The sequence below is a fragment of the Aeromicrobium camelliae genome (assembly GCF_003850045.1).
GTDB lineage: Bacteria > Actinomycetota > Actinomycetes > Propionibacteriales > Nocardioidaceae > Aeromicrobium > Aeromicrobium camelliae.
Genome location: NZ_RQJX01000012.1, coordinates 54895 through 110926, shown reverse-complemented (window position 1 = coordinate 110926; position 56032 = coordinate 54895). Strand labels below are relative to the sequence as shown.

Genomic DNA, 56032 nt, shown 5'->3' with positions numbered 1-56032 from the left:
TGCCGAAGCCCTCCAGCAGCATCTCCATCAGAGCACTCCGTCCAGGATGCCGGCCGGGATCGGGATGCCGAGCCCGACATAGAAGCCGTACCAGGTGAGCAGGGCCAGCGCGATGCCCACGATGACGTCCAGCACGAGCCGGCGACTGCCGAGGATGCGGGCGCTGGCGGCGAAGAGGAAGGCGCCGACGATGGCCCAGCCGAGCCACGCGATCGTCACGACGGCGACGAGGAAGACGCCGGTCAGCTTCGCGACCGTGATCCAGTCGCTGCCTTGACCGAGGTCGACGTCCTCACCGCCCTCCGCCTCGGCCACATCGCCGCGCGCCGTCGCGACGGCGAGGAGCACGGAGAGCACGAGCAGCGCGGTACCCACGACGTACGGGAACGCGTCGGGCTGCACCGACTGATCGGCGAAGCCGGGCGCGAGGCCGACCGCCTCGATGACGACGTACGCGCCGACCACAGCGAGGAAACCGGACAGACCGTACTGGGCCCGGTCGACCTGCGGGCGGGCCTGCGTCGGGGTGTCGTTCGTGGTGGTCATACGAGTCCCAACTCCTTGAGGGTGGTCGCGACGCGGGTGTCCTGTTCGACGAGGAACTCCCCGAACTCGTCGCCGGGGAGGAACGCGTCGGTCCATCCGTTGCGTTCCAGCGCGTCCTCCCATTCGGGCGTCTCGCGCATGCGGGCGAGCAGATCGATGAAGTCCTCGCGGGTCTCCTCGCTGATGCCCGGAGGCGCCAGCACGCCGCGCCAGTTGGTGAAGGTCATGTCGATGCCGGACTCGGTGAGGGTGGGGGCGTCCACCGTGTCGAGCCGCTCGGGGCCGGACACGGCGAGGACGCGGAGCGACCCGTCGGCGATCTGACCTTCGAACTCTCCCAGTCCCGACATGCCGGCATCGATCTTGCCGCCGAGCAGCGCCGTGGTGAGCGGACCGCCGCCGTCGTAGGTGATGTAGTTGACGTCCCGGGGTGCGATGCCGACGGTCTGCGCGAGCTGCATCGGGAACAGGTGGTCGGGGCCGCCGGGCGAGGAACCGCCGCCGATGGTCACGCCGCCGGGGTCGGCCTTCCACGCCTCCACGAGGTCGCCGACGGTGCGGTAGGGCGAGTCGCCGGGCACGAGGATGCCCTCGTACTCCTCGACGAGCTGGGCGATCGGCGTCGCCTCGCTCACGGTCGCGGCGGCGCCGTTGGTGTACGTCGATCCGACGACGCCGAGCCCCATCGTCATCATGAGGTCGTCGGCGCCCTCCTCGTTGAGGAGCCGCTGCATGGCGACCGTGCCGCCGGCGCCGATCACGTTGGTGATCTCGAACCGGCCGGTGAGGTCGTTCTCCTCCATCGCCCGCGTCGCCGAACGTCCGGTCAGGTCGTAGCCGCCGCCGGGACTGTTGGGGATCATCATCCGCAGTCGTCGGTTGGTGGGGTCGTCGCCGCCGTCGCGGGTGACGCCGCACCCGCTCGCGACGAGGACGGTCACGAGCGCGAGGACGAGCATGCGCCCGACCCGGCCGATCCCGGTGTTGCCTGTCATGAAAGCCTCCTGATCTGCAGAGCATCATGGCCCGGGCTGTGGTGCACGTCACGATTGCGATCGCAAAGGAGGTTGTGGTCATTGTGGTCACGTCGCCGCGCCGTCTGACGCTCGCCGGGCAGGTCCTCGCGCTGCAGCTTGCGGTCGTATTCGTGGTCCTGGCGATCATCGCGCTCCTGTCGCTGCATCAGTCGACGGACTCCTTCGTCGACGAGCAGGGAAGCCGCATGCGTGGCGTGGCGGAGTACCTGGCCAACGATTCCGTGGTGCGGGAGTTCACCGACGACCCGCACGCGGCGCAACGGCTGGCACCGCCGATCGAACGGGCGGTATCGCTCTCCGGCGCCACGGACGTCACCGTGACCGACGCCGAGGGCGTCGTCGTGAGCTCCTCGGACGTCACCCGGGTCGGCCGTCCCGCCCGGCTGGGCGAGAGCGACGCGCTCGGCGGACGAGGTTGGAGCGGCACGGTGTCACGACCCGACGGCCGCGTCATCTCCGCGCACGCACCTGTGCTCGACGACGACGGCCAGTTGCTCGGCCTCGTGCTCGCCGAACAGCGCTACCCGAGCACGTGGCAGCTGCTGACCGACTCGGGCACCGACCTCGCGGTGTTTCTCGGCTTGGGAGCGGGACTGGGCGTCAGCGGAACGTGGCTCGTGGCCCGCGCGTTGAAGCGGCGGACCCGGGGGCTCGACGCCGCTCAGATCGCGACGCTCGCCGATCACCGCGAAGCGCTCCTGCACAGCATCCGCGAAGGCGTCGTCGGGGTGGACACCCGCGGTCGGATCAGCATCCTCAACGACGGCGCGCGCGAACTGCTCGATCTGCCCGCCACGGCGGTCGGCCGGCGGGTGGACGACCTCGGGCTGGACCCTGCCGTCGTCTCCCTCCTCGCCGGCCGCGGTGACGTCCAGGACGCGCTCGCCGTCGTCGGGTCGCGCGTGCTCGTCGTCAACCGGCGAACGGCGCGGAGCCGCGGGCGCGGGGTCGGTAGCGTGACGACCATGCGCGACCGCACGGAACTCGTGGAGATCCAGCATCAGCTGAGTTCGAATCTCTCGATCACGGACACGCTGCGGGCGCAGACCCACGAGTTCACCAATCAACTGCACACCATCTCCGGGCTGCTGCAGCTCGGCGCGTACGGCGAGGTGACGCAGGTGGTCGGCACCGTGGCGCGGCGCCGCGCGGACCTCGACGCCACGATCACCGAGCGCATCGGCGACCGCGCGCTCGCCGCCCTGCTCGTGGCCAAGTCCAGCGTCGCGCTCGAACGCGGCGTTCGGCTCACGCTGACACCGGACTCGCGGTTGGAACCCCTGCCCGACGACCTCTCGGCGGATCTCATCACGGTCCTCGGCAACCTCGTCGACAACGCGGTCGACGCCTGCAGCGCGGTGACCGATCCCCGGGTCGACGTCGCCGTGCAGGAGCGGAATGGAGGCATCCACCTGCGGGTGCGAGACAACGGTCCGGGCATCGCCCCCGAGTTGCTCGACACGGTCTTCGTTCGGGGCTTCTCGACCAAGGAGCAGACGTTCGGCGGCCGCGGCATCGGCCTGCCGCTCGTGCGCGTGATCTGCCGGCAGCGCGGCGGCGAGGTGAGGGTCACGAACGATGACGGTGCGGTGTTCGATGTCGAGCTCCCGAAGGGAGGCAGGCGATGACGCTGCGCGTCCTGGTGGTCGACGACGACTTCATGGTGGCGTCCATCCACCAGCGATTCGTCGACCGGACGGAAGGCTTCACCACGGTCGCGACCGCACGCACGGGGGCAGAAGCCCTGGCAGCCGCCGAGCAGTCGTCGCCGGACCTGGTCCTGCTCGACGTGCACCTCCCCGACATCGACGGGCTCGAGGTGCTCCGCCGGTTGCGCGCGGGTGGTCACGATGTGGGCGTCGTGATGGTCACGGCCGAACGCGGAGCCGAGACCGTGCGTGCCGCGCTCCTCGGCGGCGCGATGCAGTACATCGTCAAGCCGTTCGACTACGACGACCTGGCTTCGCGGCTGCGCTCGGTCGCGGCGAGCCTGGCGACGCTGCACGAGGGCGAGACGGACCAGGAGCAGATCGACCGGCTCTTCGCGGGGGCCGCTCCGAGCGCAGCGGCCGCTCCCCTGCCCAAGGGACTGAGCGCCGAGACCGCCCGGCTCGTCCGCGAGGCGCTGCGGGCGAACGGTGAACTGTCGGCGAGCGAGGCGGGCGAGCGCGTCGGTATCTCGCGTGTGAGCGCACGCCGCTATCTCGAGCACCTCGCCGCCTCCGGAGAGGCGGACGTGCGACTGCAGTACGGCGCCGCGGGTCGTCCCGAACGCCGGTACCGCAGCCGCCACTGAGCGTCCGTCAGTGCAGGCGGGCGCGGATCTCCTTGAGCTGGTCGTGGACCCGCGCCGGCGCCGTGCCGCCGCGGGCGTCTCGCGAGGCGAGAGAACCTTCGACCGAGAGCACCTCTCGGACCGCCGGCGACAGGTGCGGCGAGATCTGCGCGAAATCCTCGTCGGTGAGGTCCCACAGCTCGATGCCACGCTGCTCGCACACTTGCACGCACGCGCCGGAGATCTCGTGGGCCTCACGGAACGGCACCCCCTGGCGGACGAGCCACTCGGCGATGTCCGTCGCGAGGGCGAATCCCTGCGGAGCGAGCTCCGCCAGCCGCGCGGTATCGAAGGTGAGCGTCGCGACCATGCCGGTGAACGCGGGCAGCAGGACCTCGAGCGTGTCGATCGAGTCGAAGACCGGCTCCTTGTCCTCCTGCAGGTCGCGGTTGTATGCCAGCGGCAGCGCCTTGAGCGTCGTGAGCAGTCCGGCCAGGTTGCCCACGAGTCGCCCGGACTTGCCGCGGGCGAGCTCGGCGATGTCCGGGTTCTTCTTCTGCGGCATGATGCTCGACCCCGTGGAGTAGCCGTCGTGCAAGGTGACGAAGCCGAACTCCTTGGTGTTCCAGATGATGATCTCCTCGGCGAGCCGGGAGACGTCGATGCCGATCTGCGCCGTCACGAACGCGAACTCGGCGACGAAGTCGCGGGCCGCCGTGCCGTCGATCGAGTTGGGGGTCGAGCCGGTGAAGCCGAGATCGGCGGCGATCGCCTCGGGATCGAGACCCAGCGACGATCCGGCCAGCGCGCCGCTGCCGTACGGCGACTCGGCCGCGACGCGGGCATCCCACTGCTCGAGGCGGTCCAGGTCGCGCACCAGCGGCCACGCGTGGGCGAGCAGATGATGGGACAGGAGCACCGGCTGAGCGTGCTGCAGGTGCGTACGGCCCGGCATCGGAACGCCGAGGTGGTGCTCCGCCTGCGAGGTGATCGCGAGAGCCAGTTCGCGCACGAGCTGCGCGATCTGCCGCCCGTGGTCGCGCAAGTAGGCACGGAACAGGGTGGCCACCTGGTCGTTGCGCGAACGCCCGGCCCGCAGGCGCCCGCCCAGCTCGGCTCCCGCTCGTTCCAGGAGCCCGCGCTCGAGCGCGGTGTGCACGTCCTCGTCGTCCGGCTCGGGCAGGAACTCCCCCGAGCGGACGTCGGCGGCGAGCTGGTCGATCGCGGCGAGCATCGCCTCCAGATCGGCGTCGGACAGCAGGCCGGCACGGTGCAGCACCCGGGCATGCGCCCGCGACCCGGCGAGGTCGTACGGCGCCAGCCGCCAGTCGAAGTGCGTCGAGCGTGAGAGCTCGGTCAGCTCCGACGACGGGCCGGAGGCGAACCGGCCGCCCCACAGACGCGTGGACTCCTGGGTCTCTTCGGACACGACTTTCCTCTCGTCGATCTCGCTGGGCCGTCAGGCGGACTGGCCGGCGAGCTGGGTGAAGTACTCGGCGACGGCCGGGCCGCCGTCGGGGTCGCGGCAGATCAGCAGCACGGTGTCGTCGCCCGCGATCGTACCGAGGGTGCCGACCGAGCCCGCATGGTCGATCGCCGAGGCCAGGAACTGCGCCGCGCCCGGCGGGGTCCGCAGGACCACGAGGTTCGCGGTGGCGTCGGCAGTGACCATGAGTTCGCGCACCAGACGCTGCAGGCGAGCGACGGCCGCCGAGCCGTCGCCCGCCCGTGGCGTCGGGTCGCCACCCTCGGCCGGAACCGCGTACACGAGCGTGCCGTCGCTCTGCCGGACGCGGACGGCGCCGAGCTCGTCGAGGTCACGCGACAGCGTGGACACCGTGGCCGTCACGCCCCGGTCGGCCAGCAGCGCGAGAAGGTCGCTCTGCGACCGCACGCTGTGGCGCGTCAGCAGGTCGACGATCAGCTGCTGACGGGCGGCCTTGGTGGCGGGGATGCGCGTCATGTCAGCGCTCCAGGTCTCCGGAGCGCTCCAGCAGCCAGGTGAGCACCGCCTTCTGCACGTGCAGCCGGTTCTCCGCCTCGTCCCACACCACGCTCTGCGGCCCGTCGATGACCTCGGCCGCGATCTCCAGACCGCGGTAGGCCGGGAGGCAGTGCAGGACGATCGCGTCGGGCGCGGCCTGCGCGAGCCGTTCCGGGGTGACCGCGTAGTCACCGAAGATCGCGATGCGTTCGGCCTTCTCGTCCTCCTGGCCCATCGAGACCCACGTGTCGGTGATGACGACGTCCGCACCTGTCACGGCCGCCTGCGGATCGTCCGTGACCAGGACCGAGCCGCCGGTCTGCTGGGCGATGCGTTCGGCGTCGGCGACGATCGCCACATCCGGCTGGTAGCCGAACGGAGCGCCGACCCGCACGTGCATGCCGGCGGTGGCCCCGCCGAGCAGGTACGAGTGCCCCATGTTGTTGGCGCCGTCGCCGACGTAGGCCACGGTGAGCCCCTCGAGCCGGCCCTTGTGTTCCAGCACGGTCAGCCAGTCGGCGAGGATCTGGCACGGGTGGAAGTCGTCGCTCAGCGCGTTGATGACGGGCACGCCGGAGTGCTCGGCCATCTCCTCGAGCCCGGACTGGGCGTAGGTGCGCCAGACGATGGCACTCACCATGCGACCGAAGACGCGCGCGGTGTCGGCGACGGACTCGCCGCGGCCGATCTGCGTCGTCGTGGCGTCGAGGACCAGCGGCTGGCCGCCGAGGTCGGCGATGCCGACCGCGAACGACACCCGCGTGCGCGTGGACGACTTGTCGAACAGCACGGCGACCGTCTGCGGCCCCTCGAGCGGCCGACGCGCGTACGGCGCGGCTTTCATCTTCAGGGCGAGCTGGAGCACCTCGGCCTGCTCGGCCGGTGACAGGTCGTCGTCGCGCAGGAAGTGGCGAATGGTCATGCGTTCCGGACCTCCTCGATGACGGCGCGCACGGTCGCGATGGCGTCACGCGCCTGGTCGGGCGTGAGCACGAACGGGGGCGCGAGGCGCAGCCGGTCGGCGGTCGGCGCGTTGACGATGACGCCGGCGTCGAGCGCCGCGTTCATGACGGCCGGGGCGATCGGCTGGTCGAGCACGACGCCGAGGAGCAGTCCCCTCCCCGTGATCTCGACGACCCCGGGGGCGTCGCTGAGCCCGGTGCGGAACATCTGCTCCAGGTCGTTCACCGCCGCGAGGAGCCCCTCGTTCTCGATCGTCTCGATCACGGTGAGGGCCGCGCGGGTGGCGACGGGGTTGCCGCCGAAGGTCGTGCCGTGGTTGCCGGGGCCGAGCAGCACGCCGGCGTCGCCGAGGCCGATGCACGCACCGATCGGCATGCCGCCGCCGAGCCCCTTGGCAAGGGTCACGAGGTCGGGCGTGATCCCCGAGGCGCTGTGCGCGAACCAGTCGCCGGTACGCCCCATGCCGGTCTGAACCTCGTCGATCCAGAGCAAGGCGCCGTGCCGCGAGGTGATGTCCCGGGCGGCGGCGAGGTAGCCCGCGGGCGGCACGACGACGCCGGCCTCACCCTGGATGGGTTCGAGCACGACGGCGGCCACGCTGTCGTCCACGGCGGCCGCCAGCGCGGCCTCGTCGCCGTACGGCACCCACGTCACATCGCCGGGAAGCGGCTCGAACGGCGTCCGGTACGCCTCCTTGGAGGTCAGCGCCAAGGCGCCCATCGTCCGCCCGTGGAAGCTGCCCTCCGCCACGACGAGCCGCGTGCGGCCGGTCCGGCGGGTCGCCTTGAGTGCCGCTTCGTTGGCTTCGGTACCCGAGTTGGCGAAGAACACCCGTCCGGGCGCGTCCAGCAGCCCGAGCAGACGCTCGGCGAGTTCGACCTGCGGGATCGACGTGAAGAAGTTGCTGATGTGGCCCAGGGTGCCGAGCTGCTCGGTGACGGCCTTGAGCAGCGCCGGGTGCGCGTGTCCGAGGGCGTTCACCGCGATGCCGGCCAGCAGGTCGATGTAGCGGTTGCCGTCGGCGTCCCACACGAGTGCGCCTTCACCGTGCACGAGGACGCGCTGCGGGTCGCCGAACGTGTTCATCAGCGAACCGCGGTAACGGTCCATCCACTCAGGTCCGCCGGGGCGTGGTTCACGGCCGTGGATCGGGACGTTCACGACTTCTCCTTCGAGCTGCTGGTGGAGTACAGGGCAGTGCGGATACGGGTTTCGACGCCGGGCAGGACCTGGGTGCCGACACCTTCGTCGGTGAAGAGCTCCAGGAGGACCGCGTGCGGCTCGCGACCGTCGATCACCGTGGCGCGCTGCACTCCGCCGCGCAGGGCGTCGAGGCACGCGCTCATCTTGGGGATCATGCCGCTCGCGAGGGTCGGGAGCAGTTCTTCCAGCGCTTCGGGGCTGATCTCGCCGATGACGTCGCGGCTGTTGGGCCAGTCCGCGTACAGGCCCTCGACGTCGGTGAGCACCAGCAGCTTCTCGGCCTTGAGCGCCACGGCGAGCGCGGACGCTGCCGTGTCGGCGTTGACGTTGTGGACCTGGCCGTCGGCGTCGGGCGCGACGGTGGAGACCACGGGGATGCGTCCGGCGTCGATCAGATCGAGCACCGGCTCGGGCCGGACACCGGTCACCTCGCCGACGAGGCCGACGTCGACGGGCTCGCCGTCGACCAGCGGCATCGTCCGGGTCGCGGTGAACAGCCCGCCGTCCTCGCCCGACATACCGACCGCGAGATCACCGTGCTGGTTGAGCAGGCCGACGAGCTCGCGTCCGACCTGGCCGGTCAGGACCATGCGGACGACATCCATCGCCTCGGGCGTGGTGACGCGCAGCCCGCCGCGGAACTCCGACTCGATGCCGAGCCGGTCGAGCATCGCGTTGATCTGCGGCCCGCCGCCGTGGACGACGACCGGCTTGAAGCCCGCGAGCCGCAGGAACACGATGTCCTCGGCGAACGCCTGCTTGAGCTTGTCGTCGGTCATGGCGTTGCCGCCGTACTTCACGACGATGATCTTGCCGTGATACTTCTTCAGCCACGGCAGGGCGCCGGCGAGCGTCGCCGCCTTGTCCGTGGCCTCGCGCCAGGAAGTCTCGTCCCAGATCTCGTCGGGGTCGCTTGCGTCGATGTGGTCTGTCATGTCGAGTAGGCCGAATTCTCGTGAACGTAGGCGTGCGTGAGGTCGTTGGTCCAGACGGTCGCCGCCGCGTCGCCGGACTTGAGGTCGATCGTGACGGTGACGTGGCGCGGCGTCAGGTCGACGAGGTCGATCGACTCCCCCACCCCGCTGTCGCGGCACACCCAGACGCCGTTGATCGCGACGTCGAGGTCGGCCGGGTCGAAGACCGCGTCCGAGGTGCCGACCGAGGCGAGGATGCGCCCCCAGTTCGGGTCCTTGCCGAAGATCGCGGTCTTGAAGAGGTTGCTGCGCGCGACCTCACGTCCCACCGACAGCGCGTCGGCCTCGCTCGCCGCGTTGATCGTCTCGATCGCGATCTCGTGGTCCGCGCCTTCGGCGTCGGCCAGCAGCTGCAGTGCGAGGTCCTGGCAGACCTCGGTGAGCGCCGTGGTGAACTCCTCCACATCGGGGCTGGCCCCCGAGGCACCGGAGGCCATGAGCAGCACGGTGTCGTTGGTGGACTGACAGCCGTCGGAGTCGAGCCGGTCGAACGTGCGAGCCGTGGCGCGGCGCAGCGCGGCATCGAGGTCTGCTGACGAGAGGTCGGCATCGGTCGTGATGACGACGAGCATCGTGGCGAGGGCCGGCGCGAGCATGCCCGCTCCCTTCGCCATCCCGCCGACGGTCCAGCCGCCGACCGAACGCGCGGCCTGCTTGCTGACCGTGTCGGTGGTCATGATCGCCGTCGCGGCGTCGGTCCCGCCCTCGGCCGACAGCGCGGCCACGGCCGCCTCGACACCGGGGAGCAGCTTGTCCTCGTCCAGCAGCCGACCGATGAGGCCTGTGCTGCACACCTGCACGTCGACGGCGCCGATGCCCAGCCGCTCGGCGGCCACCTCAGCGGTGCGGTGCGTGGTGGCGAACCCCTCGGCGCCCGTGTAGCAGTTGGCGCCGCCGGAGTTCAGGACGACGGCGCGCGCCGTGCCGCCCTTGATCGTCTCGCGGCTCCAGATGACGGGATTGGCCTGGCAGCGGTTGGACGTGAAGACGGCCGCGGCAGCACTCGACGGACCGTCGTTGACCACGAGGGCGACGTCGGGCTTGCCGCTGTCTTTGAGCCCGGCGGTGACACCGGCGGCGCGAAATCCCTGAGCAGCGGTGACACTCATGCCGCCACCTCCCGCTGACCCCAGATTTGCGCTCCATCCGTCGACCGAGCCCCGGGTCGGTTGACGATCTGGGCGCACAGCTGGGTTCTCCGGCCGTGGTCGCTCATGGTGCTACTCCGATCGTCGTGAGGCCGGTCGTCTCGGGCAGCCCGAGCGCGAGGTTCATGGACTGGATGGCGCCGCCCGCCGTGCCCTTGGCGAGGTTGTCCATCGCACCGATCGCCACGACGCGGCCGGCCCGCTCGTCGAGCGTGGCCTGGACGTGCACGGTGTTCGCGCCGAGCGTGCCCTGGGTCTGCGGCCACTGCCCTTCCGGCAGCAGATGCACGAACGGCTCGTCGGCGTACGCGGCCACATACGCGGCCCGCACGTCCGCCGCGGTCACGCCCTCGGCGGCCGGGGCGGAGACGACCGCCAGGATGCCGCGCGACATCGGCACGAGCACCGGGGTGAAGCTGACGACCGGGTTCTCGGCGCCGGCGGCGCGCAGGTTCTGCTCGATCTCGGGCGTATGCCGGTGGGTGCCGCCCACGCCGTACGCACTGGCCTGACCGAGGACCTCCGAGCCGAGGAACGTCGTGGCGAGCTTCTTGCCTGCCCCGGATGGCGCCGTCGGCGCCACGATGGTGAGCGCCGAGTCGTCCACGAGCGGGAGCGCCGGCATGATCGCCAGCGTGGAGACGGTCGGGAAGCATCCCGGGCCGGCGACGCGACGCGTGCCCGCGAGTCGCTCGCGCTGCCCGGGCAGCTCCGGAAGACCGTAAGGCCACGTGCCGGCGTGGTCGCCGCCGTAGAAGCGCGACCAGTCGTCGGAGCTCTGCAGCCGGAAGTCGGCACCGCAGTCGATCACGAGCACGTCGTCGCCCAGCTCGGCGGCGACGGGCGCCGACGTGCCGTGCGGCAGCGCGAGGAACACGACGTCATGACCGGCCAGGTTCTCGGTGGTGGTCTCCAGCACCTCGCGGTCGGCCAGTGGCACGAGGTGGGCGTGGTGGTCGCCCAGCCGCGACCCGGCGCTGGAGCCGGCGGTCAGGGCGCCGATCTCCACCTCCGGGTGGGCCAGGAGCATGCGGAGCAGTTCGCCACCGACGTAGCCGGTGGCACCGGTGACAGCGACGGAGATCGACATCAGTCGGTCCCGAACTCCATGGCGGCCGCGTCGAGGGCCTGCTCGTCGCCCTCGACAGCCGGGTTCGCCTCGATCTGCTCGGCGCCGCCGGCCGGCAGGGTGCCGAACAGCGTGCCATTCTCGACGAGCACCTGACCCTGGTCGAGCGGCTGGGCCGCGTACATCTCGAGCTTGGCCCGCGAGTCGGCGATGTCGAGGTTGCGCATGGTGAGCTGGCCGATCCGGTCGGACGGTCCGAAGACCGCGTTGTCGGTGCGCTCCATCGACAGCTTCTCGGGGTGGTACGAGAACGCCGGACCCTGCGTGTCGAGGATCGTGTAGTCCTCGCCCCGCCGCAGCCGCAGCGTCACGTCACCGCTCACGACGGACGCGATCCAGCGCTGGATCGATTCGCGCAGCATCATCGCCTGCGGATCGAGCCACCGTCCCTCGTACATGAGGCGACCCAACCGGCGGCCGTGCTGGTGGTAGTTGGCGATGGTGTCCTCGTTGTGGATCGCGTTGACGAGCCGCTCGTAGGCGATCCACAGCAGCGCCATGCCCGGGGCCTCGTAGATACCGCGGCTCTTGGCCTCGATGATCCGATTCTCGATCTGATCGGACATGCCCAGGCCGTGCCGACCGCCGATCGTGTTGGCCTCGTGGACGAGTGCGACCGGATCGTCATACCGCGTGCTGTTGATCGCGACGGGGAGCCCGGCCTCGAACGAGATCGTGACGTCCTCGGTGTCGATGTCGACCGACGGGTCCCAGAACTTGACGCCCATGATCGGCTCGACGGTCTCGAGGGAGACGTCGAGGTGCTCGAGCGTCTTGGCCTCGTGAGTCGCGCCCCAGATGTTCGCGTCGGTGGAGTACGCCTTCTCGGCGCTGTCGCGGTACGGCAGGTCGTGGGCGACGAGCCACTCGCTCATCTCCTTGCGCCCGCCCAGCTCGCTGACGAACGCCGCGTCGAGCCAGGGCTTGTAGATGCGCAGGTTCGGATTGGCGAGCAGCCCGTAGCGGTAGAAACGCTCGATGTCGTTGCCCTTGAAGGTCGACCCGTCACCCCAGATGTTGACGCCGTCCTCCTGCATCGCGCGGACGAGCAGCGTGCCGGTGACCGCACGGCCCAGCGGGGTGGTGTTGAAGTACGTGCGACCGGCGCTGGTGATGTGGAACGCGCCGCACGACAGCGCCGCCAGCCCCTCGTCGACGAGCGGCCGCTTGCAGTCGAGCAGCCGGGCGATCTCCGCCCCGTACTCGAGGGCGCGGCCGGGCACCGAGTCGATGTCGGGCTCGTCGTACTGGCCGATGTCGGCGGTGTACGTGCACGGAACGGCGCCCTTGTCACGCATCCAGGCGACGGCGACGGAGGTGTCGAGGCCGCCGGAGAACGCGATGCCGACGCGCTCGCCGACCGGCAGATCAGTCAGGACTTTGGACATAACTGCAATTATTGCACGTCTCTGCAAATGCTTGCACGTGGGGGTACTGCCAGAATCAGGATATGGAGTTCCTCGCTGTCGCGCTGGTCGTCCTCGTGGCTCTCGCCCTGCTGGTGGCGGGGTTGCGTCGCCGCTCACGACGCACGGCCGCCGCCCGGGATGCGACGAGCGCGCTGCGCTCCGCGCTCGACCGCGCCGCGGCACCGATCCCGGAACTGCTCGCGGCGATCGGCGAGTACGCCGCGTGGGAGCGGGCGGTCTTCGCCGAGGCGCGGGACGCCGCCGACGAGGCGACCGCCGCCGGTTCGGCCGAGGAGTGCGTCGCCGCCTACGACCGATTCGTCGCCGCGACGAACGATCTCTTCGCGATCGTGGAGGTCTACCCGGATCTCACCGCGGACGCGGACACCGCGGGCCGGCTGCAGGAACTGGAACGCGCGATCGAGCAGGGCGCGACCGCGCGCTCGCGGCTCGTGCCCCTCCTCCCCCGCTGAGACCTCAGCGCAGGGTGGCGTCGAACCGCGCGGCGGCCTCCACCGCGGCGGCGCGGGCTTCGGTGATCTCCGCGTCCGTCAGGGTGTGATCGGCGGCGCGGAGCCGGACGTTGAAGGCCAGCGACTTCTTGCCCGCCGGGACCTGGTCGCCCGCGTAGATGTCGAACAACCGCACGGACTCCACGAGCGGGCCCGAGGACGCGAGTGCCGCCTGCAGGTCGCCGGCGTGCACCGATGCGTCGACGACGAACGCGAGGTCTTCCTTGGCCACGGGGAACGACGAGAAGTCCGGGCGCGGACCGAGCTCGGGCGCCGCGCCGATGAGCGCGTCGAGGTTCACCTCGCCGGCGACGCCGCGCGCGGGGAGACCGTAGGCCTCGAGCACCTTCGGATGCAGTTCGCCCGCGTGTCCGACCACGGTGCCGTCGAGCAGGAACGCCGCACACCGGCCGGGGTGGAACGGCGCGAGCGCGACGGCCTCGACCGTGAGCTCGACGTGGAGCACGTCGGCGAGACGCTTGGCGACGGCGATCGCGTCGGCCCAGGTCGCGTCCCGGCCGGGACCGGACCAGCCGCGCTTCTCGCGCTGACCGAGCATCGTCCACGCCGCCATGAGCGGCTGATCGGGCAAGGCGGCGTCGAGTACCGCGAGCTCGTCGTCGGTCGGGCGGCGGTCGACGCCGTAGATCGGAGCGTGCGGCGAGTCGTCGCGCGTGCGGAACACCCGCCCCATCTCGGTGAGCGCGACGTCCTCGTGGCCGCGACCCACGTTGAGGCCGGCCGCCCGCAGCAGCCCGGTCAGCAGTGTCGTGGTGAGCCCCGGCTCCTGAGCCGACAGCGGATTCTCGAGCAGCACCTGACGACGCCGCTCGTCATCGGCCGGCAGGCCGAGCTTGTCGAAGTCCTCCTCACCGGCGAACGGGAAGGTCTTCACCTCCACGAGGCCCGCGCCGGCGAGCGCGTAACCGACGCGGCGGCGCAGCTCCTGCGCTCGCGTCAGACCGCGGCCGCCGGGTGCCTGCGGAAGTACCGAGGGGACCTGGTCGTATCCGACGACCCGCAGCACCTCCTCGACGACGTCGTAGGGGTCGTTGAGGTCGAATCGCCATGACGGCGGCGTGACCACCAGCTGGTCGCCCTGCACCTCGACCTCGCAGGCGTTGCCGCGCAGCGCGGCGACCGAGGCCTCCAGATCGATCGAGGGAACGCCGGCGATGCGCCGCGGCAAGTCAGCCGCGAGCGTGACCGCCGGGCGCGGAGCGACCTCCCCGACGACCGTGATGCCGGGCTCGATACGACCGCCGCCGTGTTCCACGAGCAGTTCCGCGACGCGCTGCGCGGCACGCGCCTGCAGCGACGGGTCGACGCCGCGCTCGAAGCGCCGGGCGGCCTCGGACGAGAGCTTGTGGCGGCGCGCCGCACGGGCGACGGTCGAACGGTCGAAGTACGCCGCCTCGATGACGACGTCCGTGGTGGTGTCGTCGATCTCGACGTGCGCGGCACCCATGATCCCGGCCAGGCCGACGGGGCCCTCGTCGTCACAGATCAGCAGGTCCGCCGGGTCGAGGACGCGATCCACGTCATCGAGGGTGGTGAGCCGCTCTCCCGCGCGCGCCCGGCGCACGCCGATGGGGCCGGAGAGCTTCGCGGCGTCGTAAGCGTGATTGGGCTGGCCGAGCTCGAGCATCACGTAGTTGCTGATGTCGACGGTCAGCGAGATCGAGCGCATGCCGGCCTGCACGAGACGACGCGCCATCCACTCCGGCGTGGGGCGGGTCGGGTCGATGCCGGTCACGCGACGCGTGACGAAGACGGGGCAGGCCTCCCGGTCCTCGACGACGACCGGGTACCCCTCGCCGTCCGTGTCGGTGACCTCGATGTCGGCGGGGTCGCGGAACGGCAGGTCGAACGCCAGGGCGGTGTCGCGACCCACGCCGCGCAGCGACCACGCGTATCCGCGGTCGGGGTTGACCTCGAGATCGAGGGTCTCGTCGTTGAGCCCCAGCAGCGCGATCGCGTCGTCACCAGGCTCGGCGGAGCCGGCCTCGAGCACGAGGATGCCGCTCTGGTCGCCACCGGGCAGACCCAGCTCGGCGGTCGAGCAGATCATGCCGTCGGAGACGTGTCCGTACGTCTTGCGGGCGCTGATCTCGAAGCCCAGCGCGGGCAGGAACGTGCCGGGCAGCGAGACGACGACGAGGTCGCCGGGTCCGAAGTTGTGCGCACCGCACACGATGCCGCGACCGGCGGGGAGGTCGTCCGTGGCCGGGTCGTTGTGCTCCGGGCCGACGTCGACGCGACACCAGTTGATCGTCTTGCCGTTCTTCTGCGGTTCGGGAACAGCTGACAGCACCCGGCCGACGACGAGGGGGCCGCTGAGCTGCCCGCCGACGATCTCCTCGAGCTTGAGGTCGAAGGCGGTGAGCCGCGCGGCCAGCTGCTCGGTGGTGACCGAGTCAGGCAGGCCGACGAGCTCGCGCAGCCAGGGAACGGGGACCTTCATCTCGTGCGATACCTCTCGAACTCACAGACCGATGCCGAAAGGCTCGGTGAAGCGGATGTCGCCGTCCCACAGATCGCGCAGATCGGCGATGTCGTAACGGCTGGTGATCGTGCGGTCCAGACCCATGCCGAAGGCGAAGCCGGAGTAGCGCTCCGGGTCGACGCCGCAGGCGATCAGCACGCGCGGGTTGACGACGCCGCATCCGCCCCACTCGACCCAGCCTTCACCGCGGCAGGTCGGGCAATCGGCGACCTGCGCCGGATCGTTGTGGCAGACGTAGCACAGCAGGTCGACCTCGGCGCTGGGCTCGGTGAACGGGAAGTACGACGGGCGGAAGCGCGTCGTCGTGCCCTCGCCGTAGATCGCGGTCGCGAGGTGGTCGAGCGTGCCCTTGAGGTGCGCCATCGACAGGCCCTCGTCGATCGCGAGGCCCTCGACCTGGTGGAAGACCGGAGCGTGAGTGGCATCGGGCTCGTCGGTGCGGAAGACCCGGCCCGGGCACGCGATGTAGATGGGTGGCTGACGCGTGAGCATCGTGCGGGCCTGCACCGGAGAGGTGTGGGTGCGCAGGACCATGGCGGCCTCGGCCGGCGCGACCCAGAAGGTGTCCATCATGGTGCGGGCCGGGTGGTCCGGGCCGAGGTTGAGGGCGTCGAAGTTGAGCCATTCGGCCTCGACCTCAGGGCCTTCGGCGATCTCCCACCCCATCGCCACGAAGATGTCCGCGACGTGATCTTGGATCGTGGTGAGCGGGTGCCGCGCGCCGACCGGCTCCATGTCGACGGGCACCGTGACGTCCACGGCCTCCTCAGCGAGGCGGCGCTCGAACTCGACGGCCTCCACCTGGGCGGTGCGCTCCGCGAGCGCCTTGTTCACCGCGCCACGCGCCTGCCCGACGCGCTGCCCGACTTCCTTGCGGGCCTGGGGCGGGAGCGCACCGATCTCGCGGTTGGCCAGGGCGAGCGGCGAACGGTCGCCGACGTGGTCGATCTTGACCTGCTTGAGCGCCTCGACGGAGTCGGCGGCCGCGATCGCCTCGAGGGCGGCATCGCGCATGCGCTCGACCTCGTCGGCACGCAGCGGGGTCACCTCGACGGGGTCGTAGTCGGAGTTGGGCGCGGACATGACGACCTTTCAGTGACGGATCGAGGAGCCTTCGGTCGAGTTTATCGACGGGGCCTCCGCGGTCATCGACGCGGGCTCGTTGATCGGCAAGCGCACCTGGATGCGCGCTCCCCCGAGCTCGCCCGTGCCGATGTCGATCGTGCCGTGGTGCTGCTGAACGACTCCGCGCACGATGAACATGCCCAATCCGCTCCCCGCGCCCGGACCGCTCTTCCAGAACCGGCTGAACACCCGCTGGCGCAGTTCCACCGGGATGCCGCTGCCGTAGTCGCTGACCTCGACGACGACCCCGTCGCCGTCGCGCCGGACGGCGAGTTCGCGCAGCCCGTCGCCGTGGCGGATCGCGTTCTCGACGAGGTTGGTCACGACCTGAGTGATGCGGTCCTCGTCGCCCCAGATCACGGGGATCTCCCCCTCCACCACCGGGGCGGGGTGCTCGTCGGCCGCCGCGTACGCGCTCGCGAGGACGCGGGCTGCGAGTTCGTCGAGCCGCACCGGGCCGGTCCGCAGCGTGAGCCGGCCCGAGTCGATGCGCGCCGCATCGAGCAACTCGGCGATCAGCCGGCTGAGCCGGTCGGCGTCGGCGTCGACGGTCGAGAGCATGAATTTGCGCTGCTCCTCGCTGAACTGGTCCCAGCGGCTGAGCAGGGTGGCGGTGAAACCCTTGATTCCGGTGAGCGGCGACCGCAGCTCGTGCGCGACGGTCGCGACCATGTCGGAGCGCTCGCGGTCACGCTGGTTGCGGATGCGCGCATTGCGGATCGACACGATCACCTGGACGACCCGGCCCGCCGGGCGATCACGGATCAGCGACGCGGTGATGAGGTACTCGCTCCCGCGCGGCGACCACCACGAGTGTTCCGAGATGCGCTTGCGGAGCTCGAAGCCGTCGTAGGGCCGGACGACGTCGAACCAGGAGTTGCCGTTCAGATCGTCGAACGGCACGGCCTCCGAGAGGTGCATCCCGAGCATCTCGTCGCCGACGGCGCGCGCCATCTCACGAACGCGCTCGTTGACGTACTCGACGATGCCGTCGGCATCGGCGACGATCACGCCGTCGGGGAAGTTCTCGAAGGACACGCAGGCGAGGATAGTCCGACCGGAGGGTTTGGTCCTAGTCCGCGGAGCGAGATCAGATGATCATCTATGCATGGCCGCAGCCGAGGCGTACACGCAGACGGCGGCGGCGGTGGCGAGATTGAGGCTCTCGGCCCGGCCGTAGATGGGAACGCCCACGATCTCGTCGGCCAGCGCTCGCACGGCATCGGGCAGGCCGTGGGCCTCGTTGCCCATCACCCACGCGGTGGGTGCGGTCAGATCGATCGCGGCGTCGTGGAGCAGCCGTCCGCCACCGTCCGCGGCGAAGACCTGGAGACCGGAGTTCTTGAGGGTCTCGACCGCCCGGCCGAGGTCGCGCTCGATCAGGACAGGCAGGTGGAAGAGCGATCCCGCGGTCGAGCGGACGACCTTGGGATTGAGCGGGTCGACACTGTCCCCCGCCACCACGACGGCGTCCGCTCCAGCGGCGTCGGCGCAGCGGATCACGGCGCCGAGGTTGCCCGGATCGCGGATCTCCGCGCACACGACGACGAGTCGCGTCCGGGCGGGCAATGCGTCCAGCGTTCCGGTCACGTCGTGGCAGCGTGCCACCACACCCTGCGGCTGGACGGCGTCGGCGATCTCGGCGAGCACGTCGTCCGCGACCACGTGCCAGGCCAGGTCCGGATGCTCCTCGCGCCACTGTCCGTAGCGGCTCGTGGCGTCGGTGGTGGCGAAGACCTCGATGACGACGCCGGGTTCGGCGAGGGCCTCCCGCACGGCTTGCGGACCCTCGGTGAGGAACTCGCCGGTCTTGGCCCGGAACGCACGAGTGGCGAGCCGCCGGGCGTGCTTGACGCGTGCGGAACGCACGGTCAGCTCGCCGGGCTGGCTCGCCACTGCAGGTGGAGTCGTGGGACTCAGGCCGCGGACTCGGCCTTGGGCGCGTTGACGTCCTCGGGGAGGTTGGCCTTGGCCACCTCGACGAGAGCGTTGAACGCCGCGATGTCGTTGACGGCCAGATCCGCGAGGATCTTGCGGTCGACCTCGACCTCGGCGGCCTTGAGGCCCTGGATGAAACGGTTGTACGTCAGACCCTGCGCACGCGCCGCGGCGTTGATGCGCTGAATCCAGAGGCGACGGAAGTCGCCCTTCTTGGCGCGGCGGTCGTTGTACGAGTAGACGAGCGAGTGAGTGACCTGCTCCTTGGCCTTGCGGTACAGGCGCGAACGCTGACCACGGTAGCCCGAGGCCCGCTCGAGGACCTCACGACGCTTCTTCTGGGCGTTCACGGAACGCTTGACGCGTGCCATCGGTGTCTCCTTAGAAAATCAGTGGGGCGCGGCTCAGAGTCCGAGCAGCTTCTTGACCTGCTTGGTGTCGGCCTTCGACACCTCGGTGGTGCCGTCGAGTCGACGGGTGCGGGTCGAGGACTTGTGCTCGAGCAGGTGGTAACGGTTCGCCTGCTGGCGGCGCAGCTTGCCCTTGCCGCTGAGCTTGACGCGCTTCTTCATGCCCGAGTGGGGCTTGAACTTCGGCATGTTAGGCCTCCATGTCTGGGTCGAGGTTCTCGGAGCGACGCCGCGGCTTCTTGGGCGTCGCATTCTTCTGCTGGGCCTCGCGGTAGGCCTTCTCGGCCTCCGCCTCGGCTTCGCGGTCGGCGGCACGCTGCGCGGTGTTCTCGGCCTTCTCGGCCTTGACCTGCGCCTGCGCCTCGGACTTCTTCTTGTGAGGAGCGAGCACCATCGTCATGTTGCGACCGTCCTGACGGGCGTTCGACTCGATGAAACCGAGATCCTCGACGTCAGCGGCCAGCTTCTGCAGCAGCCGGAACCCGAGCTCGGGTCGGTGCTGCTCGCGGCCGCGGAACATGATCGTGATCTTGACCTTGTCGCCCGCCCGGAGGAATCGCACGACGTGACCCTTCTTGGTGTCGTAGTCGTGCTGGTCGATCTTCGGGCGGAGCTTCATCTCCTTGATGATCGTGTTCGACTGGTTGCGTCGGGACTCACGGGCCTTCTGCGCAGCCTCGTACTTGAACTTGCCGTAGTCCATGAGACGGCACACCGGCGGGCGGGCCTGCGGCGCGACCTCGACGAGGTCGAGATCGGCTTCGGCAGCCAGGCGCAGGGCATCGTCGATGCGGACGATGCCCACCTGCTCACCGCTCGGTCCGACGAGACGTACTTCGGGAACGCGAATCCGCTCGTTGACGCGCAGCTCTGTGCTGATGGGTCCTCCTGATGGTCGTGGATGGAGGACATGAAAAATGGCCTCCGCGAAACGAAGGCCACCATCGCGACACGCACGCGGCGTATCGGGCGCGACGACACGTGTACGCCGCGCAGAACCTCAAGGTCCGAGAACCAGGCAGGTGGGAGGTGACCTCCACTTCGATCAACCATGTTAGCAGGCCGGTTGTTCCCGACGCCAATCCGGTACGGCGCGGCGGAGCGGTGCGCCAGCACCCACCGCGAACCTCCATGTGCCGGACCGCTCACCGCCCACGGAAGGTAGAGGTGCCGACGGTCGGCCTAGTCGGCGGGAGCGACCCACGCCGGGCCAGCGGGAGTGCGGACCAGGACGTGCTCCTGCGCGAGATGCTCCACGTCCTCGGTCTCGATCACGCGGAACCGCGGTCCGCCGAGGTCGAGGAGCATCGCGGACGCGCCCTCCGCGAGAGCGGCGCGCGCCGCGTCGCGCCCGTAAACCGGGACGGGACGCGCCTGCGGGTTCCACTGCTGCATCGCGGCGACGCTCGTGAAGGTGAGCAGCGCTTGGCGTCCATCGGCACCTTGCATCAGCACGGCCGCCATGTCGGCGTTCTTGTCGCCCTCGATCGCGGCGAGTTCCGCGCTGCCGGTGAGCACCGCCACCACCGCCACGAAGATCCGGGCGCCGCCGAGCCGACCCAGCACGTCGACGTCGGTGCCGTCAATGACCTCGACCAGCGAGGGGTCGAGCTGTCCGTCGTCGTCGGGGAACGCTGGTTCGGCGAGCGTACGACCGTGGCCGCTCATCGCACGTGTCCCTGGAGCCACGCGACGGCTTCGCGGGCCGCCGCACCGTCGCTGCCCTGGATGGCGAAGAGGATGACCCGCTCGTCATCCCGGGTCACGAGGGTGGGCCACGGAGCGCCTTCGCGCATCGCGACGGAGCCGACCTCGTCCCACGACAGCTGCCGGCGGCGGAAGCCGTTGACGACGGTGATGCCGTGGTCGTCGGCGTGCACACGGCTGCGGGTCACCGCGAACGCGAGCAGTGCCACCAGCGCGACGAGCGCCCACAGCGTCGCCGCCTGCGAGACGGTGAAGACGACGTCCTCGGGAAGCGCACGGCCGATGACGACCATGAGCACCACGAGGATCCCCGTCGAGATCCACATGATGAGCGATACCGCGACGGGGCGGAAGCTCCTGCGCGTCGCGTCCATCAGATCCGGCACGACAGGATGTCGGTCACGAGGATGCCGCGGGCACCGATCGCGTAGAGGTCGTCCATGACGCGCTGAGCGGTGTCGCGGGGCACCATCGAGCGGACGGCGACCCATCCCTCGCGATGCAGGGGCGACACCGTGGGCGACTCGATGCCCGGGGTCAGCCGGACGGCCTCCTCCACCCGGTCGACGCGGATGTCGTAGTCCATCATCACGTAGGTGCGGGCGACGAGGACGCTCTCGAGCCGGCGACGGAACACCGCGAAGCCCTCGGGCTCGTCGCCCTCGTGCCGTGTGATGACGACAGCCTCCGACGAGAGGATCGGGTCACCGAAGACCTCGAGACCGGCCTGGCGCAGCGTCGTGCCGGTTTCGACGACGTCGGCGATCGCGTCGGCGACACCGAGGCGGATCGAGGTCTCCACCGCCCCGTCGAGGCGCACGACGTCGGCCTCGACGCCGAGCGTCGAGAGGTGCGCCCGCACGATACCGGGGTACGACGTCGCGATCCGGCGTCCCGCCAACTCGCGCTCGGACGACAACGTGCCGGCGGGCGCGGCGAACCGGAACGTCGATTCACCGAACCCGAGGGCCATGGCCTCATCAGCCTTGGCGCCGGAGTCGAGCAGCAGGTCACGGCCGGTGATGCCGACGTCGAGCGTGCCCTCCCCCACGTAGATCGCGATGTCGCGCGGTCGCAGGTAGAAGAACTCGACCTGGTTGTCGGCGTCGACGGTGACGAGGTCCTTGGCGTTGCGGCGCTGCCGGTATCCGGCCTCGCCCAGCATCAGCGCGGCGGCTTCGGACAGCGCACCCTTGTTGGGGACGGCGACCTTGAGCATGGTCCATCTCTTTTCGTCCGGTCGGGCTCGGGTCACGACAGCGGCTGAACCCGGGGCGTTCGGTGGCTGGGGTCCGCTGCCGTCACAGATGCGCGTAGACGTCGTCGAGCGTGATGCCGGCGGCGATCATCATGACCTGGGCGTGGTAGAGCAGCTGGCTCAGCTCCTCGGCGGCACGCTCACGTCCTTCGTGCTCGGCGGCCATCCAGGACTCGGCCGCCTCCTCCACCAGCTTCTTGCCGATGGCGTGCACGCCGGCGTCCAGCTCGGCGACCGTGCGCGAACCCTCGGGGCGGGTGGCGGCCTTGTCGCTCAGCTCGGCGAACAGGCCCTCGAACGTCTTCATCGTGAGTCAGTCTATCGTCCCGCCCGGGCGGCCCGGTCAGCCCCGCAGCGCGCTCAGCGTCGCCCAGGTCGCGAGCGCGGCCTCGGCGGCTTCGCGGCCCTTGTCCTCCTTGCTGTCCGCGAGCCCCGCCCGGTCCAGCGCCTGCTCCTCGGTGTCGCAGGTGAGGAGGCCGAAACCGACGGGAACGCCGGTCTCGAGGGCGACGCGGGACAGCCCGTCGGTCGCGGCCGCGCACACGTAGTCGAAGTGCGGAGTGCCGCCGCGAATGACGACACCAAGCGCCACCACGGCGTCGTAGCCCTGCTGGGCGCACGTTTTAGCCACGAGCGGCAGCTCGAAGGATCCGGCAGTGCGCACGAGGTCGACCTGGGACGCGCGGGCGTCGGCGAGCGCCAGCTGCGCGCCGGCGATCAACCCGTCCATCACGGTGGTGTGCCAGCTCGAGGCGACGATGGCGACCTTCGCACCGCTCGCGTCAATGGTGAGACTCGGGGCTCCATGACCGCTCATGCCGACACCTCCTGGAAAAACGCACGATAGGTGACACCTCCTGGAAAAACGCACGATAGGTAGGTGTCGGCATGAGGTGCTGACTCATGCTCGCTCGCTGGCGCTCGCTCATGCGGGTGCTCCTTCATCGAGTTCGGCTTCGTCGAGGGCGACCAGATCGGGCAGGTCGTGCCCCATCCGCTCGGCCTTGGCCTGCAGGTACCGCAGATTGTGCTTGGTCGGCCGCACCGCGATCGGCACGCGCTCGTCGACCTTCACCCCGTAGGTGGCCAGCTGGGCCGCCTTGTCCGGGTTGTTCGTCAGCAACCGCACCGACGTCACGCCGAGGTCGCGCAGGATCTGGGCGCCGGCTGCGTAGTCGCGCTCGTCCTCACCGAAGCCCAGTTCGAGGTTCGCGTCGACCGTGTCGCGTCCGCGCTCCTGGAGTTCGTAGGCCTGCAGCTTGTGGAGCAGCCCGATCCCGCGCCCCTCGTGGCCGCGCAGGTAGACGACGACGCCGGCGCCGGCGGCGGTGATGTCGGCCATCGCCGCCTGCAGCTGGGGGCCGCAGTCACAGCGCTGGGACCCGAACACGTCTCCGGTGAGGCACTCCGAGTGCAGCCGCGTGAGGACGTTCGCGGCACCCGGATCGCCGTACACGAGCGCGATGTGCTCGGCGCCGTCGATGCGATTGCGGTACCCGTGAGCGACGAAGTCGCCGAACTCGGTAGGCAACTGCGTGGTCGCGAGGCGGTCGACCTGGGACTCGTGGAGCCGCCGGTAGACCTGCAGGTCCTCGATCGACACCAGTGCGAGGCCGTGCTCGTCGGCGAACTCGCGCAGCTCCGGGAGCCGCTTGAGCGTGCCGTCGTCGTTCATGACCTCGCCGATCACCCCGGCGGGGGTCAGCCCGGCGAGGCGGGCGAAGTCGACGGCCGCCTCGGTGTGGCCAGGGCGTTCGAGCACGCCGCCGGGCTTGGCGCGCAGCGGGACGATGTGGCCAGGCTGCACCAGTTCGAACGGCTCGGTGGCCGAATCGGCCAGCACGCGGCACGTGCGCGCCCGGTCGGCGGCCGAGATGCCGGTCGTCACGCCGTCGCGCGCGTCGACCGAGACCGTGTAGGCGGTGCGCAAGCGGTCGCGGTTGTGCGGCGTCATGAGCGGGATCGCCAGGCGATCGAGGATCTCGCCCACGACCGGGGCGCAGATCAGACCGCTGGAGTACCGGACGAGGAACGCCATGAGTTCGGGCGTGGCCTTCGAGGCGGCGAAGATGATGTCGCCTTCGTTCTCACGGTTCTCGTCGTCGACGACGACGATCGCCTTGCCGGCGGCGATGTCGGCGATGGCGCGCTCGACCGGGTCGAGTCGCACGGCAGTGTCAGCCATGGATGGCTCCTTTCGCGAGCAGACGCTCGACGTACTTGGCGAGGACGTCGACCTCGAGATTGACGCGAGCGCCGGTCGGCAGAGCGCCGAGCGTGGTCTCGGCGAGCGTGGTGGGGATGAGTGAGACGGTGAACGACGGCTCGGACCCGTCGATGACGTCGACGACGGTCAGCGAGGTGCCGTTGATCGTGATCGAGCCCTTCTCGACGAGGTACCGGGTGAGCGTTTCGGGAACACCGAAGCGGAGGACCTCCCAGTGCTCGCTCGGTGTGCGGTCGAGCAGCGTGCCGGTGCCGTCGACGTGGCCTTGCACGATGTGCCCGCCGAAACGCGTCTGCGGGGTCATCGCACGCTCGAGGTTGACCGGCGTCCCGGCGACGAGGTCGCCCAGCGACGAACGCTTGAGCGACTCGGCCACGACGTCGGCACCGAACACGTCGCCGTCCAGCGTCGTGACGGTCAGGCAGACGCCGTCGACGGCGATCGAGTCGCCGTGGCGCGCGTCCGCGGTGACGCGAGGGCCGCGAACGAGCAGCCGTACCGCGTCCGCCTGCGGCTCCACGGCCACGATCTCGCCGACTTCCTCGACCAGTCCGGTGAACATCAGTACCCCTCTCCCTTGCCCATCGCCTCACGCGGCGGCGGCCCCGGCGTCCCGACGATGCGGATGTCCGGGCCGATCTGTCGCAGGTCGGTGATCGTGATCGGCCGAAGGTCGGCGAGGGTCGTGGCCTCGCCCTCCAGCGCGGCCCGGCCGGATCCGAGCATGGCCGGCGCGATGTAGCCGATGACGCGGTCGATGAGCCCGGCATTCCAGAACGCTCCGGCCAGCCGCGGTCCGCCCTCCAGCCACACGTGGTGGATGTCGTTCTCCATCAGCTTGGCCAGGACGTCGTGGGGCTCGCGGGTCTGGATCAGCAACGTGGGCGCGACCCGGTCGAAGACGCGGTAGTAGTTCGGGATCGGGGTCTCCCCCACCACGATGCGCATCGGCTGCTGCTCGTACGGCAGCGGCATGTCGTCGGCGTCGCGGACGGTCAGCCGCGGGTCGTCGGCGAGGACGGCGCCCGTCCCGGCCATGATCGCGTCGCACTCGGCGCGGAACTGCTGCACATCGCGACGGGCCTCCGGGCCGGTGATCCACTTGCTGGTGCCGTCCGGCGCGGCGCTGAGCCCGTCGAGCGTGGCGGCGTATTTCCACGTGACGAAGGGGCGACCGAGCCAGTAGCGCGTAGCCCACGGCGCGAGCAGCTCCTTGGCCTCCTCGGTCAGAACCCCGGTGGTGACCTTCACTCCGGCGGAGAGGAGAGTCTGCGCTCCGCCGGCGCCGATCGGGTGGGGATCGTCGACGGCGTACACGACCTCGGCGACGCCGGCTGCGATCAGCGCCTGCGTGCACGGGCCGGTGCGACCGGTGTGATCGCAAGGTTCGAGGGTCACCACCGCCGTGGCACCGCGCGCGGCCTCACCTGCCTGGCTCAGCGCGTCGACCTCGGCGTGCGGCGTTCCGGCGCCACGGTGGACGCCCACGGCCAGCTCGCGACCGTCGGGATCGAGCAGAACACACCCGACGGGCGGATTGGGCAGCGTGCGCGGGACGGCTCGGGCGGCGTCGAGGGCACGGCGCATCGCCGTCTCGAGGTGCTCGGTGGTGGGCACTGCGTCGATCTCCCGCGGTCGGGTGCCCGCACGACCGGGGTCACGCCCACGGCCGACAGCCGAGGACGTGGCGTGCGCCTCCCATCCGGACTTTCACCGTCGGTCCTGGAATTCCACCAGGTCAACCGGCCCCGGAGGGCGCGGGTCGCGGACTGTCACCGCCGGCTCGGACTTTCACCGACCCCGGGCACGCGAGCACGTGGCTCGTACGTGTCCCATCGTACCGGAGGGCGACGGTGCGTGGCGGACTGCTCGGTCAGTGGACGCAGGCGGCTGCACGCTCGCGCAACGCCTCGACCATCGCGCCGGGGTCGTCGGCGCCGAAGACGGCCGACCCCGCGACGAAGGTGTCGGCACCGGCCTCGGCGCACCGTTCGATCGTCTCGAGCGACACACCGCCGTCGACCTGGAGCCAGATCTCGCCGCCGGTCGCGGCGATGAGCTCACGGGTGCGCCGGATCTTCGGGACGCACAGATCGAGGAACTTCTGGCCACCGAACCCCGGCTCGACGGTCATCACGAGCACCATGTCGAGCTCGGGCAGCAGGTCGGCGTAGGGCTCGATCGGCGTCGCCGGCTTGAGCGCCATCGACGCGCGCGCCCCCAGGGCACGGATCTCGCGCGCGAGCCGCACGGGAGCGCGCGCGGCTTCGACATGGAAGGTCACACTGGCTGCACCGGCGTCGACGAACTGGGGAGCCCATCGGTCGGGATCCTCGATCATCAGGTGCGCGTCGATGGGCTGCTCGACCGTCTTGGCCAGGGCCTCGATCACCGGGGCGCCGAGCGTGAGGTTGGGGACGAAGTGGTTGTCCATGACATCCATGTGCAGGAAGTCCGCGCCCGGAATGCGGGCGGCCTCCCCTGCGAGATGGGCGAAGTCGGCGTTCAGCAGGCTCGGGGTGATGCGCACGTCGGACACGCCGTCAGCCTAGCGGCGCGTCACGCCGCTGCCCTCGCTGGATCGAGCGGGATTTCTGACGAGGTGGTCTGGCCGCTGGCTGTTTATCCGGTCGCTGAGCGACCTGCCCTACCCGACCACTCACCGAGCACTCACTCGCGGCGGCGCAGCAGCGCCAGGAACATCGCGTCCGTGCCGTCGGTGTGGGGCCACCACTGCTGCATCGACTCCAGGTCCAGGCCCGCGTGCTCCTGCAGGGCGGCATCGACCACCGCGCGGGTCTCGGCGACGACGGGGGAACACGTCGCGTAGGCGACGACACCCCCGGGACGGGTCAGCTCGATGGCGCGGGCGAGCAACTGTCCCTGCAGCGCGACGAGATCGTCGAGATCGGCAGTGGTGCGGCGCCACCGCGACTCGGGGCGCCGCCGCAAGGCACCGAGACCTGTACACGGGGCGTCGACGAGCACCCGGTCGAAGCTGCCCGGTTCCCACGGTCCGTGGCGGCCGTCGTGCACGGTGACCTCGACGTTGTCCAGCGCGCGGACGGCCTGGCGCACCAAGTCGGCGCGGTGCCGTTGCACCTCGTTGGCGACGACGCGCGCTCCCCGACCGGCGGCGAGCGCCGCCCAGAGCGCGGACTTGCCCCCGGGCCCGGCACACAGGTCGAGCCATCTCTCGTCGCGCCCCTCGATCGGGGCGGCGGCCGACGTGATGGCCACGAGCTGTGATCCCTCGTCCTGAACCCCGGCGCGACCGTCGCGCACGGCGGGGATGTCGCCGGGCATGCCGCCGCCTTCGAGGATGCGAGCGTACGGCGACAGCTTCCCGGCGACTCCCGGCAGTTCGTCGGGCTCGCAGAGACCCGGCCGGGCGACGAGGGTGACCTTGGGCGCCGCGTTGTCCGCGGCGAGGAGATCCACGAGCTGCGCGGGGTCGGGCAGGGCCTCACGCAGCTCCCGCACGATCCACCGGGGATGGGAGTAGCGGATCGCGAGGGCGTCGTCCTCGTCGAGCCCCGTTGTCACCTCGTCGAGCCACGCGCCGAGAGCACGACGTCCGATGCGGCGCAGAATCGCGTTCGTGAAGCCGACCGGCTTGTGCCCGACGTGCCGCCGCACGAGGTCGACCGTGGTGGTGACGGCCGCGTGGTCGGGCACCCGCATGCTGAGCAGCTGATGAGCCCCGAGGCGCAGCGCGTCGAGGACGGGCGGGTCGATCCGTTCGATGCCGTGGCTGGCCAGGGTGTCGATGATGGCGTCGTACGTGCCACGAAGCCGGACGGCACCGCTCACGAGCTCGGTGACGAATGCGGCGTCGCGGCCGGACAACTGGTGCTCGCGCAACACCCGGGGGATAACGAGATTGACGTAGGCCCCGTCCTCGCTGACCTGCCGGACGATGTCGTACGCGGCGGTGCGCGCGGCGTCGACACTCATCGCAGGACCGCCGTCGTCGCGCCGCCGAGGCCGCGGCCCCAGTCGGCGGCGGGCATCGACTTCTTGCCGTGGGGCTGCACCTGGCCCAGCCGCACGTCCGTCGTGCCGGTCCCGACGCGCACCTCGCGCTTGCCGATCGACGCCTCCCCCGGCGCCAAGGTCGACTCCTCCAGCACCTCGACCGGCCCCAGTTTCAACCGGTTCTCCTCGTGCGTCGTCCAGGCGCCGGGAGCCGGGGTGCACCCGCGGATCTGCCGGTCGATCGCGAAAGCGGGTCGTGTCCAGTCCACCCGCGCGTCGTCGGTCGTGAGCTTGGCGGCATAGGAGACGCCATCCTCCGGCTGCTCGATGGCGCCGATGTCGCCGTCCTCGATGTGGTCGAGCGCGTCGACGAGGAGGCCGGCGCCGACGTCGGCGAGCCGCTCCAGAAGGGTGCCGGCGGTGTCGTCGGCGCGGATCCGCTCGGTCAGCGTTCCGAGCACCGGTCCCGCGTCGAGCTCCTCGACGAGACTGAACACGGTCGCGCCGGTGACCTCGTCACCGGCCATGATCGACCGCTGCACGGGAGCTGCGCCGCGCCACGCGGGCAACACCGAGAAGTGGAGGTTGATCCATCCGAATTCGGGGAGATCGAGCAGTTCGCGACGCAGCAGCGCCCCGTACGCCACGATGGCACCGCAGTCCGGCTCCAGCGCCCGCAGGCTGTCGAGGAACTCCGGATCGGAGGCCGAGGAGGGCTTGAGCACGGTCAATCCAGCCTCTTCGGCCGCCACGGCCACCGCCGAGGGCTCGAGCCGACGGCCCCGGCCGACCCGGGCGTCGGGACGGGTCACGACCGCCACGACTTCGTGTCGGCTGGCGATCAGCGCGCGCAGCGACGGGACGGCGGTGTCAGGGGTGCCCGCGAAGACGACTCTCACGAGGGTCGAGTCTAGGTGGCGGTCTCAGAAGTCGATCGGGTCGATCTGAATTCGCCACGGCGGCAGCTTGGCCGCGCTCCGCTCGGCAGCGGCCTGTTTGAGGGCGGCCGCCAGCGCCAACCCCTCGCGGCGCGGGGCGCGGAGGATGAGGCGCTCGCGCTGCTCGTCGAGCGGCACCGGCCCCAGGACCTCGGTGTGCGGGGTCCACGGGCGCTGCGTGAGCACCTCGATCTCGGCGGTCGGACCTTCCACCGTCGCAAGACGGCCGACGGGCGGCAGGTGCGTCTCGGCGCGCTCCGCGAGCTCGCGGCCGGCCAGACCGACCGGGTCGGCGCGGACGAGCGCCTGCAGCGTGGGCGAGTCGCCGACGGCGACCGCGCGTCCATGGTGGGCAGCGAGCGCCAGCGCGTTGAACCAGCGCCGATGCGCCTCCTCCACGACCCGCACGTCGTCGCGCGCGAGCATGAGCCAGGTGTCCAGCAGCACCACGACGGCGTACCCGCCCGCCACGGCGGGTTCGGCGCCCGGCGTGGCCAGGACGAGGACGCGTTCGTCCTCGGCCGGCTCCACGTGATCGAGCACCGCCGCCCCGCCGGACGTCACGATGCGGTGATCGGTGAAGGCTTGGTCGAACTCCTCGGCCGTCCGCAGTTGCCCCACGACGGGCGCGCGCAAGCGGTCGTCGCCGCAGTGCGGGCATCGCCAGTGGTCGACGGTGGTGCCGCACCACCGGCAGCCGAGCGGCGCACGCGCAGAGGTCTGCACGAGGGGGCCGGAGCAGGCCGGGCACTCGGCGCGCTCGCGGCAGCGCTGGCAGGCGACGGAGGCCCGATACCCGCGCCGGGGCACCTGCACGAGCACGTGGCCCTCGGCCTGGCGGATGGCGGTGAACACGGCGTGCGGAAGGCGGACCGGGGCGGCGCCGCTCTCGGTGCCGTCGGTGACGGTGAGCTGCGGCCACTCGCGGCGACGGGCAGCCTGATCGCCGCCGAGGCCGACACACCACCCGGATTCGACCAAGGACTGCGCCTCGGCGGTCCGGCCGTATCCCGCGAGCAGGACGCCCGCCGACTGCTGCGCGGCGCGCAGGAGCAGCACCTCCCGAGCATGCGGGTAGGGCGCGCGCGGCTCGGCGTAGAGGTCGTCACCGTCGTCCCAGAGCGCCACGAGGCCCAGATCGCGCACTGGCGCGTAGGCGGCGGCACGAGTGCCGAGCACGACGGGAACCTCGCCTCGCGAGACGCGCAGGAACGAGCGGTAGCGGGCGGCCGGCTTCTGCGCTCCGGTCAGGACGACGTGTCGGCCCTCCCCCAGCACCTCGGCGAAGATCGCGTCCCAGCGAGCCACGTCGCGGACGTCGGGCACACACACGACGGCGCCACGACCGGACCGCACCGTCGCGGCGACCGCCTGCGCCACGGCGCGCTCGGGCTCGTGGCGTGGCAGCACCGACAGCACGGCACGGGGCGCCTGGCCGGCCGCGAGCGCTTCGACGAAGGCCGGTCCGTCCAGATAGGGATACCAGGCATCGGACCCCGCGTCCTGCGGCGGCGGTGCCGGCTCCTCCCGCGGATGCGCCTCCGCACGGGCATGCCGCGGCGGAATGGCGAGCCGGAGGACGTCGGCCAGCGTGCCGGCGTACCGGTCGGCGACAGCGCGGGCGAGCGCGAGGAGCTGCGGGGCGAGCACCGGCTCGGGCGACACCAGCTTGTGCAGGGGGGCGAGCCGGCCCTCGTGCGTGGTGTCGTCGACGCGTTCGGCGATGAAGCCGTCGGTGAGCTTGCCGGCGAAGCGGACCTTGACCCGGCACCCTGGGACCGCCTCGGCGAGCAGGTCGTCGGGCACCCGATAGTCGAAGGGGCGGTCGAGGTGCGGTAGCGGGGTGTCGATCAGCACGCGCGCCACCGACGCCGACGGCGCGGCCGCCTCGGCTCCAGGAAACGCCAGCTGATCGGTCACGTGTCGATTCTCCCAGCCGCCGCCGACAGCTCGGGTCGCCCTGGCGGTTTTCCACCAGGCGGGACGACAACTGGCCGTGATCACGCGAGACGTCGCGTGATCACGGCCAGTGTCGCAGCGGACTGGCGCGAGAGCTGCGTCGGTCAGAGACCGGCGGCGGCCCGGAGCGCCTCGGCGCGGTCGGTGTTCTCCCACGGCAGACCCGGACGGCCGAAGTGGCCGTAGGCGGCGGTCTGCGCGTAGATCGGCCGCAGCAGGTCGAGGTCGCGCACGATGGCCGCCGGGCGCAGGTCGAAGACCTCGAGGACCGCGTCGCGGATCGTGTCGACCGGAACCGTCTCGGTGCCGTAGGTGTCGACGTAGAAGCCGACCGGGTGCGCCACGCCGATCGCGTACGCGACCTGGACCTCGGCCTTGGTGGCCAGGCCTGCGGCGACGATGTTCTTGGCGACCCAGCGCATCGCGTACGCGGCCGAGCGGTCGACCTTGCTCGGGTCCTTGCCGGAGAAGGCACCGCCTCCGTGACGGGCGTAGCCGCCGTAGGTGTCGACGATGATCTTGCGGCCGGTCAGTCCGGCGTCGCCCATCGGCCCGCCGATGACGAACTTGCCGGTCGGGTTGATGTGCAGGCGGTAGTCGCTGGCGTCGATGTCGTACTCGGCGAGGACGACGTCGATGACGTGCTTCTTGAGGTCGGTCGGGAGCTGGTGCTCCAGGTCGACGCCGTCCTCGTGCTGCGTGGAGACGACGATCGCCTCGACGCGCTTGGGACGGTCGTCGTCGCCGTACTCGATCGTGACCTGGGTCTTGCCGTCCGGGCGCAGATACGGGAGCGTGCCGTCCTTGCGGACCCGGGTCAGCTGCTCGGCGAGCCGGTGCGCGATCGTGATCGGCAGCGGCATGAGCTCGGGGGTCTCGTCGATCGCGAACCCGAACATGAGGCCCTGGTCGCCGGCGCCCTGGCGGTCCAGCGGATCCTCCGACTCGCCGGTGCGGCCCTCGTAGGCGGTGTCGACACCCTGCGCGATGTCAGGAGACTGCGCATCGAGGGTCACCTGGACGGCGCAGGACTCGCCGTCGAAGCCCTTGATGGAGGAGTCGTAGCCGATCTCGAGGACCCGGTCGCGGGCGATCCGCGCGATGTCGACGTACGCCTCGGTGGTGACCTCGCCGCCCACGAGCACCATGCCGGTGGTCACGAACGTCTCCGCGGCGACCCGGCTCTTGGGGTCGGCGGCCAGCAGGGCATCGAGAATGCTGTCGCTGATCTGGTCGGCGATCTTGTCCGGGTGGCCCTCGGTCACAGACTCCGAGGTGAACAAACGGCTCACGGTATGAACTCTCCTGTGGGTGGACGTCGTTAGCACTGTACTCGGCCGCACCTGGCCGGGCCGGTCATCCCAATCGTTGGACGATCGTGTCCCAGATGACGTGGGCGACCTCGGTTTTAGGCCGTTGCCCGACCGGCTGCGCTTCGCCGTCGGCCGTCAACAGGAGCACGTCGTTGTCCTCCTGCCCGAACACGCCTCCCCCGCTGACGTCGTTGACGACGAGCAGGTCGCACCCCTTGCGCGCGAGCTTGGCCCGCGCATGGTCGAGCACGCCGCCGTTCTCATCGCCGGTCTCGGCGGCGAAGCCCGCGATGAACGGCTCAGCGACGTCGGCCGGCCGGGTGCGGACGAGCTCGGCGAGGATGTCGGGGTTCTCGACCAGTTCGATGGTCGGGGCGGCGCCGTCGGGGCGCTTCTTGATCTTGGCGTCGGCGTAGGTGGCCGGGCGGAAGTCGGCAGGAGCCGCGGCCATGACGACGGCATCGGCACCCACGGAGGACTTGAGCACGGCGTCGCGCAGCTCGGACGTGGTGGTGACGTCGATCCGCTCCACTCCGGCGGGGGTCGGGAGCGCGACGTTGGCCGCCACCAGGGTCACCTCGGCACCGCGGGCGGCGGCCGCCTCGGCGAGCGCCAGACCTTGGCGCCCGGAGGAGCGGTTGCCGAGAAACCGGACGGGATCGAGAAACTCGCGGGTGCCGCCGGCGCTGACGACGACCCTGCGGCCGGCGAGGTCGCGCGGCCTTCCGGCCAGCACGTTCACGCACACGGCGTAGATGTCCTCGGGGTCAGGGAGACGGCCGGCCCCGGAGTCGGCACCGGTGAGGCGCCCGACGGCGGGATCGATGACGATCGCCCCGCGCTCGCGCAGCGTCGCCACGTTGGCCTGGGTGGCCGGGTGCTCCCACATCTCGGTGTGCATCGCGGGCGCGAACACCACGGGACAGCGGGCGGTGAGCAGCGTGTTGGTGAGCAGGTCGTCAGCCAGGCCCTGGGCGGCCCGCGCCAGCGTGTTGGCGGTGGCCGGAGCGACGATCACGAGGTCGGCGCTCTGCCCGATCCGCACATGCGGCACCTCAGGCACGTTGTCGAAGGTCGCGGTCTGGACCGGGTGCCCTGACAGCGCCTCCCACGTCGCGGCGCCGACGAAGTTGAGCGCGGAGTCGGTCGGCACGACGCGGACGTCGTGACCCGACTCCGTGAACAGGCGCAGCAGGAGGGCGGCCTTGTACGCGGCCACTCCCCCGCTGACGCCCAGGACGATCGAGCTCATGCCGGCACCTGCGACACGAGGTCACAACCTGCAGGCACCGGCATGACGATCGCCAGACGCTGCGCTCGCTGCCGCTCGCTCATCGGAAAGTCGGCGGCTGGCTCAGGCGTCGTCGCCGGACGCGGCGTCGCGCGCGGCCTGCGCCGCAGCGGCCTCGGCCTCGGGGTCGATGTCCTCGACGGTCAGCAGGCCCTCGTTGATCTCGCGCAGCGCGATCGACAGCGGCTTCTCCTGGACCTCGGTCTCCAGCAGCGGGCCGACGTACTCGAGCAGGCCCTCGCCGAGCTGGGAGTAGTAGGCGTTGATCTGGCGAGCGCGCTTGGCGCTGTACAGGACCAGCTTGTACTTGGAGTCGGTCTTCTCCAGCAGGTCGTCGATCGGGGGGTTGGTGATGCCCTCGGCAGCCGAACGGGTGGTGGACACGTTGATCCGCCCTCTCGTGATGTGGGAGTACTAGAACGGGGATGAGGGAATCGCGGTGATTCCCGATCTGAATAAGTCTACCAAGGCCGCACACGCTTCCTCGACCTCGGTGTTGACGATCGTCACGTCGAACTCCGCCTGGGCGGCGAGTTCCTCGCGCGCGGTGGCCAGTCGCCGCTCGCGTTCCTCGGCGCTCTCGGTGCCGCGCCCGACCAGCCGGCGGACAAGCTCATCCCAGCTCGGCGGAGCGAGGAAGACCATGAGCGCCTGGGGCATGCGCTGGCGCACCTGTCGCGCGCCCTGCAGATCGATCTCCAGCAGCGCGGGACGCCCCTCGGCGAGCCGTTCCTCGACGGCCGCCCGCGGCGTGCCGTAGCGGTAGCGGCCGTGAACCGTCGCCCACTCCAGCAGTCCGTCGGCGGCGACGAGTCGGTCGAACTCCTCGTCGCTCACGAAGTGGTAGTGGTGACCGTCGATCTCGCCGGGGCGCGGCGGCCGCGTGGTGACCGACACGGAGATCCAGATCTCGGGGTGATTCTCGCGGATGCAGGCGGCGACGGTCCCCTTGCCGACGGCGGTCGGCCCGGCCAGGACGACGAGCCGCGAACGATGTGCGCTGCCCACGTCAGCCGCGACGAGCGAACTCGGCGATGAGATCGCGCTCCTGCTTGGGACCGAGGCCGCGAAGGCGGCGGGACTCGGCGATGCCGAGCCGCGCCATGATCTCCTGGGCGGTCACCTTGCCGACCCCGGGCATCGCTTGGAGGAGGTCGAGGACCTTGAGCTTGGCGACCGCCTCGTTGGTCTTGGCCTGCTCCAGCACGTCGGCGATCGATGCCCCCGAGTGCTTCAGGCGGTTCTTGACCTCGGCCCGGACGAGGCGCGCTTCGGCCGCCTTCGCCAGAGCCTCGCGTCGCTGCTCGTCGGTCAACTTCGGCAGAGCCACGCTTACTCCTTCGCCTCGGGTTGCTCGAGCGTCACTCCGCACTGGTCGTCGATGTCGGCGACGACCGCCTTGCGCTGCTCGACGGTGTCGTTGAACGCCTGATAGGCCTCGTTGAGGGCGTCGCGCTGCTCCTGCGAGAGCGCCGCGACGGTCGCCGAGTCACCCATCTTCTCCAACGGTACGCCCGCTTCCTCCTGGGCGGCGATGACGCCATCGGTGACGTCGGCGATGGTGACCCAGTCCGGCTGGATCCGCTCGGGGGCGGCCTCGGCGATCTGGCGCGCCGCGCTGGCGTACTCCGCGTACGCGGCATCGGTGCGCTCGGCGCCGAAGGAGTTGAGGACGTCCTCGTTCTCCTCCACCGCGGAGCAGTACGGATCACTGCCGAAGCACCCGGCCAGCGAGCCCGCCGCGAGGACTGCGACGGCGGCCGAGACCCACTGCTTCCTCACGACCATGACCCTACAAGGTCGTCGTTGAGTCGCTGGACGGACTCGCGGAGCGCCGCCACGTCCGGGCCCGCGCTCAGCACACCGCGGGACGTGGAGACGATGACCGACTCCCGGACGTCACCGAAGATGCGGCCGAGGTCGGCCAGCGTGCCGCCCTGAGCGCCGTACCCGGGCACCAGCAGCGGGCCGTTGATGTCGAGGTCCTCCGGCGTCTGGCCGATCGTCGCGCCGACCACCGCGCCGAGCGGTCCCATCGGCTCGATACCGGCGTTCGCGGCTCGCAGCTGCGCCAGGATCGAGCCCGCGACCGTGTCGCCGGTGCCGGTGAGCGCGTGCTGGACCTGCGGCGCCTCGGGGTTCGACGTCAGGGCGAGCACGAAGACGCCGGCGTCGTTCTGCTCGGCCGCGGCGAAGAACGGCGCGAGCGTCCCGAACCCGAGATAGGGGCTGACCGTGATCGCGTCCGCCGCCATCGGCGCATCGTCGTCGAGATAGGCCGTGGCGTAGGCCGCCGCCGTCGAGCCGATGTCGCCGCGCTTCGCGTCGAGGATGACGAGACTGCCGGTGTGCCGCAGGTCCGCGATCGTGCGCTCGAGCACCGCGACGCCGCGCGCGCCGAACCGCTCGAAGAACGCCGACTGCGGCTTGACGAACGCCACCTGTCCGGCGAACGCCTCCACACACGCGGCGGCGAAACGCTCCAGGCCGTCGACGGTGTCGCCGAGGCCCCACTCCTCGAGGAGCTCGGGGTGCGGGTCGATGCCGACACAGGCCGGGCCGTACGCCTGCATCGCCGCGAGCGCCCGCGACCCGAAGCTCATCGGGCCTCCGTGAGCGCGGCGCCCCAGTCCTGCAGGGACCGCACGCCGATCGACTCGGCACGCTGCGCCTCGATGCCCTGAACCGCAGCCGCCAGGCCCTGCACTGTCGTGATGCAGCCGATCCCCTCGGCGACGGCGGCGGTACGGATCTCGTAGCCGTCGATGCGGGGGCTGCCGCCGCGGGTGTTGCCGTGCGGCGTGTTGATGACGAGCTGGACCTCCTGCGCGTGGATGCGCTCGACGATCGAGCCGCCGTCCTCGCCGTCGCGCGGCTCCTCGTGGAGCTTGCGCACCACGGTGGCGGGCACGCCGTTGCGGTGCAGCACCTCGGCGGTGCCGCGAGTCGCGAGGATCTCAAAGCCGAGATCGGCGAGCCGCTTGACCGGGAAGATCATGTGCCGCTTGTCGCGGTTGGCGACCGACACGAAGACCGCACCCGAGGTCGGCAGGCCGTTCTGAGCTCCGGACTGGCTCTTAGCGAACGCCGCACCGTAGTGCGCGTCGATGCCCATGACCTCGCCGGTCGAGCGCATCTCCGGGCCGAGCACCGTGTCGACGTAGCGACCCTCATAGGTCCTGAAGCGGCTGAACGGCATCACGGCCTCCTTGACCGCGACCGGCGCGGCGGCGGGCAGATACCCGCCGTCGCCCTCGGCCGGAAGCACGCCCGCGGCGCGCAGCTCGCCGATCGACTCGCCGAGCATGAGCCGCGCGGCGGCCTTCGCCAACGGCGTGGCTGTCGCCTTGGACACGAACGGGACCGTGCGCGACGCGCGCGGGTTGGCCTCGAGCACGTACAGCGTGTCCGAGCTCAGCGCGAACTGGATGTTGATGAGTCCGCGGACCCCGACACCGGCGGCGATCGCCTCGGTCGACTCCCGGATGCGCTCGATCTCGCTCTGGCCGAGCGTGATGGGCGGCAGGACGCAGGCCGAGTCGCCGGAGTGGACGCCGGCCTCCTCGATGTGCTCCATGATGCCGCCGAGGAAGAGCTCGGAGCCGTCGTACAGCGCGTCGACGTCGATCTCGACGGCGTCGTCGAGGAACCGGTCGACGAGGACAGGGCGCTCCGGCGAGATCTCGGTGGCGGTCCGGATGTAGTTCTTGAGCGCCTCCTCGTCGTACACGATCTCCATGCCGCGGCCGCCGAGCACGTACGAGGGCCGGACGAGCACCGGGTAGCCGATCTCGTCGGCGACGCGCTTGGCGCCCTCGAATGTCGTCGCTGTGCCGTGCTTGGGCGCCGGCAGCCCGGCGTCGGCGAGAACGCGACCGAACGCGCCACGCTCCTCGGCGAGGTCGATCGCCGCCGGCGGGGTTCCCACGATCGGCACGCCCGCGGCCTCCAGGCCCGCGGCGAGTCCCAGCGGCGTCTGCCCGCCGAGCTGCACGATGACACCGGCGACCGGGCCCGCCTGCTGTTCGGCGTGCACGACCTCGAGCACGTCCTCGAGCGTGAGCGGCTCGAAGTAGAGCCGGTCGCTGGTGTCGTAGTCGGTCGAGACGGTCTCGGGGTTGCAGTTGACCATGACGGTCTCGTAGCCCGCCTCGCTCAGCGACAGCGCGGCGTGGACGCACGAGTAGTCGAACTCGATGCCCTGGCCGATGCGGTTGGGACCGCTGCCGAGGATCAGCACGGCCGGACGTTCGCGCGGCATCACCTCGGTCTCCTCGTCGTACGAGGAGTAGTGGTACGGCGTGCGGGCGGCGAACTCGGCGGCGCACGTATCGACCGTCTTGTAGACCGGACGCACTCCGAGCGCGTGGCGGACGCCGCGCACGACATCCTCGCGCATGTCGCGCAGCTCACCGATCTGGGCGTCGCTGAACCCGTGCCGCTTGGCGAGCCGCAGGAGCTCCGGCGTGAGGGTCTCCGCCGCGCGGACGCGCTCGGCGACCTCGTGCACGAGGAACAGCTGGTCGACGAACCACGGGTCGATCGACGTGTGCTCGTGGATCTGCTCGGGCGTCGCTCCCGCGCGGATCGCGTTCATGACGAGCCGCAGCCGTCCGTCCTGGGGACGCTCGATCTCGGCGAGCAGGGCGTCCTTGTCCCCCGGATCCCCGGCCCAGTCGAACGTGGCACCGGCGCGCTCCAGGGAGCGCAGCGCCTTGCCGAGGGCCTCGCTGAAGTTGCGGCCGATCGCCATCGCCTCGCCCACCGACTTCATGTGCGTGGTGAGGGTCGAGTCGGCGGCGGGGAACTTCTCGAAGGCGAAACGCGGGACCTTGACGACGACGTAGTCGAGCGTCGGCTCGAAGCTCGCCGGCGTCTCGGCGGTGATGTCGTTGGGGATCTCGTCCAGCGTGTAGCCGATGGCCACCTTGGCGGCGATCTTGGCGATCGGGAAGCCGGTCGCCTTCGAGGCCAGGGCGCTCGAACGCGACACGCGCGGGTTCATCTCGATGACGACGATGCGCCCGTTCTCGGGGTTGACGGCGAACTGGATGTTGCATCCGCCGGTGTCGACGCCGACCTCGCGGATGACGCCGATCGCGATGTCGCGCAGCCGCTGGTACTCCACGTCGGTCAGCGTCATGGCCGGCGCCACGGTGATCGAGTCGCCGGTGTGGACGCCCATCGGGTCGAGGTTCTCGATGGAGCAGACGATGACGACGTTGTCCGCCTGGTCGCGCATGACCTCCAGCTCGTACTCCTTCCAGCCGAGGATCGACTCCTCCAGGAGCACCTCGGTGGTGGGGCTGAGGGCGAGTCCGCTGCCGGCGATGCGGTACAGGTCGGCCTCGTCGTAGGCCAGACCCGAACCGGCGCCGCCCATCGTGAACGACGGGCGCACGACGACCGGGTAGCCGAGATCCTCGACGGCCGCGAGGCACTCCTCCATCGAGTGGCAGATCGCGCTGCGCGCGACCTCGGCGCCCCACTCCTCGGGCAGGGACTCGACGATCGACTTGAAGATCTCGCGGTTCTCGCCCTTCTCGATCGCCTCGACCGAGGCGCCGATGAGTTCGACGCCGTACTTCTCGAGCACGCCGTTGTCGTGCAGCGCGATGGCGGCGTTCAGGGCGGTCTGCCCGCCCAGCGTCGCCAGCAGCGCGTCGGGGCGCTCGGCGGCGATGACCTTCTCGACGAACTCGGGCGTGATGGGCTCGACGTAGGTGGCGTCGGCGAACTCCGGATCGGTCATGATCGTCGCCGGATTGGAGTTGACGAGGATGACGCGGATGCCCTCGTCGCGCAGCACCCGGCAGGCCTGCGTGCCGGAGTAGTCGAACTCGCACGCCTGACCGATGACGATGGGGCCGGAGCCGATCACGAGGACCGAACTGATGTCTTCCCGCTTGGGCATGTCAGCGGTTCCCTTCCTGCGTGGCGTTGTCGGCGGCCTCTCCCTGCATGGCGTCGACGAAGCGGTCGAAGAGGTACGCGGCGTCGTGGGGGCCGGCCGCGGCCTCGGGGTGGTACTGGACGCTGAAGGCGGTCTGCTCCAGCAGCGCGAGGCCTTCGACGACGTCGTCGTTGAGACCGACGTGCGTCACCCGCGCGGGCCCGAACGGCGTGTCGAAGTCGCTGTCGATCGGTGCGTCGACGGCGAAGCCGTGGTTGTGCGCCGTGACCTCGACGCGACCGGTGGTGCGGTCCTGGACCGGCTGGTTGATGCCGCGGTGACCGTACTTGAGCTTGTACGTGCCGCGGCCGAGCGCCCGCCCGAACAGCTGGTTGCCCAGGCAGATGCCGAAGAACGGGATCTTGCGTTCGAGGACGCCCTGGATGACCTCGACGGCGTGGTCGGCGGTCGCCGGGTCGCCCGGGCCGTTGGACACGAAGACGCCGTCGGGCTCGGCGGCCAGGACGTCGTCCAAGCTGGAGGTGGCCGGGAGCACGTGCACCTCGATGCCGCGTTCGGCCATGCGGCGTGGGGTCATGCCCTTGATGCCGAGGTCGAGCGCCGCGACGGTCAGACGCTTCTCACCTTGCGCGGGCACGACGTACGGCTCCTGAGTCGTGACGTCGGCGAGGAAGTTCGAGCCGGTCATCTCGGGTGCGGCGTTGGCCTGCTCGATCAGCGCCTCGACGTCGGACGTCTCGGTGCTGATGACGGCGCGCATCGAGCCGCGTTCCCGCAGGTGCCGGGTCAGGGCGCGCGTGTCGACACCGCTGATGCCGACCACACCCTGGCTGCTCAGCAAGTCGTCGAGGGACTGGGTGGAACGCCAGTTGCTGGGTACGCGGGCGGGGTCGCGCACGACGTAACCGCTGACCCAGACCTTGCGGGACTCGAAGTCCTCGAGGTTGGCTCCGGTGTTGCCGATGTGCGGGGCCGTCATCACGACGATCTGGCCGCGGTACGAGGGGTCGGTGAGGGTCTCCTGGTACCCGGTCATGCCGGTGTTGAAGACGATCTCGGCGACCGTCGTGCCGGCCGCGCCGTACGACTCCCCGCGGAAGACCCGGCCGTCCTCGAGGACGAGGAGGGCGGGGACGGGGTGGCGCTCACTCATGACAGGACTCCTTCGGGGGACAGGGTGCCGCCGAGCACCGTCGGGCGGCCACGCAGGAAGGTGGCGACGACCCGGCCGGGCAGCTCGAGACCGGCGTAGGGCGTGTTGCGGGACAGGGAGGCGCTGGCGGCGGGCTCGACCGTGCGCCGTGCCGTCGGGTCGTACACGACCAGGTTCGCCGGCTCACCCACGGCGAGCGGACGACCATGGCCGCTGACCCGGCCGATGCGCGCCGGTGCGGCCGACATGGCCTCGGCGACGCGATCCCAGCCGATGGCGCCGGTGTCGACCATCGTCTGCTGCACCACGGAGAGCGCCGTCTCCAGGCCGAGCATGCCGAACGCCGCGACGTTCCACTCGCACTCCTTGTCCTCCATCGGATGCGGAGCATGATCCGTGGCGACGATGTCGATCGTGCCGTCGGCGAGGCCCTCGCGGACGGCCGCGACGTCGTCGGCGCTGCGCAGCGGCGGGTTGACCTTGTAGATCGGGTCGTAGCTGCGGACGAGGTCGTCGGTCAGCAGCAGGTGGTGGGGCGTGACCTCGGCGGTGACGTCGATGCCGCGGCTCTTCGCCCAGCGCACGATCTCCACCGAGCCGCGCGTCGAGAGGTGGCACACGTGCAGACGCGAACCGACGTGCTCGGCGAGGAGGACGTCGCGGGCGATGATCGCCTCTTCGGCGACCGCCGGCCAGCCGGTGAGACCGAGTTCGCCGGACAGCGGCCCCTCGTTCATCTGGGCGCCCTCGGTGAGCCGCGGCTCCTGGGCGTGTTGGGCGATGACACCGTCGAACGCCTTGACGTACTCGAGCGCGCGACGCATCAACACCGCGTCGGACACGCACTTCCCGTCGTCGGAGAAGACGCGCACGCCGGCGGCCGACGTGGCCATCGCACCGAGTTCGGCGAGCCGCTCCCCGGCCAGGCCCACGGTGACCGCGCCCACGGGCTGGACGTCGCAGTAGCCGTGCTCGACGCCGAGTCGATAGACCTGCTCGACCACGCCTGCCGTGTCGGCGACCGGGTCGGTGTTGGCCATCGCGTGGACGCAGGTGAAGCCGCCGAGCGCGGCGGCCTGCGAGCCGGTGCGGACGGTCTCGGCGTCCTCGCGACCGGGCTCACGCAGGTGGGTGTGCAGGTCCACGAGGCCCGGCAGGACGAGGTGGCCGCCGCCGTCGACGATCTCGTCGCCGGACAGGCCTTCGCCGATCTCGGTGATGACGCCGTCCGTGACGGCGATGTCGACGGCGTCGCCGCCGAGGGGGCGGACGTTGCGGAGGATGAACGTGCTCACTCGCTCGCGCTCGCTCATGCGTTTCCTTCCGGGGAGTCGGCGTCGGCGGCACCGCCGAGCAGCAGGTAGAGGACGGCCATGCGGACGGCGACGCCGTTCGTGACCTGCTCGACGATGACCGAGCGCGGGGAGTCGGCGACGTCGGCGGTGATCTCCATGCCCCGGTTCATCGGACCGGGGTGCATGACGATCGCGTGCTCGGGCATGCGGTTCATCCGCGCGGTGTCGAGTCCGAATCGACGGCTGTATTCGCGGGCGCTCGGGAAGTACGAGGCGTTCATGCGCTCGCGCTGCACGCGCAGCATCATGACGGCGTCGGCCTTCTCCAGGTTCGCGTCGAGGTCGTACGAGTGGGCGACGGGCCACGTCTCCACCCCCACCGGCAGCAGCGTGGGCGGTGCGACCAACGTGACGTCGGCGCCGAGCGTGTGCAGCAGCAGCGCGTTCGAGCGGGCGACGCGGCTGTGCAGGACGTCACCGACGATCGTGATGCTCTTGCCCTCGAGGTCTCCGAGGTGACGGCACATCGTGAAGGCGTCGAGCAGTGCCTGCGTGGGGTGCTCGTGCATCCCGTCGCCGGCGTTGACCACCGCACCGCTCATCCAACGGCTCGTGGCGAGCCGGTGCGGAGCCCCGGAGGCCGGATGACGGATGACGACCGCATCGGCGCCCATCGCCTGCAGGGTCAGCGCGGTGTCCTTGAGGCTCTCGCCCTTGCTCACGCTCGAGCCCTTGGCGGAGAAGTTGATGACGTCGGCGCTGAGCCGTTTGGCCGCGGCCTCGAACGAGATCCGCGTCCGGGTGGAGTCCTCGAAGAAGAGGTTGACCACGGTGCGGCCGCGCAGGGTCGGCAGCTTCTTGATCGGGCGCTGGGCGACCGACAGCAGCTCTTCGGCGGTGTCGAGGATGCGCAGCGCGTCGTCGCGATCGAGATCGGCCGCCGAGAGCAGGTGCGAGGACTTCATGACGCACCTCCCACGATCGTCACGGAGTCGGCTTCGCCGTCGGTCTCGGTCAAGCGGACCTTGACCTTCTCGGCGAGCGACGTCGGCAGGTTCTTGCCGACGAAGTCGGCACGGATCGGCAGCTCCCGATGTCCGCGGTCGACGAGCACGGCCAGCTGCACCGCGCGGGGACGGCCCAGGTCGCCGAGCGCGTCGAGCGCCGCGCGGATCGTGCGGCCGCTGAAGAGCACGTCGTCGATCAGCACCACGGTCTTGCCGTCCACGTCCTCGGGGATCGAGGTGTGCTCGAGCGCGCGAGCGGGGCGCAGCCGCAGGTCGTCGCGGTACATCGTGACGTCGAGGGAGCCGGGCGTGATGGTCCGCCCCTCGACCTCGCTCATCCGGGCGGCGATGCGCCGGGCGAGGTGGACGCCGCGGGTGGGGATCCCGAGCAGCAGCACGCCGTCGGCGTCGCGATTGCGTTCGAGGATCTCGTGGGTGATGCGAGTGAGTGCGCGGGAGATGTCCTGCTCATCGAGGACGGTACGCGCGGGCACGTCGTCAGGCCTGGGAGTGTCGCTGGACACCACCATGCTGACCTCCTTCCCCGCCTCTCCGGACGGTGGTTAAAGGATGTCGTCGGTCAGCTCAGCGTAACAGTCGTCCACGAGCCCCCTGACGGCGGGAAACGCCCTGTGTCGTGCGTCGCATCCGCGCTGCCGAGCGATGATTCACCCCGTAGCCGTGGGGCCCAGCGGTGGCTGATCCCACACCCACGGCCCGGGCGGTGGCTGATCCCACACCCAACGACCGAATGTGCGTGAGAGCTCATCGACCGCGCCGACCGGTGCGGCATAGCTCACCGTCCGGAGTCACCGGATTACGGCATGGCGACGAGGCCCTCCTCGACCAGCCAGTCGCGGGCGACGATCGCGGGGTCCTGCCCCTCCGAATCGACGCGCGCGTTGAGGTCCTGCAGCACCTCGTTGGTGAGCAGCGGAGTGATCTGCCCGAGGACGTCCTCGATCTCGGGGTACTGCTCGAGCACCTCGTCGCGCACCACCATGGAGAGGTTGTAGAGCGGGAAGAACTGCCGGTCGTCCTCGAGCACGCGCAGGTTCAGTCCAGGGATGCGGCCGTCGGTCGTGAACACCTCGCCGAAGTTGCACCGGCCGTCGGCCGTCGCGGTGTAGACGACGCCCGTGTCGAGGGTGAGCACCTCGGCGAGCTGGCCGGGCGTGAGATCGTAGGCCGCGAGCATCGGCTCGAACCCGTCGTTGCGGTTCGCGAACTCCGGCTCGACGCAGAACGTCAGCTCCTCGGGCGGCAGACTGGCGAGCTGGGAGAACGCGGTGACGCCCAGCTCCTCCGCCTTCTCTTCACGGATCGCGAAGGCATACGTGTTGTTGGCCGGTGCCGGAGGCAGCCACACGAGGCCGTTGGCGGCGTCCGCCTCCTTGACCGCCCGCCACTGCTCCTCCTCCCCCGGAATCGGCTCGTCGTTCCCGAGGTAGTTGATCCATCCGGTGCCGGTGTATTCGGGCGACACGTCGGCGTCGCCCTCCACGAGCGCAGCCCGCGCACCGAAGGACCCGGGCGTATTGGACAGATTGGTGACGTCCGCGCCCGCGGTGCTGAGCGCGATCGAGACCATGTTGCCGAGGATCAGCTGCTCGGTGAAGTTCTTCGCGACGACGGTGATCTCGGCGTCCTCGAGCCCCTCCTGCGGTTCGATCTTGGCGGGTTCGGCGGGCAGCACCGCGCCGGACGAGGACTGCAAGCCGCAGCCGGCGGCCAATGCGACGACCATGCCGGTCGCGGCGAGGGTGCGGAGTCGGCGGGCGATCACGTCACACTCCCTTCGGGGACGCCACGAGCTCCACGAGCCGGGCGAGCCAGTCGATGAACAAGGCGAGGGCGGCGATCAGCAGCGCGCCGACGATGAGCACGACGTTCTGCCGCAGGTTGATGCCGGAGGTGATGAGTTCCCCGAGTCCCCCGCCGCCGGTGAACGTCACCAGCGCCGCGGTGCCGACGATGAGCACCAGCGCGGTGCGCACGCCGGCGACGATGATCGGCAACGCGAGCGGGAGTTCGACCCGTACGAGCGTCATGAAGCCCGACATCCCCATACCGCGCGCCGCCTCGACGAGTTTGGGATCGACCGAGTCCAGGCCGGTCACGGTGTTGGCGATGATCGGCAGCAGCCCGTAGACCACCAGCGCGACGGTGGCGCCCACGGCGCCGATCCCGAAGATCGCGGCACCGAGCGCGATCAGTCCGATCGCGGGGGCGGCCTGTCCGAAACCCGCGACCGTGATGATGGGGCGGCTGAACCGTCGCAGGGCGCCGCGCGTCAGCAGCACGCCGATCGGGACGGCCAGCAGGACGGTGACGACGGTCGCGATGAGGCTCACCGTGAGGTGCTCGCGGAGCAGGGTCAGCAGGTTGGAGACCGACAACGATCGCGCCTCGCTGTCGGAGACGTCAGCGAGCTGCACGTACCCGAGGCAGGCGGCGACGACCGCCACGCACAGCAGCGGCTGCGTGATGTACCGCCCGACGCCGGCGCGATCGGCGACGGCCGCGGTCTGGGTCGTGTCGGCGGCGGTCACGCTGCTCATGCCTGCGGGTCCCCCGCGGTATCGACGGTCGCGGCCTCTGCCGCGGCGGACTGGATGTCCTGCATCGCCTCCATGACGGTCTCCACGCGCACGACGCCCTGGTAGGTGTTCCGGCGCCCGGTCACGACGACGACGCCGTGCGACGACGTGAGCATCTCGTCGAGTGCGTCGTTGAGCGTCGACCCGAGACTCACCGACTCGAGCTCGGAGTCGCGGCGAACGTTCTGCAGCGCGCCGGGACGGCCGAGCTCGCGCAACGACATCCAGCGCAGCGGACGTTCGTTGCGGTCCAGCACGATGACGTGCTCACGGTCGATCGCGCGCGCACCGGCGATCGCTTCGTGCGGGTCGTCGCCGACGTGCGCGACGGCGGCCTCGTGGAGTTCGATGTCGCGGACGCGGGTGAGGGTGAGCTGCTTGAGCGCAGCGCCGCGGCCCACGAAGCCCTCGACGAACTCGTCGGCGGGGTTGGCGAGGATCTGCTCGGGAGTGTCGTACTGCACGACCTGCGACCCGGTCTGCAGGATCGCGATGCGGTCGCCGAGCTTCACGGCCTCGTCGAAGTCGTGAGTGACGAAGACGATCGTCTTACGCAGTTCCTCCTGCAGCCGCAGCAGCTCGTCCTGGAGTCGCTGACGGGTGATGGGGTCGACCGCGCCGAACGGCTCGTCCATGAGCAGCACCGGCGGATCCGCCGCGAGCGCACGCGCCACGCCGACGCGCTGCTGCTGGCCGCCGGACAGTTCCCGCGGGTAGCGGTCGCGGTACTCGTCCGGGTCCAGTCCGACGAGGTCGAGCAGTTCGTCCACGCGGTCGGTGACGCGCTGCTTGTCCCACTTGAGCATGCGCGGCACGAGCGCGATGTTGTCGCCGACGGTGAAGTGCGGGAACAGGCCCGCGCCCTGGATCACGTAGCCGATGCGGCGGCGCAGCTGGTCGGGGTCGGCGTCGGTGACGTCCTCGTCGCCGATGAGGATGCGTCCCGACGTCGGCTCGATGAGACGGTTGATCATCTTCATCGTCGTCGTCTTGCCGCAGCCGGACGGGCCGACGAGCATGATGATCTCGCCGGCCGGGAATTCGATCGTGATGTCGTCGACGGCGGGCGTGGACTGGCCCGGGTAGCGCTTGGTGATGTTCTCGAGCAGGATGCGCTCGCCGGCCTTGCTGGTGGTCTCAGACACGGGAGATCCCCTTGGAGGTGGTGAAGCGGGTCAACAGGTTGAGGGCGACGTCGAGGATCACGGCCAGGATCAGGATCCCGACCGTGCCGGCGACGATCGCGTTGGTGGCGTTCGCGCCTCCCATGCGCGAGATGCCGGAGAAGATGTAGCCGCCGAGCCCCGGGCCGAGGGCGTAGGCCGCGATGGCGGCGATGCCCATGAGCATCTGCGCGGACACCCGGACACCGGTCATGATGACCGGCCAGGCGAGCGGAAGCTCGAGGCGCACGAGCGTGCTGAACCGGCTCATTCCCATGCCGCGGGCGGACTCGATGAGCGCGGGGTCGACGCCGTTCAGGCCGACGACCACGTTGCGCAGGATCGGCAGGAAGCCGAAGAACACCAGCGCGATGACCGAGGGCAGGACGCCGATGCTGACGATGCCGACGAGGAGACCCAGCAGGGCGTACGAGGGCACCGTGAGGCCGATCGCGGAGAACGCCTGGGCCGCGTTCGCGCCCCAGCGGGTGCGCGACGCGACGACGCCGACGACGATCGCGAGGACCGTCGCCAGGATGAGCGTCTGCACCACGAGACTCAGATGCTGGTAGGCCAAGAAAGACAAAACCGACCATCGTTCGGCGACGAAGGTGAAGAAGTCGGAGACCGCTGTCATGCACCGTCCCGTCGTTGCGACGACCGCGACTCTCACGGCCAGCAAGCGAGGGTAACGAGCTTCCGACCAACCCGCGACCCGACGCCGTGGCCCTGGATCGGAATGAGGACTGCAATGCCAGGCCCAGGAAGAAGTTGAAATTCGTCCGTTCGGAAGCTCGCTTCGGGCCGCCGGCCCGCTCCTCCGGTGCGCGCGACTTTTGGCCAGTTAACGCCCCTTCGCGGCGCCCCGAGCGGCCGCAACTGGCCAATAGTCGGACCAACCCCGCCGCCACGTCCGCGAGCTGAGACACCCCGGGCCTCCGGGCCGAGAAGTGGCCGGTTTCAGGTCACCGGAGCACCCGCGCGTCACCCACAGGCGACCACATCTCGCACGGTCACCCACAGGCGACCACATCTCGCGGGGCGCGGTTAGAGGGAGAGCGTGGGTTTGAGGTCGATGAGCCGGCTCAGCAAGCCGTTGACGAAGCGCGGGGATTCGTCGGTCGAGAGGTCGGTGGCCAGATCGACGGCCTCGCTCACGGCGACAGGGTCGGGCACGTCCTCGCAGTAGAGGATCTCGTACGCGCCGATGCGCAGCAGGTTCCGGTCGACCGCGGGCATGCGGTCGAGAGTCCACCCGCGCGAATGCTCGCTGAGCAGTTCGTCGATGCGCTGCTGGTGGGCCACGACGCCCTCGACGAGTTGCACCGTGTACGCGTTGATCGGCGGGTCGTTGATCGCCATCCGGTCCGCGAGCGTCGCGCTCAGGTCACCGCCGCGCGCCTCGGACTCGAAGAGGATGTCCAAGGCGCGCTTGCGGTAGCGGGTGCGAGCGCCCATCAGGACTGCACGCGGCCGAGGTAGCTGCCGTCGCGCGTGTCGACTTTGACCTTCTCGCCGGTGGTGATGAACAGCGGGACCTGGATCTCCTTGCCGGTCTCCAGGCGCGCGGGCTTGGTGCCGCCGCTGGAACGGTCACCCTGCAGGCCCGGCTCGGTGTACTCGACGACGAGCTCGACCGACGCCGGGAGCTCGATGTACAGCGGCGTGCCCTCGTTGACAGCGACGACGGCGCTCTGGTTCTCCAGCATGTAGTCCTTGGCGTCGCCGACGACGGCCTCGTTCAGCTCGAGCTGGTCGTACGTGCTGTTGTCCATGAACACGTAGGACGTGCCGTCGTGGTACAGGTACTGCATGTCGCGCTTGTCGACATTGGCGACCTCGACCTTGACGTCGGCGTTGAACGTCTTGTCGACGACCTTGCCGCTGGTCACGTTCTTGAGCTTCGTGCGCACGACCGCACCGCCCTTGCCGGGCTTGTGGTGCTGGAACCACACGACGGACCACAGCTGTCCGTCGAGGTTGAGCACCATGCCGTTCTTCAGGTCGTTCGTGGTGGCCATCAGGCGATCTCCATGAGGTCTTTGGTCGTCGTGGTCAGCACCTCGGGGCCGGAGTCGGTCACGAGGACGGTGTCTTCGATGCGCACTCCCCCGCGACCGGGCAGGTAAATCCCCGGCTCCATCGTCAGAACAGTGCGACGAGTCAGTGTACTCGGGTGCCCAGGACCGAGAAACGGGTCCTCGTGGATCTGCAGCCCGACGCCGTGTCCGAGGCCGGTCGTGAACGCGTGCAGCCAGCCGGCCGCCTCAAGGCTGTCGACAGCGGCCGCATGCGCCTCGGGCACCGGCACACCGTGGCGCAACCGCTCCACTCCGGCAGCCTGTGACGCGCGGACCGCCGCGTAGATCTCGCGCTGCCAGTCCGCGGCCGCGCCGACGACGACGGTGCGGGTGCAGTCGGCGTGATAGCCGTCGACGCGCGCACCGAAGTCGATCTTGAGCAGGTCGCCCGGCCGCACCACCCGGTCGGTGGGGTGATGGTGCGGGATGGCGGTGTGGTCACCGGTCGCGAGGATCGTGTCGAACGCCTTGTCCTCGGCTCCCAACTCCAGCATCCGCCACTCGAGATCGCGGGCGAGCTCCCGCTCACTGCGACCCAGGAGCGGGCCGCTGAGCAGGCGTTCGAGCGCCTCGGTTGAGATGGCGCATGCACGACGCAGCGCGGCGATCTCGGACTCGTCCTTGACCTCCCTCAACCCCTCGACGAGCCGGCCGGCCGCGTGCGGCCGGCCGAGTTGCTCCCACGCGTCCACGGCGAGCAGATGCGTCTCGGCCATGAGCGTCCCCGCGGCGCGGGCGCGCACCTCGTCGAGGATGCGCCGGGTGATCACGCGCTCGAGGTCCGGGACCTCCACGGCAGCCTGGTCCTGGTAACGACCGTCCGTGAAGAACACGGCCGTACCGTCCGCGTGGACGAGCACGGCGCCGTTGGATCCGGTGAAACCGGTGAGATAGCGGACGTTGACGAGGTCGCCGACGAACATCGCGTCGGCGTCGCGCTCGCGCACCAGCGCGGCGAGACGGTCCCGGCGGTCCGCGGCACTCACTCGGCGATCGCCTCGTAACTCGCGCGCAGCACGGCCTCGTCCGGTCCGGCGAGGATCGTCGGTGCCGCGAGTCCGTGCAGCACGACGAAGCGCAACGTCGAACCGCGCGACTTCTTGTCCAGGCGCATACCGTCGAGCAGGTCGGCGAAGAGCCCGGTGCGATACGTGGTGGGGAGACCGAGGACGTCGAGCACCCGGCGGTGGCGGGCGAGCAGGCGCGAGTCGATGTGCCCGGTGCGGTGCGCGAGCTCGGCCGCGAACACCATGCCGATGCTGATCGCCTCGCCGTGCCGGACGCGGTACTGCTCGTGACGCTCGATCGCGTGACCGAGCGTGTGTCCGTAGTTGAGGGCCTCGCGACCGATGACGCCGCCAGGGCCCTGCTCGGTGAGGTCGCCGGCTACCGTGGCGGCCTTCACCGCGATGCCGCGGGCGATGAGGTCGGCGAGCAGCCGGTCGTGCGGATCGGCTGCGGCGACCGGATCGGCCTCGATCAGGTCCAGGATCTGCGGATCGGCGATGAAGCCGCACTTGACGATCTCGGCGAGTCCGCTGCGGATCTCGGCCCCAGGCAGGGTCGTCAACGCGTCAAGATCGCACAGGACGCCGATGGGCTCGTGGAAGGCGCCGACGAGGTTCTTGCCTTCCCGCAGATTGATCCCGGTCTTACCGCCGACCGCCGCGTCGACCATCCCGAGGACGGTCGTGGGCACGGTGACGAACCGGACGCCGCGCAGCCAGCTGGCCGCGAGGAAGCCGGCGAGGTCGGTGGTGGCTCCGCCGCCGACGCCGACGACGAGATCTGACCGGGTGTACCCGTGGTGGGCGAGTTGGCTCCAGCAGTGAGCCAGGAACTCAGGAGTCTTGGCCTGCTCGCCGTCGGGTGCCTCGATGAGCAGGACCTGGCGGTGGGCCAACCCCGACGCGAGCCGCTCGGCGCGGTCGGTTACGGCGGGACTGTGCACGATGGCGACGCGCTCGGCGTCCTGCGGCGCCAGGTGAGCGAGTTCGGCATCGGCGCCATGGCGCACGTGGACGTCGTACGGCTGTGCCGTCGCGACGCGCAGACGGTGGCTCATCGGTTCGCCTTCACCGCGTCGATGACGGCCTCGGCGACCTCTTCGGGGGTGCGCCCGTCGGTGTCGATCGTCACGGTGGCGACCTCGGTATACACCGGACGGCGCTCGTCCATGAGCCGCTTGAGCTGACCGCGGACATTGCCCAGGAGCAGCGGGCGGCCGCTGTTCAGTCCGACCCGCGAGGCGGCTTGGGCGAGACCGACGTCGAGGAACACCACATGGTGCTCCCGCAGCAACCGGCGGGTCTCGGAGTGCAACGGCGCACCGCCACCGAGCGAGAGCACACCGTCGTGCTCGGCGAGCGCCCGCGCGACGGCCTGGCGCTCGAGTTCGCGGAAATGCGGTTCACCGGACTCGACGAAGATCTCCTGCACCGAGCGGCCCTGCTCGGCTGCGATGTCCTCGTCCGTGTCGCGCAGGGGCACTCCGAGCCGCGCGGCGACGATCGCCCCGACCGTCGACTTCCCCACGCCCGGCGGGCCCACCAGGACGACGGCGGGCCTCACCGGAACCTCAGGTGGTCCAGATACGACTGCACGTTGCGCCGGGTCTCCCCCACCGAGTCCCCGCCGAACTTCTCCAGCACGGCGCCCGCCACGACGAGAGCGACCATCGCCTCCGCGACGATGCCTGCTGCCGGGACCGCGCAGACGTCGGACCGCTGGTGGTGCGCGACGGCCTCGTCGCCCGTGCTGACGTCGACGGTCCGCAGCGCTCGCGGCACGGTGGCGATGGGCTTCATCGCAGCGCGGACCCGCAGCACCTCGCCGGTGGTCATTCCACCTTCGGTTCCGCCGGAGCGTCCACTTGTGCGGCGGATCCCCTCGGGCGTGGGGACGATCTCGTCGTGGGCGGCAGAACCGCGAGTGCGGGCCAACTCGAACCCGTCGCCGAGCTCGACGCCCTTGATGGCCTGGATGCCCATGAGCGCGCCGGCCAAGCGGCTGTCGAGTCGACGGTCCCACTGGGTGTGGGAGCCGAGGCCCGGCGGCAAACCGTCGACGAGCACCTCGACGACGCCGCCGAGCGTGTCGCCGTCCTTGTGGGCCGCGTCGATTTCGGCGACCATCGCGGCCGAGGCCGCAGGGTCGAAGCACCGTACGGGGTCGGCATCGAGCCGCTCGATGTCGGCGTGGGTGGGGAGCAGCCCGGCCGGGGCGGCCACGCTGCCGATCTCCACGACGTGGCTGACGATCGTGGCGCCCGTGGCCTGCTGGAGGAAGCGGGCGGCGATCTCTCCGAGCGCGACGCGGGCTGCGGTCTCACGGGCGCTCGCCCGCTCCAGGATCGGCCGCGCCTCGTCGAAGTCGTACTTCTGCATGCCCGCGAGGTCGGCGTGTCCGGGCCGTGGCCGGGTCAGCGGCGCGTTGCGTTTGAGGCCCGCGAGTTCCTCCTCGTCGACCGGGTCGGCTGCCATGACCCGCTCCCACTTGGGCCACTCGCTGTTGCCGATCCGCAGCGCGACCGGGCTTCCGAGGGTCCGGCCGTGGCGGATCCCGCCGATGATCTCGAGCTCGTCGGCCTCGAAGTTCATGCGCGCGCCCCGGCCGTACCCGAGTCGACGGCGAGCGAGGGCCGCCTGGATCTCCTTGCTCGCGACCTCGACACCTGCCGGAAGGCCGTCGAGAGTCGCCACCAGCGCTGGGCCGTGGGATTCCCCGGCCGTCAACCAACGAAGCATGGGCCTGATTCTTCCACGCGGGCGACACGGCCCCCGAATGCGCCCGTCAGACGAACGTGCCGACGAACGCCCCCACCAGCATGGCCGGTCCGAAGGCGATCGGCGGACCGCCCCTGACCCGACCGCGGTTGCGGACGATTCCGGCTACAGCGGCGATGACGAAGCCGGCGTACAGCCCCACGAACGAGGCCGTCAGGCCCAGCGGACCCAGTGCGACACCCAGCACCGCGGACAGCCGGACGTCGCCGTAGCCGAAGCCGCCCGCGAAGAACCGTCCCGCGACGATGTACAGCAGGACGAACGCTGCGAACACGACGACGTTGCCGACGAGTGCGTCGCGGGCGATGGTCCAGTCGTCGCCGGACCAAGCGACCGCGACCGTGAGCAACCAGGTGGCGACGTAGAGCGGCGCCACCATGAGGAACGGCAGCAGATGGGTGCGCGCATCGATGTACGCCAGCACCGGGGTCATGGCCGCGAGCAGGGTCCACACGGGCACGAGCGGCTGGGGCAGTTGCCAGACGGCCACCGCGGCGAGCACCGCCGCGCCGATCGCGCACAGCAGAGCCAGGAACGGAGGCTCGGCGAGTCGGGCGTACGGCACTTTGTCGTCGTCGGGCTCCGCAGGCTCGGGCAACCGCGCGAGCCACCATCGAGTGAGTGCCGCGAGGACGGCAGCGACGACGACGGCGAGCGAGGCGGCGGACGGCACGACGAGAGACTACCGCGCCGCCACCGCGTCGAAGGCCGGCACGCGGAGCACCTGTGGATCGACGACCTGCCCGGTCATGGCCACCACCTGGAGCACCGCCTGATGGACGAGGAGGTCGAGTCCTGAGCACGCGGCGACGCCCTCCTCCTCCGCTGCCCGGAGCAAGGGGGACGGCCACGGGTCGTAGAGCGCCTCGAAGACGGCGCCGGAGGCCTCGACGAGCTCATGTGCCCGACCGGCCGTGGCAGCGGGCGGGATGGTGTTCACGAGCAGATCTGCGTGCTCGACGACCGGAGTCTCGAGACCGACGACCTCGACCTCCAGCCCGAGCGCACGCGCGACGTCGAGCGTCTCGCCCGCCCGCGAGGGATCCCGTAGTTGCAACGTGACCCGCAGGGCACCGAGACGGTGGGCCGCGAGCACGAGGGAGGCGGCCGTGGCACCACCGCCCAGCACGCGGACGGTCCGTACACATTCGACGCCCGCCTCCCGCAGCGCGGTCAGGGCACCGGGGACGTCGGTATTGCTCGCGTGCCAGCCGTCCTGCTCGCGCACCAGGGTGTTCGCGACGCCGAGGAACGCGACGTCGTCACTGCGATGCACGGCCAGCTCGGCGGCCTCCCGCTTGAGCGGCATCGTGACCGACAATCCCCGCCAGGAGTCGTCGAGCCCCGCCGCGAACGCAGCAAGCCCACCCGCACCCACCTCGACCGCGTCGTAGCTCCAGTCAAGATTGAGTGCGTCGTACGCCGCCCGGTGCATGACCGGAGACAGCGAATGCGTGATCGGGCGGCCGACGACCGCACACCGGCGTGGCGCCACCATCAGCACTCGAAACCAGCGTCGCGGCAGGCCTGCTGGTGCTCCGCGTAGGTGTTGGTGAAGGTCGTCTCGCCGGTCTCGACGTCGGCCACGAAGTACATCCACTCCCCCTCGGCAGGGTTGAGCGCCGCCTCGATGGCGGCCTTGCCGGGCGAACCGATCGGTCCGGGCGGCAGACCCGGATACCGGTAGGTGTTGTACGGCGAGTCGGCGTTGCGTTCCTCATCGGTGGTGAAGGCGTCGCCGCGACGGCCGCTCACGTAGTGCACGGTCGAGTCCATCCGCAGTGCCTCACCGACGTCCAGACGGTTGTAGATCACCCGCGCGGCCTTGCGGTAGTCCTCCTCGTTGTTGACCTCCCACTCGAGGATGCTCGCGATCGTCATGATCTCCTCGGCGTTGTAGCCGAGCGAGGCCGCGCGCCCGTCGATGTCGAGCTCCTGCGTCACCTGCACCGTCTGCTGCACCATCTGGCTCAGCAACTGCGTGGCGGTGGTGTCGGGCTCGACGAAGTAGGTCTCGGGGAACAGATAGCCCTCGGGGTTGCCCTGCGCGACCTCGGGCAGCCCGATGCTGGCCGGATCGGCGAGCGCCGCCTGAAGATCCTCGGCGGTGATGTCGGTGTTCTCAGCGATCAATTGCACGATGTCGTCGACGCGCGTCCCCTCGGGCACCGTGACGCGCGACTCGACGCGGTTGGCGCGGTCGACCAGCGCGTCGAGCGCGGCCTTGGCCGACATCTTCTCGCGCAACTGGTACGTCCCGGGCTGAATGCTCTGAGCGCGCTGGTCGCTCAGCGAGAGCCGGTAGAACGCGTCGGTGGAGGCGACCACGCCGTTGTCGTAGAGGACCTGAGCGATCTGGGCGCCGTTCGCACCCTCCGCGATCTGCACGGTGACCTCGCCAGAGCCCTCCCCCGTGTAGTCGTCCGGAGCACCGAAACGGTCCCGGAGCTCGCCGAACGCCCAGAAGCCGCCCACGCACAGCACGGCGAGCACCGCGATCGCCGCGACAAGCTTGCCGCGGCCTGAGCGGCGTGGCGGCTCGGCGCGGCGGCGACCACCGCGGCCGTTGCCGTTGCCTCGGCCACCGTCGCCAGCCCCGTCCGCGCCGCCTCCGGTCAGCAGATCCAGCCCGCTGTCGTTGCTCATGTCGTCTCGATCCCATCGTCGAGGAGTTCGCCCGGGGCCGATCCCCGGGTACGTTCGGCGTCCAGCGCCGTCTGCAGAATCACCGTGGCCGCGGCCTGGTCGATGACCGAACGCGAGGACTTCGCCTTGCGTCCCGACGCCCGCAGCTGCGAGCTGGCGGTGACCGTGGACATCCGTTCGTCGACCAACCGTACCGACACGCCGGGGATCGCAGGCACCAGTCGCGCGGCGAAGTCACGCGCTTTGGCGGCTGCGGCGCCCTCCCGGCCCGACAGGGACACGGGAAGACCGACGACGCACTCGATGGCCTCGTACTCGCGCACGAGCGCGGCGATCCGGGCGATCGGGTCGCCGTCGCGCGCCGGAACGGTCTCGACCGGCGTGGCGATCAGCCCGTCGGGATCACAGCTCGCGACGCCGATGCGGACCTCGCCCACGTCGATCCCGAGCCGACGGCCGCGCCGCATGCTCAGAGCGCCGCCTCGACCGCGGCGAAGGCAGCGTCGATGCCACCGAGGTCGGTGCCGCCGCCCTGCGCGACGTCGGCCTTGCCGCCAC

At 70.5% G+C, this 56032-nt stretch carries 60 protein-coding genes and 1 riboswitch (2 of these 61 running past the window's edge); of the genes, 3 read left to right on the top strand and 57 right to left on the bottom strand.

Annotated elements, in window-relative coordinates; genetic code table 11:
• The 3 genes in view from EHW97_RS10135 to EHW97_RS10125 are tightly spaced (each overlapping or abutting the next) and all read right to left on the bottom strand, a layout consistent with a single transcriptional unit that may run on beyond the window.
• On the bottom strand, window positions 1-28 hold the 5' end (the start) of the coding sequence (locus EHW97_RS10135; protein WP_124237047.1) for a tripartite tricarboxylate transporter permease. It extends 1481 nt beyond the left edge of the window; the window shows 28 of its 1509 coding nt (coding positions 1-28); its start codon is at window positions 26-28; its stop codon lies beyond the left edge, outside the window.
• A complete protein-coding gene (locus EHW97_RS10130) occupies window positions 28-546 on the bottom strand; it encodes a tripartite tricarboxylate transporter TctB family protein (protein WP_124237046.1) in 519 nt (172 codons plus the stop codon). The genes EHW97_RS10135 and EHW97_RS10130 overlap by 1 nt, the downstream gene beginning before the upstream one ends.
• On the bottom strand, window positions 543-1541 hold the full coding sequence (locus EHW97_RS10125; RefSeq protein WP_208001985.1) for a Bug family tripartite tricarboxylate transporter substrate binding protein: 999 nt from the start codon (window positions 1539-1541) through the stop codon (window positions 543-545). The genes EHW97_RS10130 and EHW97_RS10125 overlap by 4 nt, the downstream gene beginning before the upstream one ends.
• Window positions 1542-1615: 74 nt before the next feature.
• On the opposite strand from EHW97_RS10125, the gene EHW97_RS10120 reads away from it, so the two are divergent.
• Entirely contained in the window at window positions 1616-3211 is a 1596-nt protein-coding gene (locus tag EHW97_RS10120; RefSeq protein WP_208001984.1) for a sensor histidine kinase, read from the top strand.
• Window positions 3208-3879, top strand: a complete 672-nt coding sequence (locus tag EHW97_RS10115; RefSeq protein WP_208001983.1) for a response regulator — start codon at window positions 3208-3210, stop codon at window positions 3877-3879. The genes EHW97_RS10120 and EHW97_RS10115 overlap by 4 nt, the downstream gene beginning before the upstream one ends.
• Window positions 3880-3886: 7 nt before the next feature.
• Here EHW97_RS10115 and argH read toward each other — a convergent pair whose 3' ends face one another.
• The 8 genes from argH to argG all read right to left on the bottom strand — a co-directional run bounded on the left by argH (window position 3887) and on the right by argG (window position 12647).
• Window positions 3887-5287, bottom strand: coding sequence for an argininosuccinate lyase (gene argH / locus EHW97_RS10110; protein ID WP_124237044.1), 1401 nt, complete (start codon window positions 5285-5287; stop codon window positions 3887-3889).
• A gap of 30 nt (window positions 5288-5317) precedes the next feature.
• Window positions 5318-5821, bottom strand: a complete 504-nt coding sequence (locus EHW97_RS10105) for an arginine repressor (RefSeq protein ID WP_124237043.1) — start codon at window positions 5819-5821, stop codon at window positions 5318-5320.
• 1 nt (window position 5822) lies between these two features.
• Entirely contained in the window at window positions 5823-6764 is a 942-nt protein-coding gene (gene argF, locus EHW97_RS10100; protein WP_124237042.1) for an ornithine carbamoyltransferase, read from the bottom strand.
• Window positions 6761-7915 carry an acetylornithine transaminase gene (locus EHW97_RS10095; RefSeq protein WP_124237060.1) on the bottom strand — a complete coding sequence of 385 codons (1155 nt, stop codon included), beginning with the start codon at window positions 7913-7915 and terminating at the stop codon, window positions 6761-6763. Before EHW97_RS10095 ends, argF begins: the two co-directional genes overlap by 4 nt.
• 47 nt (window positions 7916-7962) lie before the next feature.
• Window positions 7963-8943, bottom strand: a complete 981-nt coding sequence (argB, locus tag EHW97_RS10090; protein ID WP_124237041.1) for an acetylglutamate kinase — start codon at window positions 8941-8943, stop codon at window positions 7963-7965.
• Window positions 8940-10091: a bifunctional glutamate N-acetyltransferase/amino-acid acetyltransferase ArgJ gene (gene argJ / locus EHW97_RS10085; RefSeq protein WP_124237040.1), complete on the bottom strand. Its 1152-nt coding sequence runs from the start codon at window positions 10089-10091 to the stop codon at window positions 8940-8942. Before argJ ends, argB begins: the two co-directional genes overlap by 4 nt.
• A gap of 103 nt (window positions 10092-10194) precedes the next feature.
• Window positions 10195-11220: an N-acetyl-gamma-glutamyl-phosphate reductase gene (gene argC, locus EHW97_RS10080; protein WP_124237039.1), complete on the bottom strand. Its 1026-nt coding sequence runs from the start codon at window positions 11218-11220 to the stop codon at window positions 10195-10197.
• Window positions 11220-12647: an argininosuccinate synthase gene (argG, locus tag EHW97_RS10075; RefSeq protein ID WP_124237038.1), complete on the bottom strand. Its 1428-nt coding sequence runs from the start codon at window positions 12645-12647 to the stop codon at window positions 11220-11222. The genes argC and argG overlap by 1 nt, the downstream gene beginning before the upstream one ends.
• A gap of 62 nt (window positions 12648-12709) precedes the next feature.
• Between argG and EHW97_RS10070 the strand changes: the two genes are divergently transcribed.
• Window positions 12710-13141 carry a LemA family protein gene (locus EHW97_RS10070; protein WP_124237037.1) on the top strand — a complete coding sequence of 144 codons (432 nt, stop codon included), beginning with the start codon at window positions 12710-12712 and terminating at the stop codon, window positions 13139-13141.
• Window positions 13142-13145: 4 nt separating this feature from the next.
• On the opposite strand, the gene pheT is transcribed toward EHW97_RS10070, so the two are convergent.
• From pheT to alaS, 46 genes are all read right to left on the bottom strand, one after another.
• Window positions 13146-15644 carry a phenylalanine--tRNA ligase subunit beta gene (gene pheT, locus EHW97_RS10065; RefSeq protein ID WP_124237036.1) on the bottom strand — a complete coding sequence of 833 codons (2499 nt, stop codon included), beginning with the start codon at window positions 15642-15644 and terminating at the stop codon, window positions 13146-13148.
• A 21-nt stretch (window positions 15645-15665) separates the two neighbouring features.
• The gene (gene pheS / locus EHW97_RS10060; RefSeq protein WP_124237035.1) at window positions 15666-16769 is read right to left on the bottom strand and encodes a phenylalanine--tRNA ligase subunit alpha; all 1104 of its coding nucleotides are present in this window, start codon (window positions 16767-16769) and stop codon (window positions 15666-15668) included.
• A gap of 9 nt (window positions 16770-16778) precedes the next feature.
• Entirely contained in the window at window positions 16779-17849 is a 1071-nt protein-coding gene (locus EHW97_RS10055) for a sensor histidine kinase (protein ID WP_124237034.1), read from the bottom strand.
• A 60-nt stretch (window positions 17850-17909) separates the two neighbouring features.
• Window positions 17910-18680, bottom strand: a complete 771-nt coding sequence (locus tag EHW97_RS10050) for a TrmH family RNA methyltransferase (RefSeq protein ID WP_243696384.1) — start codon at window positions 18678-18680, stop codon at window positions 17910-17912.
• A gap of 47 nt (window positions 18681-18727) precedes the next feature.
• Entirely contained in the window at window positions 18728-19120 is a 393-nt protein-coding gene (gene rplT, locus EHW97_RS10045; RefSeq protein ID WP_121794786.1) for a 50S ribosomal protein L20, read from the bottom strand.
• A gap of 33 nt (window positions 19121-19153) precedes the next feature.
• On the bottom strand, window positions 19154-19348 hold the full coding sequence (rpmI, locus tag EHW97_RS10040; RefSeq protein ID WP_121794785.1) for a 50S ribosomal protein L35: 195 nt from the start codon (window positions 19346-19348) through the stop codon (window positions 19154-19156).
• Window position 19349: 1 nt separating this feature from the next.
• Window positions 19350-20027, bottom strand: a complete 678-nt coding sequence (infC, locus tag EHW97_RS10035; RefSeq protein ID WP_124237032.1) for a translation initiation factor IF-3 — start codon at window positions 20025-20027, stop codon at window positions 19350-19352.
• 314 nt (window positions 20028-20341) lie between these two features.
• The gene (locus tag EHW97_RS10030) at window positions 20342-20827 is read right to left on the bottom strand and encodes an SseB family protein (protein WP_124237031.1); all 486 of its coding nucleotides are present in this window, start codon (window positions 20825-20827) and stop codon (window positions 20342-20344) included.
• On the bottom strand, window positions 20824-21252 hold the full coding sequence (locus EHW97_RS10025) for a PH domain-containing protein (protein WP_166367469.1): 429 nt from the start codon (window positions 21250-21252) through the stop codon (window positions 20824-20826). The genes EHW97_RS10030 and EHW97_RS10025 overlap by 4 nt, the downstream gene beginning before the upstream one ends.
• Window positions 21240-22085 carry an ATP phosphoribosyltransferase gene (gene hisG / locus EHW97_RS10020; protein ID WP_124237029.1) on the bottom strand — a complete coding sequence of 282 codons (846 nt, stop codon included), beginning with the start codon at window positions 22083-22085 and terminating at the stop codon, window positions 21240-21242. The genes EHW97_RS10025 and hisG overlap by 13 nt, the downstream gene beginning before the upstream one ends.
• Before the next feature lie 82 nt (window positions 22086-22167).
• Window positions 22168-22431 carry a phosphoribosyl-ATP diphosphatase gene (locus EHW97_RS10015; protein WP_124237028.1) on the bottom strand — a complete coding sequence of 88 codons (264 nt, stop codon included), beginning with the start codon at window positions 22429-22431 and terminating at the stop codon, window positions 22168-22170.
• Window positions 22432-22467: 36 nt separating this feature from the next.
• A complete protein-coding gene (gene ribH / locus EHW97_RS10010) occupies window positions 22468-22941 on the bottom strand; it encodes a 6,7-dimethyl-8-ribityllumazine synthase (protein WP_124237027.1) in 474 nt (157 codons plus the stop codon).
• 108 nt (window positions 22942-23049) lie between these two features.
• Window positions 23050-24309, bottom strand: a complete 1260-nt coding sequence (locus tag EHW97_RS10005) for a bifunctional 3,4-dihydroxy-2-butanone-4-phosphate synthase/GTP cyclohydrolase II (protein WP_124237026.1) — start codon at window positions 24307-24309, stop codon at window positions 23050-23052.
• The gene (locus tag EHW97_RS10000) at window positions 24302-24913 is read right to left on the bottom strand and encodes a riboflavin synthase (RefSeq protein ID WP_124237025.1); all 612 of its coding nucleotides are present in this window, start codon (window positions 24911-24913) and stop codon (window positions 24302-24304) included. Before EHW97_RS10000 ends, EHW97_RS10005 begins: the two co-directional genes overlap by 8 nt.
• Window positions 24913-25968 carry a bifunctional diaminohydroxyphosphoribosylaminopyrimidine deaminase/5-amino-6-(5-phosphoribosylamino)uracil reductase RibD gene (gene ribD / locus EHW97_RS09995; RefSeq protein WP_243696383.1) on the bottom strand — a complete coding sequence of 352 codons (1056 nt, stop codon included), beginning with the start codon at window positions 25966-25968 and terminating at the stop codon, window positions 24913-24915. The genes EHW97_RS10000 and ribD overlap by 1 nt, the downstream gene beginning before the upstream one ends.
• 69 nt (window positions 25969-26037) lie before the next feature.
• Window positions 26038-26164, bottom strand: a riboswitch (FMN riboswitch).
• 60 nt (window positions 26165-26224) lie between these two features.
• A complete protein-coding gene (rpe, locus tag EHW97_RS09990) occupies window positions 26225-26881 on the bottom strand; it encodes a ribulose-phosphate 3-epimerase (protein WP_124237058.1) in 657 nt (218 codons plus the stop codon).
• Window positions 26882-27021: 140 nt separating this feature from the next.
• A complete protein-coding gene (locus tag EHW97_RS09985) occupies window positions 27022-28308 on the bottom strand; it encodes an RsmB/NOP family class I SAM-dependent RNA methyltransferase (protein ID WP_124237024.1) in 1287 nt (428 codons plus the stop codon).
• On the bottom strand, window positions 28305-29228 hold the full coding sequence (gene fmt, locus EHW97_RS09980; protein WP_124237023.1) for a methionyl-tRNA formyltransferase: 924 nt from the start codon (window positions 29226-29228) through the stop codon (window positions 28305-28307). Before fmt ends, EHW97_RS09985 begins: the two co-directional genes overlap by 4 nt.
• 24 nt (window positions 29229-29252) lie before the next feature.
• Window positions 29253-31187 carry a primosomal protein N' family DNA-binding protein gene (locus EHW97_RS09975; protein ID WP_208001982.1) on the bottom strand — a complete coding sequence of 645 codons (1935 nt, stop codon included), beginning with the start codon at window positions 31185-31187 and terminating at the stop codon, window positions 29253-29255.
• A gap of 143 nt (window positions 31188-31330) precedes the next feature.
• Window positions 31331-32518: a methionine adenosyltransferase gene (metK, locus tag EHW97_RS09970; protein WP_124237022.1), complete on the bottom strand. Its 1188-nt coding sequence runs from the start codon at window positions 32516-32518 to the stop codon at window positions 31331-31333.
• Between the two features lie 64 nt (window positions 32519-32582).
• A complete protein-coding gene (gene coaBC, locus EHW97_RS09965) occupies window positions 32583-33791 on the bottom strand; it encodes a bifunctional phosphopantothenoylcysteine decarboxylase/phosphopantothenate--cysteine ligase CoaBC (protein WP_124237021.1) in 1209 nt (402 codons plus the stop codon).
• 102 nt (window positions 33792-33893) lie between these two features.
• On the bottom strand, window positions 33894-34214 hold the full coding sequence (rpoZ, locus tag EHW97_RS09960; protein WP_124237020.1) for a DNA-directed RNA polymerase subunit omega: 321 nt from the start codon (window positions 34212-34214) through the stop codon (window positions 33894-33896).
• Window positions 34215-34244: 30 nt separating this feature from the next.
• The gene (gmk, locus tag EHW97_RS09955) at window positions 34245-34838 is read right to left on the bottom strand and encodes a guanylate kinase (RefSeq protein ID WP_208001981.1); all 594 of its coding nucleotides are present in this window, start codon (window positions 34836-34838) and stop codon (window positions 34245-34247) included.
• A 1-nt stretch (window position 34839) separates the two neighbouring features.
• A complete protein-coding gene (gene mihF / locus EHW97_RS09950; protein ID WP_208001980.1) occupies window positions 34840-35160 on the bottom strand; it encodes an integration host factor, actinobacterial type in 321 nt (106 codons plus the stop codon).
• Between the two features lie 2 nt (window positions 35161-35162).
• On the bottom strand, window positions 35163-35612 hold the full coding sequence (locus EHW97_RS09945; RefSeq protein WP_124237017.1) for a hypothetical protein: 450 nt from the start codon (window positions 35610-35612) through the stop codon (window positions 35163-35165).
• Window positions 35609-36433 carry an orotidine-5'-phosphate decarboxylase gene (pyrF, locus tag EHW97_RS09940; protein WP_124237016.1) on the bottom strand — a complete coding sequence of 275 codons (825 nt, stop codon included), beginning with the start codon at window positions 36431-36433 and terminating at the stop codon, window positions 35609-35611. Before pyrF ends, EHW97_RS09945 begins: the two co-directional genes overlap by 4 nt.
• Window positions 36430-39744 carry a carbamoyl-phosphate synthase large subunit gene (carB, locus tag EHW97_RS09935; protein ID WP_124237015.1) on the bottom strand — a complete coding sequence of 1105 codons (3315 nt, stop codon included), beginning with the start codon at window positions 39742-39744 and terminating at the stop codon, window positions 36430-36432. Before carB ends, pyrF begins: the two co-directional genes overlap by 4 nt.
• Before the next feature lies 1 nt (window position 39745).
• On the bottom strand, window positions 39746-40897 hold the full coding sequence (gene carA / locus EHW97_RS09930) for a glutamine-hydrolyzing carbamoyl-phosphate synthase small subunit (RefSeq protein ID WP_124237014.1): 1152 nt from the start codon (window positions 40895-40897) through the stop codon (window positions 39746-39748).
• Complete coding sequence (locus EHW97_RS09925; RefSeq protein ID WP_243696382.1) at window positions 40894-42210, bottom strand: dihydroorotase; 1317 nt, start codon at window positions 42208-42210, stop codon at window positions 40894-40896. The genes carA and EHW97_RS09925 overlap by 4 nt, the downstream gene beginning before the upstream one ends.
• Complete coding sequence (locus EHW97_RS09920) at window positions 42207-43157, bottom strand: aspartate carbamoyltransferase catalytic subunit (RefSeq protein ID WP_124237013.1); 951 nt, start codon at window positions 43155-43157, stop codon at window positions 42207-42209. The genes EHW97_RS09925 and EHW97_RS09920 overlap by 4 nt, the downstream gene beginning before the upstream one ends.
• Window positions 43154-43729, bottom strand: a complete 576-nt coding sequence (gene pyrR, locus EHW97_RS09915) for a bifunctional pyr operon transcriptional regulator/uracil phosphoribosyltransferase PyrR (RefSeq protein ID WP_124237012.1) — start codon at window positions 43727-43729, stop codon at window positions 43154-43156. Before pyrR ends, EHW97_RS09920 begins: the two co-directional genes overlap by 4 nt.
• A 287-nt stretch (window positions 43730-44016) precedes the next feature.
• On the bottom strand, window positions 44017-44985 hold the full coding sequence (locus tag EHW97_RS09910; RefSeq protein ID WP_208001979.1) for a glycine betaine ABC transporter substrate-binding protein: 969 nt from the start codon (window positions 44983-44985) through the stop codon (window positions 44017-44019).
• Between the two features lies 1 nt (window position 44986).
• Entirely contained in the window at window positions 44987-45760 is a 774-nt protein-coding gene (locus EHW97_RS09905) for an ABC transporter permease (RefSeq protein ID WP_124237011.1), read from the bottom strand.
• Window positions 45757-46944, bottom strand: coding sequence for an ABC transporter ATP-binding protein (locus EHW97_RS09900; protein ID WP_124237010.1), 1188 nt, complete (start codon window positions 46942-46944; stop codon window positions 45757-45759). The genes EHW97_RS09905 and EHW97_RS09900 overlap by 4 nt, the downstream gene beginning before the upstream one ends.
• Window positions 46937-47599, bottom strand: coding sequence for an ABC transporter permease (locus tag EHW97_RS09895; protein ID WP_124237009.1), 663 nt, complete (start codon window positions 47597-47599; stop codon window positions 46937-46939). Before EHW97_RS09895 ends, EHW97_RS09900 begins: the two co-directional genes overlap by 8 nt.
• Before the next feature lie 410 nt (window positions 47600-48009).
• On the bottom strand, window positions 48010-48420 hold the full coding sequence (gene nusB, locus EHW97_RS09890; RefSeq protein WP_124237008.1) for a transcription antitermination factor NusB: 411 nt from the start codon (window positions 48418-48420) through the stop codon (window positions 48010-48012).
• Window positions 48420-48986 carry an elongation factor P gene (gene efp, locus EHW97_RS09885; RefSeq protein ID WP_124237007.1) on the bottom strand — a complete coding sequence of 189 codons (567 nt, stop codon included), beginning with the start codon at window positions 48984-48986 and terminating at the stop codon, window positions 48420-48422. The genes nusB and efp overlap by 1 nt, the downstream gene beginning before the upstream one ends.
• Window positions 48983-50029, bottom strand: a complete 1047-nt coding sequence (locus EHW97_RS09880; RefSeq protein ID WP_124237006.1) for a M24 family metallopeptidase — start codon at window positions 50027-50029, stop codon at window positions 48983-48985. Before EHW97_RS09880 ends, efp begins: the two co-directional genes overlap by 4 nt.
• The gene (gene aroB / locus EHW97_RS09875) at window positions 50026-51108 is read right to left on the bottom strand and encodes a 3-dehydroquinate synthase (protein WP_124237005.1); all 1083 of its coding nucleotides are present in this window, start codon (window positions 51106-51108) and stop codon (window positions 50026-50028) included. Before aroB ends, EHW97_RS09880 begins: the two co-directional genes overlap by 4 nt.
• Window positions 51105-51614, bottom strand: a complete 510-nt coding sequence (locus EHW97_RS09870; protein ID WP_124237004.1) for a shikimate kinase — start codon at window positions 51612-51614, stop codon at window positions 51105-51107. The genes aroB and EHW97_RS09870 overlap by 4 nt, the downstream gene beginning before the upstream one ends.
• On the bottom strand, window positions 51611-52789 hold the full coding sequence (gene aroC / locus EHW97_RS09865) for a chorismate synthase (RefSeq protein ID WP_124237003.1): 1179 nt from the start codon (window positions 52787-52789) through the stop codon (window positions 51611-51613). Before aroC ends, EHW97_RS09870 begins: the two co-directional genes overlap by 4 nt.
• Before the next feature lie 46 nt (window positions 52790-52835).
• Window positions 52836-53501: a prepilin peptidase gene (locus tag EHW97_RS09860; RefSeq protein WP_124237002.1), complete on the bottom strand. Its 666-nt coding sequence runs from the start codon at window positions 53499-53501 to the stop codon at window positions 52836-52838.
• A gap of 9 nt (window positions 53502-53510) precedes the next feature.
• Complete coding sequence (locus tag EHW97_RS09855) at window positions 53511-54326, bottom strand: shikimate dehydrogenase (RefSeq protein WP_124237001.1); 816 nt, start codon at window positions 54324-54326, stop codon at window positions 53511-53513.
• Window positions 54326-55474: an endolytic transglycosylase MltG gene (gene mltG / locus EHW97_RS09850; RefSeq protein WP_124237000.1), complete on the bottom strand. Its 1149-nt coding sequence runs from the start codon at window positions 55472-55474 to the stop codon at window positions 54326-54328. The genes EHW97_RS09855 and mltG overlap by 1 nt, the downstream gene beginning before the upstream one ends.
• A complete protein-coding gene (gene ruvX, locus EHW97_RS09845) occupies window positions 55471-55941 on the bottom strand; it encodes a Holliday junction resolvase RuvX (protein ID WP_124236999.1) in 471 nt (156 codons plus the stop codon). Before ruvX ends, mltG begins: the two co-directional genes overlap by 4 nt.
• Window positions 55942-55943: 2 nt before the next feature.
• Window positions 55944-56032, bottom strand: partial view of an alanine--tRNA ligase gene (gene alaS / locus EHW97_RS09840; protein ID WP_124236998.1) — the 3' portion only. It continues 2563 nt past the right edge of the window; only the last 89 of its 2652 coding nucleotides appear in the window; the start codon falls outside the window, past its right edge; the stop codon is at window positions 55944-55946.

What these genes read in the sequence shown, in the direction of transcription:
- mltG (WP_124237000.1), bottom strand. Translation starts at nt 55,474, where the DNA reads ATGAGCAACGACAGCGGGCTGGATCTGCTGACCGGAGGCGGCGCGGAC.
- nusB (WP_124237008.1), bottom strand. Translation starts at nt 48,420, where the DNA reads ATGGGCGCTCGCACCCGCTACCGCAAGCGCGCCTTGGACATCCTCTTC.
- carA (WP_124237014.1), bottom strand. Translation starts at nt 40,897, where the DNA reads ATGAGTGAGCGCCACCCCGTCCCCGCCCTCCTCGTCCTCGAGGACGGC.
- argG (WP_124237038.1), bottom strand. Translation starts at nt 12,647, where the DNA reads ATGTCCAAAGTCCTGACTGATCTGCCGGTCGGCGAGCGCGTCGGCATC.
- EHW97_RS09855 (WP_124237001.1), bottom strand. Translation starts at nt 54,326, where the DNA reads ATGGTGGCGCCACGCCGGTGTGCGGTCGTCGGCCGCCCGATCACGCAT.
- coaBC (WP_124237021.1), bottom strand. Translation starts at nt 33,791, where the DNA reads ATGAGCTCGATCGTCCTGGGCGTCAGCGGGGGAGTGGCCGCGTACAAG.
- aroC (WP_124237003.1), bottom strand. Translation starts at nt 52,789, where the DNA reads ATGCTTCGTTGGTTGACGGCCGGGGAATCCCACGGCCCAGCGCTGGTG.
- EHW97_RS09920 (WP_124237013.1), bottom strand. Translation starts at nt 43,157, where the DNA reads ATGAAGTCCTCGCACCTGCTCTCGGCGGCCGATCTCGATCGCGACGAC.
- argB (WP_124237041.1), bottom strand. Translation starts at nt 8,943, where the DNA reads ATGACAGACCACATCGACGCAAGCGACCCCGACGAGATCTGGGACGAG.
- argF (WP_124237042.1), bottom strand. Translation starts at nt 6,764, where the DNA reads ATGACCATTCGCCACTTCCTGCGCGACGACGACCTGTCACCGGCCGAG.
- hisG (WP_124237029.1), bottom strand. Translation starts at nt 22,085, where the DNA reads ATGCTCAAGGTCGCCGTCCCCAACAAGGGTGCGCTGTCCGAAGCCGCC.
- EHW97_RS10015 (WP_124237028.1), bottom strand. Translation starts at nt 22,431, where the DNA reads ATGAAGACGTTCGAGGGCCTGTTCGCCGAGCTGAGCGACAAGGCCGCC.
- pyrR (WP_124237012.1), bottom strand. Translation starts at nt 43,729, where the DNA reads ATGGTGGTGTCCAGCGACACTCCCAGGCCTGACGACGTGCCCGCGCGT.
- pyrF (WP_124237016.1), bottom strand. Translation starts at nt 36,433, where the DNA reads ATGAGCTTCGGGTCGCGGGCGCTCGCGGCGATGCAGGCGTACGGCCCG.
- EHW97_RS09985 (WP_124237024.1), bottom strand. Translation starts at nt 28,308, where the DNA reads ATGAGTGTCGACGCCGCGCGCACCGCCGCGTACGACATCGTCCGGCAG.
- EHW97_RS10030 (WP_124237031.1), bottom strand. Translation starts at nt 20,827, where the DNA reads ATGAGCGGCCACGGTCGTACGCTCGCCGAACCAGCGTTCCCCGACGAC.
- carB (WP_124237015.1), bottom strand. Translation starts at nt 39,744, where the DNA reads ATGCCCAAGCGGGAAGACATCAGTTCGGTCCTCGTGATCGGCTCCGGC.
- EHW97_RS10130 (WP_124237046.1), bottom strand. Translation starts at nt 546, where the DNA reads ATGACCACCACGAACGACACCCCGACGCAGGCCCGCCCGCAGGTCGAC.
- EHW97_RS10105 (WP_124237043.1), bottom strand. Translation starts at nt 5,821, where the DNA reads ATGACGCGCATCCCCGCCACCAAGGCCGCCCGTCAGCAGCTGATCGTC.
- ribH (WP_124237027.1), bottom strand. Translation starts at nt 22,941, where the DNA reads ATGAGCGGTCATGGAGCCCCGAGTCTCACCATTGACGCGAGCGGTGCG.
- EHW97_RS09895 (WP_124237009.1), bottom strand. Translation starts at nt 47,599, where the DNA reads ATGACAGCGGTCTCCGACTTCTTCACCTTCGTCGCCGAACGATGGTCG.
- rplT (WP_121794786.1), bottom strand. Translation starts at nt 19,120, where the DNA reads ATGGCACGCGTCAAGCGTTCCGTGAACGCCCAGAAGAAGCGTCGTGAG.
- pheS (WP_124237035.1), bottom strand. Translation starts at nt 16,769, where the DNA reads ATGTCCGCGCCCAACTCCGACTACGACCCCGTCGAGGTGACCCCGCTG.
- EHW97_RS09905 (WP_124237011.1), bottom strand. Translation starts at nt 45,760, where the DNA reads ATGAGCAGCGTGACCGCCGCCGACACGACCCAGACCGCGGCCGTCGCC.
- ruvX (WP_124236999.1), bottom strand. Translation starts at nt 55,941, where the DNA reads ATGCGGCGCGGCCGTCGGCTCGGGATCGACGTGGGCGAGGTCCGCATC.
- EHW97_RS10115 (WP_208001983.1), top strand. Translation starts at nt 3,208, where the DNA reads ATGACGCTGCGCGTCCTGGTGGTCGACGACGACTTCATGGTGGCGTCC.
- argJ (WP_124237040.1), bottom strand. Translation starts at nt 10,091, where the DNA reads ATGAGTGTCACCGCTGCTCAGGGATTTCGCGCCGCCGGTGTCACCGCC.
- EHW97_RS10000 (WP_124237025.1), bottom strand. Translation starts at nt 24,913, where the DNA reads ATGTTCACCGGACTGGTCGAGGAAGTCGGCGAGATCGTGGCCGTGGAG.
- EHW97_RS10125 (WP_208001985.1), bottom strand. Translation starts at nt 1,541, where the DNA reads ATGACAGGCAACACCGGGATCGGCCGGGTCGGGCGCATGCTCGTCCTC.
- EHW97_RS10070 (WP_124237037.1), top strand. Translation starts at nt 12,710, where the DNA reads ATGGAGTTCCTCGCTGTCGCGCTGGTCGTCCTCGTGGCTCTCGCCCTG.
- aroB (WP_124237005.1), bottom strand. Translation starts at nt 51,108, where the DNA reads ATGAGCCACCGTCTGCGCGTCGCGACGGCACAGCCGTACGACGTCCAC.
- argC (WP_124237039.1), bottom strand. Translation starts at nt 11,220, where the DNA reads ATGTCGATCTCCGTCGCTGTCACCGGTGCCACCGGCTACGTCGGTGGC.
- EHW97_RS09925 (WP_243696382.1), bottom strand. Translation starts at nt 42,210, where the DNA reads ATGAGCGAGCGCGAGCGAGTGAGCACGTTCATCCTCCGCAACGTCCGC.
- pheT (WP_124237036.1), bottom strand. Translation starts at nt 15,644, where the DNA reads ATGAAGGTCCCCGTTCCCTGGCTGCGCGAGCTCGTCGGCCTGCCTGAC.
- EHW97_RS10005 (WP_124237026.1), bottom strand. Translation starts at nt 24,309, where the DNA reads ATGGCTGACACTGCCGTGCGACTCGACCCGGTCGAGCGCGCCATCGCC.
- EHW97_RS10095 (WP_124237060.1), bottom strand. Translation starts at nt 7,915, where the DNA reads ATGGACCGTTACCGCGGTTCGCTGATGAACACGTTCGGCGACCCGCAG.
- rpmI (WP_121794785.1), bottom strand. Translation starts at nt 19,348, where the DNA reads ATGCCGAAGTTCAAGCCCCACTCGGGCATGAAGAAGCGCGTCAAGCTC.